The organism is Luteimonas sp. A537 (genome assembly GCF_054052065.1).
This window is the reverse complement of the sequence record NZ_JBSVRH010000004.1, coordinates 283,029-339,949: the sequence shown is the minus strand read 5'-3', so window position 1 is coordinate 339,949 and position 56,921 is coordinate 283,029. Positions and strand designations below refer to the sequence as shown.

At 70.2% G+C, this 56,921-nt stretch carries 51 protein-coding genes and 1 tRNA gene (1 of these 52 only partly in view); 43 read left to right on the top strand and 9 right to left on the bottom strand.

The window, feature by feature from the left end; genetic code table 11:
* Positions 1 to 274: 274 nt before the first annotated feature.
* From pstS to rnt, 9 genes are all read left to right on the top strand, one after another.
* Complete coding sequence (gene pstS / locus ACW7GZ_RS12345) at positions 275 to 1,330, top strand: phosphate ABC transporter substrate-binding protein PstS (RefSeq protein ID WP_457009450.1); 1,056 nt, start codon at positions 275 to 277, stop codon at positions 1,328 to 1,330.
* A gap of 53 nt (positions 1,331 to 1,383) precedes the next feature.
* A complete protein-coding gene (pstC, locus tag ACW7GZ_RS12340) occupies positions 1,384 to 2,352 on the top strand; it encodes a phosphate ABC transporter permease subunit PstC (RefSeq protein WP_457002499.1) in 969 nt (322 codons plus the stop codon).
* Positions 2,352 to 3,233 (top strand): phosphate ABC transporter permease PstA, encoded by an 882-nt coding sequence (pstA, locus tag ACW7GZ_RS12335; RefSeq protein WP_457002497.1) that lies wholly within the window; start codon positions 2,352 to 2,354, stop codon positions 3,231 to 3,233. Before pstC ends, pstA begins: the two co-directional genes overlap by 1 nt.
* A gap of 33 nt (positions 3,234 to 3,266) precedes the next feature.
* Positions 3,267 to 4,103: a phosphate ABC transporter ATP-binding protein PstB gene (pstB, locus tag ACW7GZ_RS12330; protein ID WP_457002496.1), complete on the top strand. Its 837-nt coding sequence runs from the start codon at positions 3,267 to 3,269 to the stop codon at positions 4,101 to 4,103.
* The gene (phoU, locus tag ACW7GZ_RS12325; protein ID WP_457002494.1) at positions 4,100 to 4,804 is read left to right on the top strand and encodes a phosphate signaling complex protein PhoU; all 705 of its coding nucleotides are present in this window, start codon (positions 4,100 to 4,102) and stop codon (positions 4,802 to 4,804) included. The genes pstB and phoU overlap by 4 nt, the downstream gene beginning before the upstream one ends.
* A 95-nt stretch (positions 4,805 to 4,899) precedes the next feature.
* Positions 4,900 to 5,364 (top strand): HvfA family oxazolone/thioamide-modified RiPP metallophore, encoded by a 465-nt coding sequence (locus ACW7GZ_RS12320; RefSeq protein ID WP_457002493.1) that lies wholly within the window; start codon positions 4,900 to 4,902, stop codon positions 5,362 to 5,364.
* A 3-nt stretch (positions 5,365 to 5,367) separates the two neighbouring features.
* Complete coding sequence (locus tag ACW7GZ_RS12315) at positions 5,368 to 6,273, top strand: HvfB family MNIO-type RiPP peptide maturase (protein WP_457009448.1); 906 nt, start codon at positions 5,368 to 5,370, stop codon at positions 6,271 to 6,273.
* Complete coding sequence (locus tag ACW7GZ_RS12310) at positions 6,263 to 7,105, top strand: HvfC family RiPP maturation protein (protein WP_457002489.1); 843 nt, start codon at positions 6,263 to 6,265, stop codon at positions 7,103 to 7,105. Before ACW7GZ_RS12315 ends, ACW7GZ_RS12310 begins: the two co-directional genes overlap by 11 nt.
* A 105-nt stretch (positions 7,106 to 7,210) precedes the next feature.
* Positions 7,211 to 7,837: a ribonuclease T gene (gene rnt, locus ACW7GZ_RS12305; protein WP_457002890.1), complete on the top strand. Its 627-nt coding sequence runs from the start codon at positions 7,211 to 7,213 to the stop codon at positions 7,835 to 7,837.
* Between the two features lie 225 nt (positions 7,838 to 8,062).
* On the opposite strand, the gene rlmB is transcribed toward rnt, so the two are convergent.
* Positions 8,063 to 8,821 carry a 23S rRNA (guanosine(2251)-2'-O)-methyltransferase RlmB gene (rlmB, locus tag ACW7GZ_RS12300; RefSeq protein ID WP_457002487.1) on the bottom strand — a complete coding sequence of 253 codons (759 nt, stop codon included), beginning with the start codon at positions 8,819 to 8,821 and terminating at the stop codon, positions 8,063 to 8,065.
* 13 nt (positions 8,822 to 8,834) lie between these two features.
* Positions 8,835 to 11,372: a ribonuclease R gene (rnr, locus tag ACW7GZ_RS12295; protein ID WP_457009446.1), complete on the bottom strand. Its 2,538-nt coding sequence runs from the start codon at positions 11,370 to 11,372 to the stop codon at positions 8,835 to 8,837.
* Between the two features lie 120 nt (positions 11,373 to 11,492).
* Between rnr and ACW7GZ_RS12290 the strand changes: the two genes are divergently transcribed.
* Positions 11,493 to 11,579: transfer RNA gene (locus ACW7GZ_RS12290), tRNA-Leu, on the top strand.
* Between the two features lie 3 nt (positions 11,580 to 11,582).
* Here the strand turns inward: ACW7GZ_RS12290 and ACW7GZ_RS12285 are convergent.
* Positions 11,583 to 12,512, bottom strand: coding sequence for an NAD(P)/FAD-dependent oxidoreductase (locus tag ACW7GZ_RS12285; RefSeq protein WP_457002484.1), 930 nt, complete (start codon positions 12,510 to 12,512; stop codon positions 11,583 to 11,585).
* 62 nt (positions 12,513 to 12,574) lie between these two features.
* A complete protein-coding gene (locus ACW7GZ_RS12280) occupies positions 12,575 to 12,772 on the bottom strand; it encodes a hypothetical protein (RefSeq protein WP_457002482.1) in 198 nt (65 codons plus the stop codon).
* Between the two features lie 126 nt (positions 12,773 to 12,898).
* Between ACW7GZ_RS12280 and ACW7GZ_RS12275 the strand changes: the two genes are divergently transcribed.
* The 6 genes from ACW7GZ_RS12275 to ACW7GZ_RS12250 all read left to right on the top strand — a co-directional run bounded on the left by ACW7GZ_RS12275 (position 12,899) and on the right by ACW7GZ_RS12250 (position 20,074).
* Positions 12,899 to 14,014 (top strand): DNA topoisomerase IB, encoded by a 1,116-nt coding sequence (locus tag ACW7GZ_RS12275; RefSeq protein ID WP_457009444.1) that lies wholly within the window; start codon positions 12,899 to 12,901, stop codon positions 14,012 to 14,014.
* Between the two features lie 34 nt (positions 14,015 to 14,048).
* Positions 14,049 to 14,225: a hypothetical protein gene (locus ACW7GZ_RS12270; protein ID WP_457002478.1), complete on the top strand. Its 177-nt coding sequence runs from the start codon at positions 14,049 to 14,051 to the stop codon at positions 14,223 to 14,225.
* Positions 14,226 to 14,227: 2 nt separating this feature from the next.
* Positions 14,228 to 14,599 (top strand): isochorismatase family protein, encoded by a 372-nt coding sequence (locus ACW7GZ_RS12265; protein WP_457009443.1) that lies wholly within the window; start codon positions 14,228 to 14,230, stop codon positions 14,597 to 14,599.
* A complete protein-coding gene (parC, locus tag ACW7GZ_RS12260; RefSeq protein WP_457009441.1) occupies positions 14,596 to 16,839 on the top strand; it encodes a DNA topoisomerase IV subunit A in 2,244 nt (747 codons plus the stop codon). Before ACW7GZ_RS12265 ends, parC begins: the two co-directional genes overlap by 4 nt.
* A 112-nt stretch (positions 16,840 to 16,951) precedes the next feature.
* Complete coding sequence (locus ACW7GZ_RS12255) at positions 16,952 to 19,327, top strand: penicillin acylase family protein (protein WP_457009439.1); 2,376 nt, start codon at positions 16,952 to 16,954, stop codon at positions 19,325 to 19,327.
* Positions 19,328 to 19,399: 72 nt separating this feature from the next.
* Positions 19,400 to 20,074, top strand: a complete 675-nt coding sequence (locus ACW7GZ_RS12250) for a hypothetical protein (protein ID WP_457009437.1) — start codon at positions 19,400 to 19,402, stop codon at positions 20,072 to 20,074.
* A 78-nt stretch (positions 20,075 to 20,152) separates the two neighbouring features.
* On the opposite strand, the gene dapE is transcribed toward ACW7GZ_RS12250, so the two are convergent.
* From dapE to map, 5 genes are read right to left on the bottom strand one after another with little or no spacing between them, the layout of a single operon-like run.
* Positions 20,153 to 21,283 carry a succinyl-diaminopimelate desuccinylase gene (dapE, locus tag ACW7GZ_RS12245; protein ID WP_457002468.1) on the bottom strand — a complete coding sequence of 377 codons (1,131 nt, stop codon included), beginning with the start codon at positions 21,281 to 21,283 and terminating at the stop codon, positions 20,153 to 20,155.
* A complete protein-coding gene (locus ACW7GZ_RS12240) occupies positions 21,280 to 21,639 on the bottom strand; it encodes an arsenate reductase (protein ID WP_457002467.1) in 360 nt (119 codons plus the stop codon). Before ACW7GZ_RS12240 ends, dapE begins: the two co-directional genes overlap by 4 nt.
* A 15-nt stretch (positions 21,640 to 21,654) precedes the next feature.
* Complete coding sequence (gene dapD, locus ACW7GZ_RS12235) at positions 21,655 to 22,737, bottom strand: 2,3,4,5-tetrahydropyridine-2,6-dicarboxylate N-succinyltransferase (protein WP_457002465.1); 1,083 nt, start codon at positions 22,735 to 22,737, stop codon at positions 21,655 to 21,657.
* Positions 22,734 to 25,397, bottom strand: a complete 2,664-nt coding sequence (gene glnD / locus ACW7GZ_RS12230) for a [protein-PII] uridylyltransferase (RefSeq protein ID WP_457002463.1) — start codon at positions 25,395 to 25,397, stop codon at positions 22,734 to 22,736. The genes dapD and glnD overlap by 4 nt, the downstream gene beginning before the upstream one ends.
* A 1-nt stretch (position 25,398) precedes the next feature.
* Positions 25,399 to 26,175, bottom strand: a complete 777-nt coding sequence (map, locus tag ACW7GZ_RS12225; RefSeq protein WP_457002461.1) for a type I methionyl aminopeptidase — start codon at positions 26,173 to 26,175, stop codon at positions 25,399 to 25,401.
* A 216-nt stretch (positions 26,176 to 26,391) separates the two neighbouring features.
* On the opposite strand from map, the gene ACW7GZ_RS12220 reads away from it, so the two are divergent.
* The 27 genes from ACW7GZ_RS12220 to ACW7GZ_RS12090 all read left to right on the top strand — a co-directional run.
* Positions 26,392 to 26,892, top strand: a complete 501-nt coding sequence (locus ACW7GZ_RS12220; protein WP_457002459.1) for a Csu type fimbrial protein — start codon at positions 26,392 to 26,394, stop codon at positions 26,890 to 26,892.
* Between the two features lie 5 nt (positions 26,893 to 26,897).
* The gene (locus ACW7GZ_RS12215) at positions 26,898 to 27,641 is read left to right on the top strand and encodes a fimbrial biogenesis chaperone (RefSeq protein WP_457009435.1); all 744 of its coding nucleotides are present in this window, start codon (positions 26,898 to 26,900) and stop codon (positions 27,639 to 27,641) included.
* On the top strand, positions 27,601 to 29,988 hold the full coding sequence (locus tag ACW7GZ_RS12210) for a fimbria/pilus outer membrane usher protein (protein ID WP_457002455.1): 2,388 nt from the start codon (positions 27,601 to 27,603) through the stop codon (positions 29,986 to 29,988). Before ACW7GZ_RS12215 ends, ACW7GZ_RS12210 begins: the two co-directional genes overlap by 41 nt.
* Positions 29,985 to 31,007, top strand: coding sequence for a Csu type fimbrial protein (locus ACW7GZ_RS12205; RefSeq protein ID WP_457002453.1), 1,023 nt, complete (start codon positions 29,985 to 29,987; stop codon positions 31,005 to 31,007). Before ACW7GZ_RS12210 ends, ACW7GZ_RS12205 begins: the two co-directional genes overlap by 4 nt.
* 279 nt (positions 31,008 to 31,286) lie before the next feature.
* A complete protein-coding gene (gene rpsB / locus ACW7GZ_RS12200; protein WP_457002451.1) occupies positions 31,287 to 32,171 on the top strand; it encodes a 30S ribosomal protein S2 in 885 nt (294 codons plus the stop codon).
* An 85-nt stretch (positions 32,172 to 32,256) separates the two neighbouring features.
* Complete coding sequence (gene tsf / locus ACW7GZ_RS12195) at positions 32,257 to 33,126, top strand: translation elongation factor Ts (protein WP_457002449.1); 870 nt, start codon at positions 32,257 to 32,259, stop codon at positions 33,124 to 33,126.
* A gap of 103 nt (positions 33,127 to 33,229) precedes the next feature.
* Positions 33,230 to 33,952, top strand: a complete 723-nt coding sequence (pyrH, locus tag ACW7GZ_RS12190) for a UMP kinase (RefSeq protein WP_457002448.1) — start codon at positions 33,230 to 33,232, stop codon at positions 33,950 to 33,952.
* A 109-nt stretch (positions 33,953 to 34,061) separates the two neighbouring features.
* On the top strand, positions 34,062 to 34,979 hold the full coding sequence (locus ACW7GZ_RS12185) for a cation diffusion facilitator family transporter (protein WP_457009433.1): 918 nt from the start codon (positions 34,062 to 34,064) through the stop codon (positions 34,977 to 34,979).
* Positions 34,980 to 35,048: 69 nt separating this feature from the next.
* Entirely contained in the window at positions 35,049 to 35,606 is a 558-nt protein-coding gene (gene frr, locus ACW7GZ_RS12180) for a ribosome recycling factor (protein ID WP_457002445.1), read from the top strand.
* An 11-nt stretch (positions 35,607 to 35,617) separates the two neighbouring features.
* A complete protein-coding gene (gene uppS / locus ACW7GZ_RS12175; protein ID WP_457009431.1) occupies positions 35,618 to 36,382 on the top strand; it encodes a polyprenyl diphosphate synthase in 765 nt (254 codons plus the stop codon).
* Positions 36,379 to 37,203 (top strand): phosphatidate cytidylyltransferase, encoded by an 825-nt coding sequence (locus tag ACW7GZ_RS12170; protein ID WP_457002441.1) that lies wholly within the window; start codon positions 36,379 to 36,381, stop codon positions 37,201 to 37,203. Before uppS ends, ACW7GZ_RS12170 begins: the two co-directional genes overlap by 4 nt.
* Positions 37,188 to 38,372 carry a 1-deoxy-D-xylulose-5-phosphate reductoisomerase gene (locus ACW7GZ_RS12165; protein WP_457002888.1) on the top strand — a complete coding sequence of 395 codons (1,185 nt, stop codon included), beginning with the start codon at positions 37,188 to 37,190 and terminating at the stop codon, positions 38,370 to 38,372. Before ACW7GZ_RS12170 ends, ACW7GZ_RS12165 begins: the two co-directional genes overlap by 16 nt.
* A 10-nt stretch (positions 38,373 to 38,382) precedes the next feature.
* Positions 38,383 to 39,735, top strand: a complete 1,353-nt coding sequence (gene rseP, locus ACW7GZ_RS12160) for an RIP metalloprotease RseP (RefSeq protein WP_457002440.1) — start codon at positions 38,383 to 38,385, stop codon at positions 39,733 to 39,735.
* A gap of 67 nt (positions 39,736 to 39,802) precedes the next feature.
* A complete protein-coding gene (gene bamA / locus ACW7GZ_RS12155) occupies positions 39,803 to 42,253 on the top strand; it encodes an outer membrane protein assembly factor BamA (protein ID WP_457002439.1) in 2,451 nt (816 codons plus the stop codon).
* A gap of 18 nt (positions 42,254 to 42,271) precedes the next feature.
* Positions 42,272 to 43,294 (top strand): UDP-3-O-(3-hydroxymyristoyl)glucosamine N-acyltransferase, encoded by a 1,023-nt coding sequence (lpxD, locus tag ACW7GZ_RS12150; RefSeq protein WP_457002437.1) that lies wholly within the window; start codon positions 42,272 to 42,274, stop codon positions 43,292 to 43,294.
* Positions 43,291 to 43,752 (top strand): 3-hydroxyacyl-ACP dehydratase FabZ, encoded by a 462-nt coding sequence (fabZ, locus tag ACW7GZ_RS12145; RefSeq protein ID WP_457002436.1) that lies wholly within the window; start codon positions 43,291 to 43,293, stop codon positions 43,750 to 43,752. The genes lpxD and fabZ overlap by 4 nt, the downstream gene beginning before the upstream one ends.
* 1 nt (position 43,753) lies before the next feature.
* Positions 43,754 to 44,539 (top strand): acyl-ACP--UDP-N-acetylglucosamine O-acyltransferase, encoded by a 786-nt coding sequence (gene lpxA / locus ACW7GZ_RS12140; RefSeq protein ID WP_457009626.1) that lies wholly within the window; start codon positions 43,754 to 43,756, stop codon positions 44,537 to 44,539.
* Positions 44,536 to 45,720, top strand: a complete 1,185-nt coding sequence (gene lpxB / locus ACW7GZ_RS12135) for a lipid-A-disaccharide synthase (RefSeq protein WP_457009429.1) — start codon at positions 44,536 to 44,538, stop codon at positions 45,718 to 45,720. Before lpxA ends, lpxB begins: the two co-directional genes overlap by 4 nt.
* A complete protein-coding gene (locus ACW7GZ_RS12130) occupies positions 45,717 to 46,373 on the top strand; it encodes a ribonuclease HII (protein ID WP_457002432.1) in 657 nt (218 codons plus the stop codon). The genes lpxB and ACW7GZ_RS12130 overlap by 4 nt, the downstream gene beginning before the upstream one ends.
* 107 nt (positions 46,374 to 46,480) lie before the next feature.
* The gene (gene dnaE, locus ACW7GZ_RS12125; protein WP_457009427.1) at positions 46,481 to 50,059 is read left to right on the top strand and encodes a DNA polymerase III subunit alpha; all 3,579 of its coding nucleotides are present in this window, start codon (positions 46,481 to 46,483) and stop codon (positions 50,057 to 50,059) included.
* Between the two features lie 61 nt (positions 50,060 to 50,120).
* A complete protein-coding gene (locus ACW7GZ_RS12120) occupies positions 50,121 to 51,080 on the top strand; it encodes an acetyl-CoA carboxylase carboxyltransferase subunit alpha (RefSeq protein ID WP_457009425.1) in 960 nt (319 codons plus the stop codon).
* 71 nt (positions 51,081 to 51,151) lie between these two features.
* Entirely contained in the window at positions 51,152 to 51,436 is a 285-nt protein-coding gene (locus ACW7GZ_RS12115; protein ID WP_457002427.1) for a hypothetical protein, read from the top strand.
* Between the two features lie 49 nt (positions 51,437 to 51,485).
* Positions 51,486 to 52,898: a tRNA lysidine(34) synthetase TilS gene (tilS, locus tag ACW7GZ_RS12110; RefSeq protein WP_457009423.1), complete on the top strand. Its 1,413-nt coding sequence runs from the start codon at positions 51,486 to 51,488 to the stop codon at positions 52,896 to 52,898.
* Positions 52,899 to 52,908: 10 nt separating this feature from the next.
* Positions 52,909 to 53,175, top strand: coding sequence for an exodeoxyribonuclease VII small subunit (locus ACW7GZ_RS12105; RefSeq protein WP_457009421.1), 267 nt, complete (start codon positions 52,909 to 52,911; stop codon positions 53,173 to 53,175).
* Complete coding sequence (locus ACW7GZ_RS12100) at positions 53,168 to 54,079, top strand: polyprenyl synthetase family protein (RefSeq protein ID WP_457009419.1); 912 nt, start codon at positions 53,168 to 53,170, stop codon at positions 54,077 to 54,079. Before ACW7GZ_RS12105 ends, ACW7GZ_RS12100 begins: the two co-directional genes overlap by 8 nt.
* A gap of 92 nt (positions 54,080 to 54,171) precedes the next feature.
* The gene (locus tag ACW7GZ_RS12095) at positions 54,172 to 56,031 is read left to right on the top strand and encodes a CHASE2 domain-containing protein (RefSeq protein WP_457002420.1); all 1,860 of its coding nucleotides are present in this window, start codon (positions 54,172 to 54,174) and stop codon (positions 56,029 to 56,031) included.
* A protein-coding gene (locus ACW7GZ_RS12090) for a M48 family metalloprotease (RefSeq protein WP_457002418.1) crosses the window boundary here: on the top strand, positions 56,007 to 56,921 show its 5' portion. It continues 417 nt past the right edge of the window; 915 of the gene's 1,332 nt are visible here — the first part of the coding sequence; its start codon is at positions 56,007 to 56,009; its stop codon lies beyond the right edge, outside the window. The genes ACW7GZ_RS12095 and ACW7GZ_RS12090 overlap by 25 nt, the downstream gene beginning before the upstream one ends.

Genomic DNA, 56,921 nt, shown 5'->3' with positions numbered 1-56,921 from the left:
TCACCGCTTCGACATCATCGGGTCACCGCCCGGCGCTGGAATGGTGCCCAGGCCGCGTCCTGGTCGCGTCGCCACTGCGCGATGTAGCCGGCCGCCGAGCCCCTCCTCCTCTCCAGATACTTGCGCTGCTTGCCGGGCCCGATGGGCCCGGCTTTTTTTTCTGCGCCCGACGATGGCGTTCAGGTTGCGGGGCAGCCGTCATGAAGCTGTCACAAAAACATCATCCAATGTGCGTACGCCGAACACGGCGCCTGCCCACAACGGAATCCCCGCCATGACTCCTTCCAAGCTGCGTCTCGCCTCCATTGCGCTCGCCACGGCCCTGCTCGCCGCCGCCTGCCAGCCGTCCGGCAGCGAACCCGCGGCCGTCGGCAACGGCGGCGCCAACCAGGTGTCGGGTGCCGGCGCCTCATTCATCTACCCACTGGTGTCGAAGTGGTCCGCCGACTACAACGCCGCCACCGGCAAGCAGGTCAACTACCAGTCCATCGGCTCCGGCGGCGGCATCGCCCAGGTCAAGCAGGGCACCGTCGACTTCGGCTCCAGCGACAAGCCACTGTCCACCGAAGAGCTGGTCGAGGCCGACCTGGTCCAGTTCCCCTCGGCGATCGGCGGCGTGGTGCCCGTGGTCAACGTCGACGGCCTCGCGCCGGGCGAGCTGAAGCTCACCGGCCCGCTGCTTGCCGACATCTTCCTGGGCAAGGTCGCGAACTGGAACGCCGCGGAAATCGCCGCGGTCAACCCGGGCCTGGCCCTGCCGGACGCGAAGATCAGCATCGTCCACCGCTCCGACGGCTCGGGCACCAGCTTCAACTTCACCAACTACCTGTCCAAGGTCAGCCCCGAGTGGCAGCAGCAGGTCGGCGAAGGCACCTCGGTCGCCTGGCCGCTGGGCGTCGGCGGCAAGGGCAATGAAGGCGTGGCTTCGTACGTGCAGCAGATCAAGGGCGCGATCGGCTATGTCGAGCTTGCCTACGCGCTGCAGAACACCATGCCCTACGCATCGATGCAGAACGCGGCCGGCAACTTCGTCGAGCCCAGCGCGGAAAGCTTCGCCGCCGCGGCGCGCACCGCCGACTGGGCTTCGGCCAGTGACTTCAACCTGGTGATCACCGATGCCCCGGGCGCGGACGCGTGGCCGATCACCGCCACCAACTTCATGCTGATGCCCAGGCAGCCGGCGGATCCTGCGCGCAGCCAGGCGGCGCGTGACTTCTTCAAGTGGGCCTTCGAATCCGGCCAGGTGCAGGCCAGCGAGCTCCACTACGTGCCCCTGCCGGAGGAACTCGTGGCACAGGTCGAGGCGTACTGGGCCGCCGAGTTCAACTGAGGCCTCCGCGCCCGCCGCAGCCGCGGCGGGCACCCCACAGCTCCGGGACGCCGATGAACGCTTCCACCCTGCCCGCCAACACCTCCGGCCAACGCGACCTGCGCGACGCGCGCGCAGACCGCTGGTTCCGCTACGCCCTCGTCGGCACCGTGGTCTTCGTGCTGCTGGCGCTGGCCAGCGCCGCGCTGTCGATGCTCTGGGGCGGCCGCGAGGCCCTGCAGTCGCAGGGCCTGTCGTTCTTCCTCTCGGCGGAGTGGAACCCGGTCGAGAACCGCTACGGTGCGCTGGCGCCGATCTACGGCACCGTGGTCACGGCCATCATCGCGATGCTGCTCGCGGTGCCGATCAGCTTCGGCATCGCGGTGTTCCTGACCGAGGTCGCGCCGCGCTGGCTGCGCGGGCCGGTGAGCGCGGCGATCGAACTGCTGGCCGGCATCCCGTCGATCATCTACGGCATGTGGGGCCTGTTCGTGCTGGTGCCGGTGATGACCACGCACGTCACGCCCTGGCTCAACGAGCACCTGGGCAACGTGCCGGGCCTGGGCATGCTGTTCCGCGGCCCGCCGCTGGGCATCGGCATCCTCACCGCCGGCCTGGTGCTGGCGATCATGGTGGTGCCCTTCATCACCTCGGTGATGCGCGAGGTGTTCCTGACCGTGCCCACGCGGCTCAAGGAGTCGGCGTACGCGCTCGGCTCCACGCGCTGGGAAGTGTGCTGGGACATTGTCCTTCCCTATACGCGCTCCGCGGTGATCGGCGGCATCTTCCTCGGCCTGGGCCGTGCGCTGGGCGAAACCATGGCCGTCGCCTTCGTGGTCGGCAACAGCGTGCGCCTGACGCCGTCGCTGCTCGAGCCCGGCACCACCATCGCCGCGCTGATCGCCAACGACTTCGGCGAGGCAACCGACACCTACCGTTCCGCGCTGCTGCTGCTGGGCTTCGTACTGTTCATCGTCACCTTCGTGGTGCTGTCGCTGGCGCGGCTGATGCTGGCGCGGCTGGCACGCAAGGAGGGCAACTGATGGCCGCCGCAAGCCCCGTCGCGCGCGGCGCGCGGCAGCTGTACATCCGCCGCCGCATCATCAACGCGGTCACGCTTTCGCTGTCGTGCGTGGCGGCGGTGATCGGCCTGGTGTTCCTGGCCTGGATCCTGTGGACCCTGGTGTCCAAGGGCATCAGCGGCATCAACGTCAGCCTGTTCACCCGCGACACCCCGCCGCCGATGGCCGAGGGCGGCCTGCGCAACGCGCTGTTCGGCTCGGCGGTGATGTGCGGGCTGGCGATCCTGATCGGCGCGCCGCTCGGCGTGGCCGCAGGCACCTGGCTTGCCGAGTACGGCGCCAACAGCCGCACAGCCACGGTCGTGCGCTTCGTCAACGACATCCTGCTGTCGGCGCCCTCGATCGTGCTCGGCCTGTTCGTCTACACCCTGCTAGTGATGTACGGCGGCGGCGGCTTCTCGGCGCTGGCGGGTTCGGTGGCGCTGGCCTTCATCGTGCTGCCGGTGGTCCTGCGCACCACCGACGAGATGCTGCGGCTGGTGCCGACGCAGATGCGCGAGGCTGCGCTGTCGCTTGGCGTGCCGCAGTGGAAGGTGACCGTGCAGGTGCTGTACCGCAGCGCGTCGGCTGGCATCGTCACCGGCATCCTGCTGGCCCTGGCCCGGATCAGCGGCGAGACCGCGCCTCTGCTGTTCACCGCCTTCGGCAACCTGTACTGGAACAGCAACATCATGCAGCCGATGGCCAGCGTGCCGGTGGTGATGTACCAGTTCGCCGGCAGCCCCTACGAAAGCTGGCAGGACCTGGCCTGGGCCGGCGCGCTGGTGCTCACCGCCTTCGTGCTCCTGATCAGCCTCGGCGCGCGCGCGGTGCTGGCGCGGAACCGCATCACCAATGATTGATTCCATGACTTCGACCTTTTCCGGATCCTGCCGATGAATGCCAACCACGCCCCCGCCGAGCACGGACGCGCCACGCTGTCCACCACGACCCCGCGTCGTGCCGCTGCACCGCCGGCGCCGGTCAAGCTGTCGGTCCGCGACCTCGATTTCCACTACGGCAAGTTCCACGCGATCAAGGGCGTGGCGATGGACGTCCCGGAGAAGCGCGTGACCGCGCTGATCGGACCGTCGGGCTGCGGCAAGTCGACGCTCCTGCGCGTGTTCAACCGCATCTACGCGCTGTACCCGGGCCAGGTGGCCACCGGCAGCATCCTGCTCGACGGCGAGGACATCCTGTCGCCGAAGTATGCGATGAACCGCCTGCGCTCGAAGGTCGGCATGGTGTTCCAGAAGCCGGTGCCGTTCCCGATGACCATCTACGAGAACATCGCCTACGCGATCCGCCACCACGAGAAGGTATCGAAGGCGGACATGGACGATCGCGTGGAATCCGCGCTGCGCCAGGGTGCGCTCTGGGACGAGGTCAAGGACAAGCTCGGGCAGAGTGCGCTCGGCCTGTCCGGCGGCCAGCAGCAGCGCTTGTGCATCGCCCGTGCCGTCGCCCTGCGCCCGGAGGTGCTGCTGCTCGACGAGCCGACCTCGGCGCTGGACCCGATCTCGACCAGCCGCATCGAGCAGCTGATCGAGGAGCTGAAGCTCGACTACACCATCGTCATCGTGACCCACAACATGCAGCAGGCCGCGCGGGTCTCGGACTACACGGCCTTCATGTACCTTGGTGACCTGGTCGAACACGACAGCACCGAGACCATTTTCTCCAATCCCTCGAAGCGCCAGACCGAGGACTACATCACCGGACGATTCGGATGAACAACCAGCCCCACGACCATATCGTTCGCAGCCACGACGAAGAGCGCGAGCGCCTGATCGGCGAGATCCTGCGCATGGGCGAGCTGTCAGTGGCGCAGCTCGAGGCCGCGCTCGACGTGGTCGAGCGCCGCGACGACCGCGCGGCCGGCCATATCGTCGCCAACGACGAAACCATCGACGACATCGAGCGCGTGGTCAGCCAGGACGTCATGAAGCTCTCGCTGCGCGGCCCGCTGGCGCGCGACCTGCGCGAAGTGCTGGCGGCCCTGCGCATCGTCTCCGACATCGAACGCATCGGCGACTACGCGGCCAACATCGCCAAGCGCTCGATCGCGCTCAACCAGGCGCCGGCGCTGCCGGTCGCCGGTGGGCTGGCCCACCTCGGCGCGCTGGCCGTGCGCCAGGTGCGCAGGGTGCTCGAGGCCTACCGCACCCACGATCCCGAGGCGGCGCAGGTGGTCCGCGACACCGACGCCGCGCTCGACGCCGAATACACCCGCCTGTTCCGCGAACTCCTGACCTACATGATGGAAGACGCGCGCGCGATCACCGGCTGCACCCACCTGCTGTTCATGGCCAAGAACCTCGAGCGCATCGGCGACCACGCCACCAATATCGCCGAGAACATCTGGTTCGTGGCCTATGGCGACGACAACCTGCCGCCGCGCGAAAAGGCCGACGACACCAACACCCAGGCCTGAATCCGGCACCCGCACCGCTGCTGCACTGCACCGTGCGCGCTGCGGCATACTTGGCGCTCCTGCGGCCTCCCGCCGCGGAACAGGAGAACGCCAGCATGTCGAAGTCCCCTGCAAAGCCCGTCGCCCTTGCGGTAGCCGCCACGCTTGGCGGCCTCGCGCTTTCCGGCGCCGCATTCGCGATGACCCCGCTCGCCAGCGGCTACATGGTATCCGGCACCGCAGCCAGCCAGGACGCGGCCGCCACTGAAGCCGCCACCGATGCCAAGACCGATGCCAAGGCCGGCGAAGGCCGTTGCGGCATGTCCCACGCCGACAGCGACGGCGACGGCCGCATCTCCGCCGAGGAGTTCGCCGCCAGCCATCCCGAAAAGGACGCGTCCTATTTCAGCGCGATGGACGGCAACGGCGACGGCTTCGTCGACAAGGCCGAGCACGACGCCCACCACGCAGCGAAGAAGGCCGGGTCCGACGCGGACGCCGATACCGACAAGGCCGCGCAGGAGGGCAAGTGCGGCGAAGGCAAGTGCGGCGGCTCCGGCGCCTGCGGCGGCGTGGCCTGAGCCATGGCTGATCCGGATGCGCGGCCACCCGCCGCGCACCCGCCGGCCATGGACGTCCCGCTGCACCCGCGCGCCGTCGGCCTCGGCCTGCGCCGCGCCCTGCTGCCCGAGCTGCGCGCCGCGCCGCCGGGCAGCTTCGATTTCCTCGAAGCCGCGCCCGAGAACTGGATCGGCGTCGGCGGCGCGCCGGGCGAGGCCTTCGCCGAGCTCGCTTCGCGCCATCCGCTCGCATGCCACGGCCTGTCGCTGTCGCTCGGCGGCCCCGCGCCGCTGGACGAGCCCTTCCTGCACCAGCTGCGCCATTTCCTGGATGCGCATCGTGCGCCGCTCTACAGCGAGCACCTCAGCGCCTGCGGCGACAGCCTTGGCCAGCTCTACGATCTGCTGCCCCTGCCCTTCAGCGACGAAGCGGTGCGGCACGTGGCCGCGCGCATCCGCCGTGCCCAGGACATCCTCGGCCGGCGCATCGCGGTGGAGAACATCTCGTACTACGCAAGCATTCCCCTGGATGCCGGAACACGGCCACTGACCGAGCTCGAGTTCGTCAACGCCGTGCTTGCCGAAGCCGACTGCGATCTGCTGCTGGATGTGAACAACATCGTGGTCAACGCCACCAACCATGGCTACGACGCGTTCGCCTTCCTGCGCGGACTGCCGGGCGAGCGGATCGCCTGTGTCCACGTCGCCGGCCATCGCGATGAGGCGCCCGGGCTCAAGATCGATACGCATGGCGCGGCGGTGGCCGACCCGGTCTGGGCGCTGCTGTCTGAGGCCTATGCCCTGTTCGGTCCGCGGCCCACGCTGCTCGAGCGCGACTTCGACTTCCCGCCGTTCGACGAGCTGCTGGGCGAGCTCGACATCGTGCGTGGGCGCCTTGCCGCTCTACCGGCGGTCCGTCGTGTGGCCTGACCACAGCGCTCCCGGCGGGGCGGGCACCGCCGCCGCAGCGGTGACGGGCCCGGGCGGCCTCGCCGCCAACGACGCGCTGCGCGCGCAGCAGGACGCCTTCACCGCCCACATCCGCGATCCCGACCGTCATCCAGCGCCGCCCGGCATCGACGCGCGCAGGATGCAGGTCTATCGCGACCTGTTCTTCAACAACGTCTCGCGACTGCTGGCGGGCAATTTCCCGGTGATCCGCCGCATCCGCGGTGACGCCTGGCCCGCCCTGGTCCGCGACTTCTACCGCGACCACGGCTGTCGCACCCCGCTGTTCCCCGAGCTGCCGCGGGAATTCCTGCGCTACCTTGAAACCGGCGGCGGGCGCGAGCCCTGGCTGCCGGAGCTGGCGCACTACGAATGGATCGAGCTGGCCCTGCAGATCAGCGAGGCACGCGTGGACGGGATCGCCCATGACCGGCTTGATGCACCCGGAACCGACGTCGCGGCCGCGCTGCTGGCCGGGCGCCCCCTGCTTTCACCGCTCGCGTGGCCGCTGGCCTACGCCTGGCCGGTGCACCGCATCGGGCCCGACATGCTGCCGGTCGAACCGCCGCCCGAGCCGACCCTGCTGCTGCTCCATCGCGGCGCCGACGGCCGCGTGCGTTTCCACGCGCCCAGCCCGCTGGCCTGGCGGCTGCTGCAGCGCCTGGACGAGGCACCCGGGCTGGACGGCCGCGCCCAGCTGGAGGCGCTGGCGGCAGAAGCCGGCAGCCCCGCGGACGCCGCCTTCATCGACCAGGGCTGCGCGATGCTCGTGCGCTGGCATGGCGAGGGCATCGTCGCCGGCGTGCGCAGCTGAACCCGCCACCGGGCCGGCTGCCCGCACTCGGATAGACTAGCGCCGGTGACCACCCTGCCCACGCCACCGCCCCAGCCCTCCGCGGCCGCCCCCGCCATCGCCCCCATGTCGACGCGCTTCCGGGGCTACCTGCCCGTGGTGGTCGACGTCGAGACCGGCGGCTTCGACTGGAACCGCCACGCGCTGCTCGAGATCGCGGTGATGCCGATCGACCTCGACGACCAGGGCCGCTACGTCCTGGGCGAAGGCGCCAGCGCGCACGTCGTCCCGGCACCGGGCACCGACATCGATCCGAAGTCGCTGCAGATCACCGGCATCGACCTCGACCATCCGTTCCGCTTCGCCAAGCAGGAGCGCGACGCGCTGGACCACGTCTTCGCCGCGGTGCGCACCGCGGTGCGCAAGCACGGCTGCCAGCGCGCGATCCTGGTCGGTCACAACGCCCACTTCGACCTCAACTTCGTCAACGCCGCGGTGGCGCGCAGCGAGCACAAGCGCAATCCCTTCCACCCCTTCAGCGTGTTCGACACCGTGACCATGGCCGGCCTGGCCTACGGGCAGACGGTGCTAGCGCGCGCGGTGCAGGCCGCGGGCATGGAATGGAACAGCGACGAAGCGCACTCGGCCGTCTACGACACCGAACGCACCGCGCAGCTGTTCTGCACGATCGCCAACGGCTGGGGCCGCCATGCCACCCCGCCCGCCAATCAGCCCCCGCCCGACGCCATGTAGGAGCAGCTATGGCTGCGAAAAGCCTTGCCACGGATTTACGCGGATAGAGCAAGAGCTTTTTCAGCCACGGATTTGCGCGGATTACGCGGATTTAGCCAAGGCAGATTGTTGCCGGGAGCCTTTCTGCATCAGAAAGCCGGCCAAGGCGTGGAGCGGATGCTGGCCTCAGCCAATCCGCGTAAATCCGTGGCAAAAAGCTCTTCGACACGAACCGAGCAGCGCCGGTCAGAGCCGCTGACGCACGGCCTCGAACAGGCACACGCCCGCGGCCACGGACACGTTCAGGCTGTCGACGCCGGCATCGGTCGCGCCCGGCATCGGCAGCGCGACCAGCTCGTCGCAGTGTTCGCGGGTGAGCCGACGCAGTCCCTCTCCCTCGCCGCCCAGCACCAGGGCGACGTTGCCGCGCAGGTCGATGCCGTAGAGCGACGCGCCCGCGTCACCGGCCAGGCCGTAGATCCACACGCCCTGCTTCTGCAGCTCGCGCAGGGTTCGGGACAGGTTGGTCACGCGCACCACCGCGATGCTGTCGGCGGCGCCTGCGGACGTCTTGCGCACGGTGGCGTTGACCTGCACCGCCTTGTCCCTGGGGATGACCACCGCGGTGACGCCCGCGGCTGCGGCGCTGCGCAGGCAGGCGCCGAGGTTGTGCGGATCCTGCACCCCGTCGAGCACCAGCAGCAAGGCGCGGCCTTCGGCGGCCTCGACCAGCCCTGGCAGGTCGTCCTCGTCGAAGGTCTTCGCCGCGGCGTAGCGCGCGACCGCACCCTGGTGGCGCAGGCCGCCGGCGACCCCGTCCAGCGCATTCTGCGCGACGCGACGCACTTCGATACCCCGGCGACGGGCCTCTTCTTCGATCGTGCCGATACGCGGATTTTTCGCGCCGGCCTCGAGGAGGACTTCACGCACATTGTCGGCATCGTGTTCCACGGCCGATGCGACGGCGTTGATGCCGACGATCCACTGGTTCTGCTTGTTGCCCATCGGGCTTTCGTCCTCAGTACTTTTTCTTGGTCCGCTTCGCCGGCTGCCCGCGCGGGGCGGGTGGCACCGGACCGCCCTGCTGGACGCCCTCCTCCACCAGGCGGAAGTCGATCTTCAACTCTTCCACGCTCGCCTTGAGCACGACGATGCGCACCGCGTCGCCAAGCCGGTACTCGCGCTCGGAGCGCTGGCCGGTCAGCGTCTTGCGGATCGGGTCGAAGTTGTAGAAGTCATTCGGCAGCTGGGTCACGTGTACCAGGCCGTTGACCTTGGATTCGGTCAGCTCCACGAACAGGCCGAAGCTGGTGACCCCGCTGACCACGCCGTCGAATTCCCGGCCTACGTGCTCTTCCATCCACGCCGCGCGATAGCGTTCGTCGACCTCGCGCTGGGCCTCGTCGGCGCGGCGCGAGCGCTCCGAGCACTGCAGCGAGAGCGTCGCCATTTCGTGCGCCGTGTACCTGTACTGCGCGGCACTGCCGCCAACGAGCGAATGCTTGATCGCACGGTGCACCAGCAGGTCGGCGTAGCGGCGGATGGGCGACGTGAAGTGCGCGTAGGCCTCCAGCGCCAGGCCGAAGTGGCCGATGTTGTCCGGCGAATACACCGCCAGCGACTGGCTGCGCAGCAGCACCGATTCCAGCAGCGCGGCGTCGGGACGCTCACGCACTGTTTCCAGCAGCTTGCGGTAGTCCTTCGGATGCACCTTCTGCCAGGTCGGCAGGCGCAGCTGGAACTCCTTCAGGAACTCCAGCAGGTCGGCGTACTTTCCTTCCGGCGGGCGGTCGTGGTCGCGGAACGGCGCCGGGATGCCGGACGCGAGCAGCGCGTGCGCGGCCGCCACGTTCGCCGCGATCATGCACTCCTCGATCAGCTTGTGGGCGTCGTTGCGCTGGATCATGCCGGCCTGGGTGACTTCGCCCTGCGGCCCGAGCACGAAGCGCACCTCGGAGGTCTCGAAGTCGATCGCGCCGCGCTGCTTGCGGGCCTTCTCGAACACCTTGTACAGCTGGTGCAGATGCCTGACCTGCTCCATCTGTGGGCCGATGAAGGCCTGCGCAGCGTCGCGGTCGGCATCCGGGATGCCGTCGCCGACGGCGTTCCAGACCTGGTTGTAGGTCAGGCGCGCGTGCGAATGCATCACCGCTTCGTGGAAGGAATACGAGACCATGTTGCCGCGGCGGTCGACCTGCATGTCGCAGGCGAAGCAGAGGCGGTCTTCGCGCGGCTTCAGCGAGCAGATGCCATTGGACAGGGTCTCCGGCAGCATCGGCACCACGAAGCCGGGGAAGTACACCGAGGTCGCGCGCTTCTGCGCCTCGTCGTCGAGCGGCTCCCCGGGGCGCACGTAATGCGAAACGTCGGCGATCGCGACGATCACGCGGAATCCGTCGCGGTTGGGTTCGCAGTACACCGCGTCGTCGAAGTCCTTGGCGTCCTCGCCATCGATGGTGACCAGCGCCAGCTTGCGCAGGTCCAGGCGACCGTTGGCTTGGGCGGCGTCGACGTCGACCGGCACCTCGGCCGCGGCGTCGAGCACCTCGGGCGGGAATTCGTGCGGGATGTCATGCCCGTGGATCGCGGCTTCGACCGCGATCGACGCGGTCAACTTGTCGCCCAGGATCGCCAGCACGCGCCCGATCGGCGGCCGGTGGTTGTCCGGCGGCGCGACGATTTCGCAGACCACAAGTTGGCCGTCGCGCGCGTCCAATCGTGCGTCGGCGGGAATCTGGATGTTGCGCTGGATACGGCGGTCGTCGGGCACCACGAAGCTGATCCCGGACTCGAGCGCGTAGCGCCCGATGAGCCGGCTGACGCGGCGCTCCAGCACCTCCACGATCACGCCTTCGCGGCGGCCGCGGCGGTCGACGCCGGTGACGCTGCCGAGCACGCGATCGCCGTGCATCACCTTGCGCATCTCGAAGGGCGGCAGGAACAGGTCGTCGCCCACCCCGCTTTCCGGGCGCAGGAAGCCGAAGCCCTCCGGGTTGGCGATCACCGTGCCCGGGACAAGGTCGGCCCGCGCCGCGGGCACGAAGCCGCGGCGGCGGTTCTTCAGCACCTGGCCGTCGCGCAGCATCGCCGCCAGGCGCTTGTCCAGCGCTTCCGCGCGCTCCGGCTCGGTCAGGCCCAGGGCCACTTGGAGGGCCTCGGCGTCCATCGGGCCGTCGGCATCGGACAGCACTTGCAGGATCGCTTCGCGGCTGGCAATGGGGTTCTCGTAGCGTCCCGCCTCGCGCGCCGCCTGCGGGTCGTCAAAGCCGCCGCGCTTGCGGCTGCCTTCCTTCGCGCGCTCCGGCGCCGGCGTCGGAGCCGCAGGTGCGACCGGCGCCTCCGGGCCACGCGGCTTCATCGCGCGCAGCAGGCCCGGATCGGGCATCCAGCCCGGCTGTGCCGCCGGCTTTTTCTTGGCGGCGCGCGCTGGCGCCGAGCCCTTCCCGGGCGGGGTGGCGGCGGCTTTCGCGCCTTTGGACGGCGCGCCCCCGCCAGTCGTCGCCTTGGAAGGCGTCCTGTCGCGGCCGCTGCCGCCCTTGTCTGCAATATTTGTCATCGGGCAATTGTACGCGGGCGCCGTGGACGTCCCGTGCCCATGGTTTTGCATCCGTGTGCATCGATTCGCATGTCGACCGTTGACAGGATCGTCGCCGCGCTGCACCATACGCGCCCACCTGCCCAGGTGGCGGAATTGGTAGACGCACTAGCTTCAGGTGCTAGCGGGGGCAACTCCGTGGAGGTTCGAGTCCTCTTCTGGGCACCATCATTAGGTTGATGACAGGAAACCCCGCGAAAGCGGGGTTTTTTGTTTTTCGCGACGCACGAACGGCAGTGCGTTGTGCGCGTGGGTGGCCGCGATCGCCGCGTGCCCCACGGCCACCGAGATCTGGTTGAGGCCGCTGACGACGTCACCGATCGCGTACAGGCCCGCCAGCCTCGTCTGCTGGTCGGCATCCACGATGATCCCGCCCTCCGCCGTCAGCACGGCACCGGCCGCGGCGGCGATGCCCGCGCTGGTATCGGAACCCAGATACGCATAGACGGTGTCCAGCGTGATCGGCGCGCCCTCCGGCGGGACGTAGCTGCATTTTTCGCCATCGAAGGCCAGGCGCCCGCCGCCCGGGAGCCACTCGGCGCCGGCCTCGCGCGATTTGCGTCCGGCGTCGCCGCCATCGCCGCCGTCGGTTGGCAGCACGCGGACCGAGTCCGAATACCCCAGCAGGAACAGCGCGTGGCTGCCAACCGCGTCGGCCGGACCATGGACCCCGATCACCAGGTCGCTGGCCTCGTAGGCATCGCAGACCGAACACAGGCGCAGCGCGCCGGAAGCGATCGCTGCTGCCACCCAAGAGCCGTCGGGCAGACGGTCGGTCACGCCGGTGGCGAGAATCACCTTGCGCGCACGCCAGCGGCGCCGGTCGGCGGTGACCTGGAAGCCGGCATCCAGCGGCGCGATGCCGTCCACCATGGCCTGTTCGGTCAGCAGGCCGACTTCGCCCGCCTGTTCACGCATGCGCCGCAGCAGCTCGTTCCCTGACACTCCATGCGGGAAGCCCGGACAGTTGTTGCTCTCCGGGATCCAGCGCGCACGGCTCTCGCCGGCATCCAGCACCAGGCAGGAGCGGTGGAAGCGGTGCAGGTAGGTGGCCGCGGTCAGCCCCGCGGGCCCACCACCCACCACGATCACGTCGATCACGCCTGCTTTCCGGCGTTCATGCCAGGCGCAGTCCGTACGTTCCCTGCCGCACGCAGCGGCACTCAATCATCGCCAGCGCCGCCCGATGGCTCGGGTGGCGCGTCGCGCTGGGTGCCGCCTTCATGGCGGGGCATGCGGCCCTTGTCACCGGTGGGCGACCAGGCGTTGCGATCGCCGCTTCCGTGCGCGTAGGAGCGCTCCTCCCGCTCGGGCTTGCCGGTGTCGTGGCGCTTGTCCTCGGGGGTGCTGTCGCGGGTCATGTCGGCCTCCGTCGTTCTGCAGGATGGGTTGGCAGACGGTGCGCGCCGACGCGGGAAGGAGGCGTGAGGCCGCACGGCCCCGGGCAGGTTCATCGCCCAATCACCGGCTGACCGTAGTTTTCACGCATGGCCACGACACGCACCACGGACCCCGCCGACATGCAGCCACTGTCCGCAGCAGCGGACGCAGCCGAAGCCGCGGAAGCCGGGCTGCGCCATGTCAGCGACTGCGCACCCGGCATCCGCCGCTTGCGCTGCGGGCGCGGCTTCCGCTACCTCGATCCGGATGGACGCGCGATCAGGGACGCCGCGACCCTCGACCGCATCCGCGCGCTGGCGATCCCGCCCGCCTACCAGGATGTCTGGATCTGCGCTTCCCCGCGCGGGCACCTCCAGGCCACCGGGCGCGACGCTCGCGGCAGGAAGCAGTACCGCTACCACGCCCACTGGCGAAGCTTCCGCGATACCGGCAAGTTCGAGCGGTTGCCCGACTTCGCCAAGGCGCTGCCGCGCTTGCGGCGATCACTGCGCAGCGACCTGGCGCTGCCAGGATTCCCGCGCGAAAAAGTGCTGGCGGTCGTGGTGCGGATTCTTTCCGAAACACTGCTGCGCGTAGGCAACGCCGGCTACGCGCGCGACAACGGGTCCTTTGGCCTCACCACGTTGCGCAGCCGCCACGCCCGCTTCCAGCGGGGTGCGCTGCGGCTGCAGTTCAAGGGCAAGGGCGGCAAACAACTCGAGGTCGAGCTGGACGACCGGCGGCTTGCGCGCATGGTGCGCACCCTGCACCAGCTGCCGGGCCAGCACCTGTTCCAGTACAGCGGCGACGACGGCGGTTCGCAGCCGGTGGACTCCAGCATGGTCAACGCCTATCTGCGCGAAAAAATGGGCGCACCGTTCACCGCCAAGGATTTCCGCACCTGGGGCGCGACCCTGGCCGCGTTCCGGCTGCTCGCGGCCACGCCCCCGCCCGACGACGCCAGCGAAGCCGCCCTGGCGCGGCTGCAGCAGCAGGTGGTGGTCGAGGTCGCGCAGACGCTGGGCAACACGCCGGCGGTCTGCCGCAGCTCCTATATCGACCCCTGCGTATTCGACGGCTGGCAGGACGGCAGCCTGGCGCGCGCCGCATTGCGTGCACGCGGGGCGCGCCAGTGGGAAACCGCCGCGCTGCGATTCCTGGCCCGAGCCCACCGGGCGCAGGCCCGGCAACCAGTCACGCGGAAACAACGTCGCCAAGGCTAAAGAAGCGGCTATCACCCATCACCACGAGGCAACCATGAGCCGCGACCGCAAAGACCTGCCCCAGGACCATGACCGGCACGAACCCGAGACGCCGCAGGACCGCGCGCGCCGCAAGGACAGGGAGAGCGAAAACCAGGACGAGGCGTTGGAAGAAACCTTCCCCGCCAGCGACCCGACCTCGCCCTTCGTGCCGGCCAAAGCCCGCGACTGAGGATGGCCACGCCGGTACCGCCCGCCCTCCTGGTCGTGGACATGGTCGGGCTGTTCGACTTCCCGGAAGCGGACGTCATCGCCCCCGCCGCGCTGCGCGCCGCCCGCAACATCCATAAGCTGCGCGAACGCTTCAACGACCGCGGCTGGCCGGTGGTGTTCGCCAATGACAACTTCGCCCGCTGGCAGTCCGATTTCCGCGAGCTGGTGGCGATGGCCTCGGCCACGCCCGGCCCCGCGGGCCGGATCGCTGCCCTGCTGCAGCCGCTGCCCGAGGACCATCACGCAGGACGCACTGAGCACTGCCGCCGGGCGGGAGCATCGCGCCGTCCTTGTAGAATTGCGGGTCCCCGATCGCCACAGCAGTCCAGATGAACGACCCGGTCCGCCCCGTCTTCCACGGTTTCGAACAGATCCCCTTGCGCGAGTACGCCGAGCGCGCCTACCTCGACTATTCGATGTACGTGGTGCTCGACCGCGCCCTGCCCTTCATCGGCGACGGGCTGAAGCCGGTGCAGCGGCGGATCGTCTACGCGATGAGCGAGCTCGGGCTCAGCGCGACCTCGAAGCCGAAGAAGTCCGCGCGCACGGTCGGCGACGTGATCGGCAAGTTCCACCCGCACGGCGACAGCGCCTGCTACGAAGCCCTGGTGCTGATGGCCCAGCCCTTCAGCTATCGCTATCCGCTGATCGAGGGCCAGGGCAACTTCGGCTCCACCGACGACCCGAAGTCGTTCGCGGCGATGCGCTACACGGAATCAAAGCTCACTCCGATCGCGGAAGCCCTGCTTGGCGAGCTCGCGCACGGCACCGTCGACTGGGTGCCGAACTTCGACGGCACGCTGGACGAGCCGAGCTGGCTGCCGGCCCGGCTGCCGAACCTGCTGCTGAACGGCACCACCGGCATCGCCGTGGGCATGGCCACCGACGTGCCGCCGCACAACTTGAACGAGGTGGTCAGCGCCTGCGTGCGCCTGCTTGACGACCCCGAGGCCACCGTCGCCGATCTCTGCGAGCACGTGCGCGGCCCGGACTATCCCACCGCCGCCGAGATCATCACCCCCGCCGCCGACCTGCGCGCGATGTACGAGACCGGCCACGGCAGCGTCCGCGCCCGCGCCACCTTCATGAAGGAAGGCCAGAACATCGTGATCACCGCGCTGCCCTACCAGGTCAGCCCGGGCAAGGTGATCGAGCAGATCGCAGCGCAGATGCGCGCCAAGAAGCTGCCCTGGCTTGAGGACATCCGCGACGAGTCCGACCACGCCAACCCGGTGCGCGTGGTGCTGATCCCGCGCTCCAACCGGATCGACGTGGACCAGCTGATGGGCCACCTGTTCGTGACCACGGACCTCGAGAAGAGCTACCGGGTCAACCTCAACATCATCGGCCTGGACGGTCGGCCGCAGGTCAAGGACCTGCGCATGCTGCTGCTGGAGTGGCTGTCGTTCCGCAGCGACACGGTCACCCGCCGCCTGCAGCACCGCCTGGACAAGGTCGAGCGCCGCCTGCACCTGCTGGAGGGCCTGCTGGTGGCCTTCCTCAACCTCGACGAGGTGATCCGCATCATCCGCACCGAGGACGAACCGCGCGCAGTGCTGCAGGCGCGCTTCGAGCTCAGCGACGACCAGGTCGACTACATCCTCGAGACCCGCCTGCGGCAGTTGGCGCGCCTCGAGGAAATGAAGATCCGCGGCGAGCAGGACGAGCTCGACGCCGAGCGCGACCGGCTGATGGCGACCCTGGGCAGCAAGTCGAAGCTGCGCAAGCTGGTCAAGGACGAGCTGCTGGCCGACGCGAAGAAGTTCGGCGATGAGCGCCGTTCGCCGCTGGTCGCGCGTGGCGCGGCGCAGGCCCTGGCCGAGACCGACCTGGTGGCCAGCGAGCCGGTGACGGTGGTGCTCAGCCAGAAGGGCTGGGTGCGCGCCGCCAAGGGCCATGACGTGGACGCGTCCACGATGTCGTACCGCGAAGGCGACGCGCTGCTGGCCGCGCTGCGCGGGCGCAGCACGCAGCAGGTCGCATTCCTGGATTCCACCGGCCGCGCCTATTCCACCCTGGCCCACGGCCTTCCGTCGGCACGCGGCAACGGCGAGCCACTCACCGGGCGCTTCTCGCCCGCGGCCGGCGCCACGTTCGTGGCCATGGCCACCGGCGACGCCGGCGCCCGCCTGGCGCTTGCCTCCTCGGCCGGCTACGGCTTCGTCACCCGCTTCGAGAACCTGGTGGGCCGGCAGAAGGCGGGCAAGGCCATGCTCAGCGTGCCCGAGGGCGCGCACGTGCTGCCGCCGTCGCCGGTCGCCGGCATCGAGACCGACCGCATCGTGGCGGTCACCAGCGCCGGGCACCTGCTGGCGTTCCCGGTCTCGGAGCTGCCCGAGCTCGAACGCGGCAAGGGCAACAAGATCATCGAGATCCCCAAGGCCAAGCGCGGCACCGAGCGCGTGGTGGCGATCGCCGCGGTGCCGCAGGGCGGCACGCTTTCGGTCAGGTCCGGCGCGCGCACGATGTCGCTGTCGTACCGCGACCTGGAGACCTATCTGGGCGCCCGCGGCAGCCGCGGCGGGCTGCTGCCCCGCGGCTGGCAGAAGGTCGACGGGCTGGCGGTCGACTGATAGACCCGGCGGCTCCAGCGGCGCGCACAGCGCACCGCCACTGGCCTGCGGCGGCCACGTTGGCGGCGGCATGGACCGCTCTACAATGCGGCAGGCCCCAGGGGGAAACGCCATGCTTCGCTGGTCATTGCGCATCGTGCTGGTGTTCGTCCTGCTGGCCGCGCTCGCGGCGCTGGCCGGCTGGTGGGCGCTGCGCGCCAGCCTGCCGGCGCTCGACGGCACCGTGGCCCTCCCCGGCCTGTCGGCGCCGGTGACGATCAGCCGCGATGCCATCGGCGTCGCCACCATCGATGCCGCGAGCGAGGCCGACGCCGTCCGGGCGCTCGGCTACCTGCACGCGCAGGAGCGCTACTTCGAGATGGACCTGATGCGGCGCACCGCCGCCGGCGAGCTGTCCGCGCTGTTCGGCGCGGTCGCGCTGGACGCCGACCGCCGGCATCGCGTGCACCGGATGCGCGCGCGCGTGGACGCCGACCTCGACGCGATCGCCGGCAGCCAGCGGCCGCTGCTGGACGCCTACGCCGCCGGCGTCAACGCCGGCCTTGCCGATCTCCGCGCGCGGCCCTGGCCCTACCTGCTGCTGCGCCGGCAGCCCGAGCCCTGGACGCCCGCCGACACGGCCCTGGCCGGCTACGCGATGTACTTCGACCTGCAGGACGCCGCCAACCAGCGTGAGTTCGCGCTCTGGACGCTGCGGCCACACCTGCCACCGGCGCTGTTCACGCTGCTCACCCACGCGGGCTCGAGCTGGGATGCGCCGCTCCTGGGCCCGGCCACCGGCGATGCCGTGCTGCCCACGTCCGATGCCGTCGACCTGCGTCGGCTGCCCCTGCCCGATGCCGCCGGGCCGCTGGACTCTCCGCGTCCGCCCGCGCCCGGCAGCAACAACTTCGCCGTATCGGGGCGCTTCACCGCCGACGGCCGCGCCATCGTCGCCGACGACATGCACCTGGGCCTGCGCGCGCCCGGGATCTGGTTCCGCGCGCGCCTGCGCTGGCCCGATGCGCGCGCTCCCGATGGCCGGGTCGACGTCTCCGGCTTCACCCTGCCAGGCTTGCCGGCGGTGGTGGTGGGCAGCAACGGCCGCGTCGCCTGGGGCTTCACCAACAGTTATGCCGACACCCTGGACTGGGCGCGGGTGAAGCCCTGCGGCGAGCGCGACGGCAGTGGCGCCAGCGGCGACGACTGCGCGCCCGTCGAGCACTTCGTGGAACGCATCGAGATCGCCGGCGGCGACGCGGTCGACCTCGGGATCGACGAGGTCCCCTGGGGCCCCCTGCTGCACCGCCTCGAGGGCGGCGACGCCCTGGCCCTGCGCTGGGTGGCGCACCAGCCGGGCGCGCTCAACCTCGGGCTGACCTCGCTGGCCTGGGCCGGGGACCTGGACCGCGCGCTGTTGCTGGCACGCGACATCGCCTTGCCGGCGCAGAACCTGGTGATCGGCGACCACCGCGGCCGGATCGCCTGGCGGCTGCTCGGGCCGCTGCCGCAGCGCGACGCGGCCTGCCCGGCCACCGACCTGGTGGCGGATGGCGGCGCATGCGCACCGTGGAGCATCGGCGGCAGGCGCGCGCCCCACGTCGCCACGCCCACCGTCGACCGCGTCTGGACGGCGAACAACCGGGTCGTGGGCGCGCCCTGGATCACGGCCTTCGGCGACGGCGGCTACGTGAACGGCGCGCGCGCCAGGCAGATCCGCGACGCCCTGTTCGCCAGCGAACGCTTCGACGAACGCGCCCTGCTCGCGATCCAGCTCGATGACCGCGCGCTGTTCCTGCAGCGCTGGCGCGACCTGCTGCAGTCGAGCGCCGGCAGCGCGGATGCGGACGCGCCCGCGCTGCGTGCGCTCGCCGACGCCGCCGGCGACTGGCAGGGTCGCGCCACTCCGGACTCCACGGGCTACCGCCTGGTCCGCGCCTGGCGCAACGCGGTGCACGACCGGATCGCCGATGGCCTGATGGCGCCCGCACGCGCGGCCCTGGGCGAGGATTTCGCGATGCCCGCGCTGCCGCAGCTGGAAGGCGTCGCATGGCCCCTGGTGTCCACCCGGCCGGCGCACCTGTTGCCCCGCCGCTACGACAGCTGGCAGGCGCTGTTCGAGGATGCCGCGCGCGACGTCCGCGACCAGCTCGAAGCCCGGGGGCCGCTTGCGGAGCGCACCTGGGGCGAGCGCAACACCGCGGCGATCTGCCATCCGCTGGCCGGCGCCATCCCGCTGCTGGGCAAGCGCATGCTCTGCATGCCGCCCGACAAGCTCCGCGGCGACACCGGCATGCCGCTGGTGCAGGGCCCGGCGTTCGGTGCGTCCCAGCGCATGGTGGTGTCGCCGGGACGCGAAGCCGACGGCATCGTGCACATGCCGGGCGGCCAGAGTGGCCACCCGCTGTCGCCGTTCTGGGGCGCCGGCCATGACGACTGGGTGCAGGGCCGCCCCTCGCCATTCCTTCCGGGCCCCGCCGCCCACACGCTGGTCCTGGAGGCGCGCTGACGCCGCGACATCACCGCAGGTTCATAGCGAACGCCCACAATCCGGCCAGGTCCCCATACAGGAGCAGCATCCATGGCCACGCACAACGGACTCCGCATCCTCGCCCTCACCCTCGGCCTTGGCCTGGCCGCGAGTGCGTCCGCACAGACCATCGGCTACAACACCCGGACCGGTGATGTCTGGGTCGATTCGCGCCTGGGCGAGATCAACGAGTACGGCCGCCACCACCGCGACCCCTTCCTCGACGAGATGACCGGCCATTACGGCGCGCCGCGCCCGCTGCTGGTCGACCTGCTCGAGACCCGCGGCTGGGCGCCCGGCGATGTCTACTACGCATGCGCCATCGCGCACGCCCTGGGCGTGCCCTGCGGCAACGTGGTCCGCGAATACGAGCGCAACCCCGGCCAGGGCTGGGGCGCCGTCGCCAAGCGCATGGGCATCAAGCCCGGTTCCGCGGCCTTCCACGCGCTCAAGCGCGGACAGGTCGACACCTACGGCCGGTGGGGGCAGTCGATCGTGGTCGACCGCCCGGTCCGCGTCGACTGGTCACGCTCCGGACCGAGCCACGCCCGCGACGGAAAGGACGTGCGCGGCAATGGCCAGCGCAACGAGCACGGCCGCGGCAATCCCGGGAATGGGCCCAAGCCCGGCAGGGGCAACGGCGGCAACAACGGGAACAACGGGAACAAAGGCAACGGCAACGGCAACGGCCAGGGCCAGGGCAACAACGGCAACGGCCAGCGCTAGCCCATCCCGTTTACCACGGCGCGGGTCCACGCGCCCCACGGCGCCGGCCACCGCAGCTGCGGCAGGCCGGCGCGCGGGTCAGCGCGGGAGGAGCCGCTCGATCAGTGCCAGGTAGAGCTCCGGCAGCGCCTCCAGGTCGGCGACGGAGACGTTCTCGTCGACCTTGTGGATGCTGGCGTTCACCGGCCCCACCTCGATGCACTGCGCGCCCAGCGGCGCGATGAAGCGCGCGTCGGACGTACCGCCGCCGGTGCTCTCTTCCGGTGGCGCCCCGGCCACGCGGCCGAGCACGTCGCGGGCGGCGGCGCGCAGCGGCCCCTCCGGCGTGAAGAAGGGCTCGCCGCTGCGGTGCCAGCGAATCCCGAAGTCCAGGCCGTGGCGCGCGAGCATCGACTCGATTTCCGACTCCAGCCGCGGCGCGTCCCAATTCGGGTTGTAGCGGAGGTTGAAGTCCACGTGCAGGCTGCCGGGGATGACGTTGGTCGCTCCCGTGCCCGCGGCGATGTTGCTGACCTGCAGGCTGGTCGGCGGGAAAGTCCCGTGGCCATCGTCCCAGCGCCGGGCCACCAGCTCGGCCAGCGCCGGCAGGGCGTCGTGCACGGGATTGCGCGCCTTGTCCGGATAGGCAACGTGCCCTTGCACCCCGTGCACGGTGAGCGCGGCCGACAGCGAGCCGCGGCGGCCGACGCGCAGCAGGTCGCCCAGGCGATGCGTCGATGAAGGTTCGCCGGTGATGCACCAGTCGATGCGCTGGCCGCGCCTTCGGAACTCGTCGGCCACGCGGCGCACGCCGTCGATGGCATCGCCTTCCTCGTCCGAGGTCAGCAGCAATGCGACCGTGCCCGCGTGGTCCGGGTTCGCGGCCACGTACTGCTCCAGGGCGATCACGAACGCGGCCACGCTGCCCTTCATGTCGGCGGCACCGCGCCCGTAAAGCACGCCGTCGCGGACTTCGGGAACGAAGGGATCGCTGTCCCAGGCCTCGCGCGGGCCCGGCGGCACCACGTCGGTGTGGCCCAGCAGCACCAGCACCGGATCGCCACTGCCGTGGCTGGCCCAGAGGTTGTCGACCTCACCGTAGCGAAGCGACTCGCAGGTGAAGCCGGCGCGCTCCAGGCGCCCCGCGACCAATGGCTGGCAGCCGGCATCGTCGGGCGTCACAGAAGGCCGCGCCATCAGCTCGCGGGCCAGCGCCAGCACCTCGCTCATTCGCCGGTACCGAAGCGCTTCTTGAAGCCGTTGTCGCTGAAGCCCTGGCTTGCGACGCCATCATCGGTGACCACCACCGGCCGACGGACCAGCTGCGGATACTCGCGCAGGAGCAGCTTCCACTCGGCGTCCGAGCCGGCCGCCTTGCGGTTGTCCGGCAGCTGGCGCCAGGTCGTCGAGGACTTGTTGACCATGGCCTCGAAACCGCCCAGCTTGCCGGCCCACTCGACCAGGGTCTCCGGCTCGGGCTTCTCGTCGCGGTAGTCGACGAACCGATGCGCGACGCCGAAGCGGTCCAGCCACTTCCGCGCCTTCCTGCAGGTGTCGCAGTTCTTCAGTCCATACAGCGTCGTCATCATCGCCCTCCCGGCTCAGAGCGCGTGGCCGCGCAGCAGTTCGTTGACCGAGGTCTTGGCGCGGGTCTTCGCGTCCACCTGCTTCACGATCACCGCGCAGTACAGCGAGTGCGTGCCGTCGGCGGCCGGCAGCGAACCCGCCACCACCACGCTGCCCGGCGGCACCACGCCGTAGCTGGTCTCGCCGGTCATGCGGTTGTAGATGCGCGTGGACTGGCCGAGGAACACGCCCATCCCGATCACGCTGTGGTGGCCGACGATCACGCCCTCCACCACCTCCGAGCGCGCGCCGATGAAGCAATGGTCCTCGATGATCGTCGGCGAGGCCTGCAGCGGCTCCAGCACGCCGCCGATGCCGGCGCCGCCGGAAATGTGGCAATGCTTGCCCACCTGGGCGCAGGAACCCACGGTCGCCCAGGTATCGACCATGGTGCCGGTGCCGATGTGCGCGCCGATGTTGACGAACGAGGGCATCAGCACCACGTCGCGACCGATGTACGTGCCGCGGCGCGCGATCGCGCCGGGCAGCACGCGCGCACCGAGCTTGCGGAAGGCTGCCTCGTCGAAGTCCTCGAAGCGCATCGGGATCTTGTCCCAGTAAGGCGCCGGGTACTGTTCGCCGGCCTCCATGTCCTGCACGCGGAAGTACAGCAGGACCGCCTTCTTCAGCCATTCGTTGACCGTCCATCCGCCGGCGCCGTCGGGCTCGGCCACGCGCAGGCGGCCTTCCTCCAGCCCTTCGATCGCACGCTCGATCAGCGGTCGCGTGGAGCCTTCGATCTCTTCGGGCGTCAGGGTCGACCGCCGGTGCCAGGCGCTGTCGATCATGAAGGCGAGCTCCTGGTCGGGCCCGTTGCCCGGCGCGACGGCCGGAGCACCCGCCGCGGGGACCTTGCCTGCAGCCGACTTTCGTGACGGCACCTTCTTCGCCGCGACCTTCTTCACGGAAACCTTCTTCGCCGCCTTCTCCGGTGCGACCTTCGTCGATGCAACCTTCCTGGCTGCAGCCTTCTTCACCGCAGCCTTCTTTCCTGCATCGGTCGATGCCGCCTTACTCGCCACGGGCTTCTTCACCGCGGGCTTCTTCTTCGTGCTCATCTACCTGCTTCTCCGTCGATCCTTGCCAGCAGGGCGCTGCGCAGTCGCGCGCACGCCGCCTCGTCCAGCGGTTGCTTGTCTTCGCCGGTCACCCGGAACACGTCCTCGGCGCGGGCACCAAAGGTCGCGATGCGCGCGTCGTGCACGCGCAGGTCCTGGCTGCGCAGCACGTGCGCGACGTCGGCCAGCAGCCCCGGCCGGTCGGTGCACACCAGGCTCAGCACGGTGGCCGAGCCGTCGGCGCTGGGCGCGAATTCAACCTGCGGCACGATGCGGAAGTGGCGCAGGTGCCGCGGCAGCGTGCGCTGCGCCGGACGCACCCGGTCGAGCGGCCCCGCCAGCACCGCGGCCAGCTTGCGCGCGACCATCCTCGGCTCGCAGTCGGCGCGCGCGTCTTCCGGCAGCACCTGGAAACTGTCGAACACCCCGCCGCCCGGCCCGTCGATCGCTCGCGCCTGCTGGATCGCCAGGCCCAGCCGGTCGAGCGTGACCACGATCGCCGCGAACAGGCCATCGCGGTCCGCGTCGTGCACGAAGACCTCCATCGCCGGGCTGCCGGCGGCCACCCGCCTTGCCTTCACCACCGGCCGTCCAGCCACCTCGCCGTCCACCGCGGACCCGTGCAGGGCCAGCGCCTGCCACGCGATCTGCTCGGCCCGCGCGCGCAGGAAGCTGTTGGCCGGGAAGCGCCCGAGCAGCGCGTCCGCATCCATCGGGTCGATGCCCTTTTCGGCCAGCAGCGACGCCGCCGCGGCACGGGTCCCTGCGATGCGCTCGGCGGCCGCGACCGGATGCTCCAGGCCCCGGCGCAGGGCAAGACGGGTGGCGTTGCGCAGGTCGGCCAGCAGCCGGTCCTTCCACGCATTCCACAGCTTGGGCGAGGTGCCGGCGATGTCGGCACAGGTCAGCAGGTACAGGTAGTCGAGGCGCTCGCGATCGGCGACCTCGCCGGCGAAGCGATGGATCACCGCCGGATCGGCGATGTCCTGCTTCTGCGCAGTCACCGACATCAGCAGGTGGCGCAGCACCAGCCACTCCACCAGGGCGGTGTCGGGCTCGTCCAGGCCATGGGCCTGGCAGAAGGCGCGCGCATCCACCGCGCCCAGTTCGGAATGGTCGCCGCCGCGACCCTTGGCGATGTCGTGGAACAGGCCGGCCAAGAGCAGCAGCTCGGGCTTGTGCAGCGTCGGATACACCGCGTGCGCCTGCGAAAAGCGCTCGTCGGGCACGCCGGTCGCGAACGCGGCCAGGTTGCGCAGCACCGCCAGCGTGTGCTGGTCGACGGTATAGACGTGGAAGAGATCGAACTGCATCCGCCCCGACACCTGCGCGAAGGCCGGGATCCAGCGCCCCAGCACCCCGAGGCGCGCCATGCGCTCGAGCGTGCGCACCGGCGACGGCCCGCGCAGCAGCTCCATGAACGCGTCGCGATGCGCCGGCGCGGCGGCGGTATGCGCGGGCAGCCCGTCGAGCGCTTCGGCCAGGGCGCGCGCGGTGTGCGTGTGCAGCCCGCGCAGTTCGCCCAGCCGCGCCCAGGCCGCAAACAGCGCGAACACTTCGCCGACGTCGCCATGCGGCCAGTCGTGGTCGCGCGCGGCGAGATAGCCGCGGCGCAGCTCGAAGTCCGCGTCGACCGGCTCCGGCACGGCGGCGCCGTCGAAGTGCTCCTCGAAGCGCTGCTGCAGCCGGTCGCCGATGCGGCGCACCACCGCGGCGCTGCGGTAGAAGCCCTGCATCATCTGCTCGACGCCAAGGTTGCGGGCGTCGTCGGCGAAGCCCAGGCGCGCGGCCAGCGGCTTCTGGTGGTCGAACCGCAGGCGGTCCTCGCCGCGGCCGGCGACCAGGTGCAGGCCGTAGCGCAGCCGGGCCAGCGCGCGGTGCTCGCGGTCGAGCGCGGCGGCCTCGTCGGCACCGACGTGGCCCAGCGCCACCAGCGGCTCGAGCTCGTGGGTGCCGAAGGCGCGGCGCGCCATCCAGCCCAGGGTCTGCAGATCGCGCAGGCCGCCCGGGCCTTCCTTCAGGTTCGGCTCGAGGTTGTCGGAGGTGTCGCCGAAGCGCGCGTGCCGGCGGTCCTTCTCCTCCGACTTGGCCACGAAGAAGTCGCGTGCGGGCCAGGCCCTGTCGGGCGCGATCGCCCGCGCCAGCGCCAGACGCGCTTCGTCGCCGGCCACGACCGGCCGCGCCTCGAGCAGTGCGGTCATCACGGAAATGTCGGCCGCCGCCGCGGTGCACTGCTCGGGCGTGCGTACCGAATGGCTCGCCGGGAGGCCGCAGTCCCAGAGCAGCGCAAAGAAGCGCGACAACGCGGCGCCGCCGGCCGCGTCGGTGTCGGGCTCCACGTCCACCAGCACCAGCAGGTCGATGTCGGAATGCGGGAAAAGCTCGCCGCGGCCGTAGCCGCCGACCGCGAACAGCGCCATGCCGGGCGCGTCGGTGGCGTCCACCGCGTCCGGCACGCAGCGCCGCCAGGCTTCGGCGACGATCAGGTCGACCGTGCGCGCCCGCTCGGCGGCCAGGCGCACGGCGTCGGCACCACGATCGAACCGCCCTGCCAGCGCGTCGTCGATCACGAGCAGCGCGTCGCGGCGCTCATGCGCCCAACCCGCGTCGCCGGCGCCGCCCATGCGCCCGGGGGCGTCAGCTGGCGCGGCCGTATCCATGTCAGAAGTCGTTGTCGTCGCCGGGCAGGCGCGTGAGGATGTCGACGCCATCGGCGGTCACCGCGACCATGTGCTCCCACTGCGCCGAGAGCTTGCGGTCCTTGGTGACCACGGTCCAGCCGTCGGGCAGCAGGCGGGTGTGGCGCGCGCCCTCGTTGATCATCGGCTCGATGGTGAAGGTCATGCCTTCCTCCAGCACGAGACCCTCGCCGGGGCGGCCGTAGTGCAGCACCTGCGGTTCCTCGTGGTACACGCGGCCGATGCCGTGGCCGCAGTATTCACGCACCACGCTGAAGCGCTCGGCCTCGGCGTAGGTCTGGATCGCATGCCCGACATCGCCGAGCGTCGCGCCCGGCCTCACCGCGCGGATGCCGCGGAACATGGCCTCGCGAGTCACCTCGACCAGGCGCTTGGCCATCACCGACGGCGTGCCGGCGAAGTACATGCGGCTGGTGTCGCCGTGCCAGCCGTCCTTGATGACGGTGACGTCGATATTGACGATGTCGCCGTCCTTCAGCACCTTGGCTTCGTTCGGGATGCCGTGGCAGATGACGTTGTTGACGGAGATGCAGGTGGCCTTGGGATAGCCGCGGTAGCCGACGTTGGCCGGCGTGCCCTGCTGCACGTTGACGATGTGCTCGTGGCAGATGCGGTCCAGCTCTTCGGTGCTGACGCCCGGCTTCACGTGCGGGGCGATCATCTGCAGGACCTCGGCGGCCAGGTGGCCGGCGATGCGCATCTTCTCGATCTGGTCTGGGGTCTTGGGCTTGATGGTCATCCTGACATTATCTTCGATTTCGGCGCAGATCTGGCTCCGGTCGCGCAAGCAAGGACGCCTCTCAGCCCCCGCCCCCCCACGAAAGCGTGATCCGGCCACCTATTCATATGCGGCCTCCCGTTAACGGTCATCCTGTTGACATGTGACCGCCGCGCTACCCATGCGCCGCGGTCATCACGATGGAATGACCTTGTTTTTTACGGAGATACACACGCAATGAACCTGATGAAATTCGCCGTGGGCCTCGCCGTCATCGCCAGCGCAGCCCATGCCTCCAATGCGCATGCCCAGAGCGCGTCCACGACGTTCGACGTGACGATCACGATCACCAGCACCTGCAGCATCGACACGCCGGCGGCCACCGACGTGGCCTTCGGCACCCAGCCTTCGACAGCCACCGCCATCGAAGCCACCGGCCAGCTGAACGTCAACTGCACTCCCGGCACGGATTACGACATCGCGCTCGATGCGGGCCTGAACGACGGTGGTGCCGGCATTGGCGCGCGCGCCATGAGCAGCGGCGCCGACCTCGTGCCCTACCAGCTCTACCAGGATCCTGCGCGCACCGCCGTGTGGGGCGAGACCATCGGTACCGACACCTTGGCAGGCACGGGGACCGGTGCGGTGCAGCCCATCCAGGTCTACGGGCTGACGCCGTCCGCCAACTTTCCGGCGGCCAGCTACATCGACACCGTGACCGCGACGATCACCTACTGATCATCGTGCCAAACAGCGCGCTGTCCCGCCCGGCGTGGGGGGCGGTCTGCTTGGCATTTGTCTTGATGGTGCCAGGCGTCGTCGCCGCGAGTGGCCTCCAGGTGTCCCCCACGACGGTGAGGATCGCCGCAGGCCACAGTGCCGATGGCATCGTGCTCGAAAACACGGGTACGGAAGTCCTGCACGCACAGGTCCGGGTCTTTCGCTGGACGCAGGCCGATGGTGAGGACATCCTGGAACCAACGGCCGACCTGACCATCAGCCCGCCGATGCTGACGCTCCCGCCCGGCGGTGACCAGCTGGTGCGCGTGATCCGCACCGGACCGCCTCCCGCGCGCGAAACCAGCTACCGGGTCGTCGTGGACGAACTTCCACTGCCTCGCGACGAGGCTACCGAGGGGCGTCCCGAGCTGCGTTTCGTGCTGCGCTATTCCATGCCGGTCTTCCTCGCCCCCGAGGAGCCGGTCGCCCCGGCCCCGATGCTGCAGGCAAGCCTGGCGAGCGTGGACGGCCGGCGGTACATCGAACTGCGCAATCCGGGTAACGGGCATGCACAGGTGTCCGACCTGGCGCTTGTCGCGCCCGACGGCAGCCGGCGCGTGATCGCACCCGGCCTGTCGGGGTATGTGCTGCCTGGGCAATGGCGCCGCTGGCTGCTGCCTGACGGTCTCGCAGCAGACCCTGCGGTTGCGTTTGAAGCAAGGATCAATGGTGAAGCGGCTGGACGCCCGCTGGCGTTGGACCGGTAGCGTCCTGCTGCTGGCGGTCGCACCGCTGGCCCACGCCCAGAATGCCGCCGCGATTCCATCCCTCACACCCGCCGGGAGCGCGGGCATGTGGTCGCCGGCGCCAATGCAGGTCCACCTGGAGGTCCGGCTGAACCACGCACGCCTGCCGCAGCTGGTGGTGTTTGAACTTCGTGGAGGGCGGCTCCATGCGGGAGCCGATACGCTGCGACAGCTGGGATTCCGCGACCCCGGCCCGGCGGATCGCCTCCCGACGCCGCTTGATGCCATGCCCGGCGTGGAGGTGTCCTACGATGCCGCTCGCCAGCAGGTCGACATCCAGGTTCCGCTGCCCCTCCTGGCATTGGATGTCACACGCTTGGGGCGCGATCCGGATCCGGTGCCGATGGCAGCCGAATCGGCACCGGGACTGCTGCTCAACTATGACCTGTACGCCAGCGACGGCAGTTACGGCAGCAACGCAACTGCCACCACCGAACTGCGCGCGTTCGGCCTGGGTCGTGGCGTGTTCAGCAATACTGCGGTCACGCGCCGGTACAGCGAGCCCGGGCGTGGGTGGCACACCGATTCGATCCGACTGGACACCAGCTGGGAGCTCTCCTTCCCTGGACCTGCCGTCACTGCGACGTTCGGCGACACCTTTACAGGCTTCCTCGACTGGACGCGCCCGGTGCGGATCGGCGGTATCCAGGTGGGCCGCAACTACGGCCTGCAGCCTTACCGCGTCACCGCCCCGCTCCCGGAGTTTCTCGGGGAAGTGTCGGTGCCGTCGGACATCGAGCTCTACGTCAACGGCATCCGCCAGTACAGCGGCAGTGCGCCGGCGGGGCCGTTCCAACTGGGCCTGGCGCCGGGCGTGTCCGGCGCGGGCAACGCGCAGATGGTGATCACGGACGCGTTCGGACGCGTGCGCACGCTCGACTTTCCGTTCTATTCCACCCAGCGGCTGCTCGCTCGCGGGCTGTCCGACTGGTCCGTGGGCCTGGGCGTGGTGCGCGAGGCCTATGGCGTGCGCTCGTTCCACTACGCCAGCGAGCCGATGGCCAGTGGCAACTACCGCCGCGGCCTCAGCGACCGCTTCACGCTCGAAGCGCATGGAGAGGTCGGCGACAGCCTGAGCAACGCGGGACTCGGCGGTGTCTGGCTGCTTGGCCTGGGCGGCGTGCTGGGCGCATCGCACGCGCGAAGCCGGCACGACGCGGACAGCGGCTCGCAGAGCACGCTCGGCTACGCGTGGAGCAACCGCCATTTCCATGCTTCGCTCGATACCAGCCGCACCAACGGCCGCTACCGTGACATCGCGTCGCTCTACGGGCTGCCGCCGTCGCGACGCAGCGAGCGGGCCATGCTCGGCCATACCAGCAGCGCACTTGGCAGCATCAGCCTCAGCTATGTCCGGCTCGATCATCCGCAGCCGAGCGAAATCGAGACCTCGCGCTACGCGGGCCTGTTCTGGAGCACGAGCTTCGCAGGCGCGTGGTCTGTCAATGCGTCGGTGAACCAGAACCTCGACGATAGTGCCGACCGCAGCCTGAGCCTCGGCATCGTGGTGCCACTGGGCCCTGACAGACAGGCGTCTACATACTGGCAGCGCGACCGCGGTCGTGACCAACTGGTCGCCGACCTGTCGCGTCCGGTCCCCTCGGATGGCGGTTACGGCTGGCGCCTGCAGGCGCGCACCGGAGACGGCGCGGGCGGCCTGGCCGAGCTCGGCTGGCAAGGTGACGCCTTGCGCGTCGGCGCGGGCGTGGCGCGTTTCGACGATTACCAGCACGGTTACGCCCAGGCCAGCGGCAGCCTGGTGCGGCTTGGCGGGGCGACCTTCGCCGCTCGCGACATCCATGACGCGTTCGCGCTGGTGTCCACAGGCGATCAGGCCGGCGTGCCGGTGATGCTCGAAAACAGCCTGGTCGGCCACACCGACCACCGCGGCCTGCTGTTGGTGACGCGCCTGAACGCGTGGCAGCGCAACCAGCTGTCCATCGACCCGATGGACCTGCCCGCCGACATCCGCGTGGGTGCGGTGGAGCAGATCGCCTCCCCCGCCGACCGCTCCGGGACCCGCGTCGAATTCGAACTCACGCCGGTGCGCGCCGCCGTGGTCGTACTGCACGACGCACACGGCGTCCCGATGCCGCTGGGCACCCGCGCCAGGCTCGCCGGCGCCTCGGGCGACGCGATCGTGGGCTATGACGGCGAGGCGTACTTCGAACACCTGGAGACACGCAACAGCCTGCGGGTAGACGCCGCCGGGCACCTGTGTTCAGTGGATTTCGACTACCCAACGACAGCGGCCGCCGGTATTCCGCGGATCGGACCGCTGCGCTGCATTGCAGGAGGCGCACCATGAAACACGCAGAAAGGGCACGGCTCCACGCAGGCTGGATACTGCTCGCGGCGCTCTGGATGTACGCACCGTACGCGCAGGCGACCACGGAGTGCACTGCCACCCAGCCGACCCTCGATTTCGGTTCCGTCGCTACGGATGGCACTACCGACGTGCAGGGCAGTTTCAGCGTGACCTGCCGAACCTTCGGCCTCTCGTTGCTCGCCCGCGCGCGGGTCTTGATGTGTCTCAACCTGGGGGCCGGCGCGTCCGGCTCCGGCCAGTACAATCCCAGGCGCCTGGTCAGCCCCCAGGGGGACATTCTTGGATTCCAGGTGTATCGGGATCCCGCACGCACACTCGTCTGGGGATCACGGCCGGTGCCCGCAGCGCCTACGCCGGTCACCGCCCAGTTCGATTATGCGGTCCCGCTGCTGGGCGGAAACCAGACCCAGACATTCACCCTCTACGGACGGATCGCGCCGCAGGCGGCGGCGGCCGGCACCTTCAGCAACAACTTCGGCGCCGGGCATACCCTCATCGAGTACCGGTACAACGAACAGATACTCGGAACACCGGATTTCCCCGCGTCGTGCAGCACTGGCGGTACGGCTGGAACTCCGTCCGCCTTTCCCTTTCTCGCACGCGCCACGGTGCCCAACCGCTGCGTCATCTCCACGGCGACCAACCTGAGTTTCGGCGCCGTGCCGGGACTGATCGGCACCAATCGCGACCGCAATTCTTCGGTCACGATGACCTGCACCGGTCGCACGGCCTGGAACATGGCGCTCGACCAGGGTCAGAACGCGGCTGGCGCCGCACGCCGCATGCGCCGGGGAACCAGCGGCGATTACGTCGGTTACGAGCTCTACCGCAACGCTGCGCGCACCCAGCGCTGGGGTGCCACGCCAGGCGTCGACACCGTGCAGGGCACCGGCACCGGGGGCGCTCAGACCCTGACGGTATTCGGGCGCGTCCCGGCCGGGCAGGCCGTGCCCGCCGGCGCCTATCGCGATGTGGTGACGGTTACCGTCACCTACTGACCGGGAAATTGCAGGCAGGCCGCGCAGCCCCTATACTTGCGCGGTTGTGGTCCGGCCCCCGTGTCGCCCACCGCCCACGACGGGCGACACCGTCGAATACACACCCGCTGCAAACACCCGTTCCGGGGTGTCCCGAGCCTGCAAGGGCAAAGGATCTGGATACGGAGGCAGCGGGGAGGCCCAACCCCGGAACCTTTCGCCGATTGTCGCCCTCCCGGGCCGCGTCGGTGAGCCGCCACACCCTTCCGGCGGCCGGGTTCCCCATCAGGAATGACCACAATGTCCCAGATCACCATGCGCCAGATGCTGGAAGCCGGCGTCCACTTCGGCCACCAGACGCGCTACTGGAATCCCAAGATGGCGCCGTACATCTTCGGTGCCCGCGGCAAGATCCACATCATCAACCTCGAGAAGACCGTCCCGCTGTTCTCGGACGCGATGAACTTCATCTCCGGCATCGCCCAGAAGCGCGGCATGATCCTGTTCCTCGGCACCAAGCGCAGCGCGCGCGAGCCGATGAAGGAAGAGGCCGAGCGCTGCGGCATGCCGTACATGACCCAGCGCTGGCTGGGCGGCACGCTGACCAACTTCCGCACCGTGAAGGGCTCGGTCTCGCGCCTGAAGACGCTGGAAGCCGGCGAGACCGACGGCAGCTTCGACAAGCTGGTCAAGCACGAAGTCCTGGGCCTGCGCCGCGAGCGCGACAAGCTCGAGGCCTCGCTGGGCGGCATCAAGGAAATGAACCGCCTGCCCGACGCCCTGTTCGTGATCGACATCGGTCATGAAGACATCGCCATCAAGGAAGCCAAGAAGCTCGGCATCCCGGTGATCGCGGTCGTCGACACCAACTACGACCCCAACCTGGTCGACTACCCGATCCCCGGCAACGACGACGCCATCCGCGCCGTGCAGTTGTACGCCCGCGCCGCGGCCGACGCCGTGCTCGAGGGCAAGGCCGCCGCGCCGAGCGCCGCGACCGTGCGCGAGGAAGAGTTCAGCGAAGGCGGCGAAGGCGACAAGCCGCGCCGCGCGCCGGCCCGCAAGAAGGCCGAGGCCGCGGAAGCCAAGCCCGCAGCCGCCAAGCCCGAGGCCGCCGAAGCGAAGCCCGAAGCTGTCGAGGCCAAGCCCGAGGCGGCCGAGAGCAAGCCCGAAGCCGCCGAGTAACGCGCCAGGCATCACACGCCTGACACGCGGCCGCGCCACCATGCGCGGCCGCGAACTTTGAAAACCCACAGATTCGAGGTCCCCAATGGAAATCACCGCTTCCCTGGTCAAGGAACTGCGCGAGCGCACCGGCGCCGGCATGATGGAGTGCAAGAAGGCGCTCACCGAGGCCGGCGGCAACATCGACGCCGCCGCCGAGGCGCTGCGCAAGTCGGGCCTGGCCAAGGCCGACAAGAAGGCCGACCGCGTCGCCGCGGAAGGTCGCGTCGCCCTCGCCCAGCAGGGCAATCGCGCCGCGCTGGTCGAGATCAACTCCGAAACCGACTTCGTCGCCAAGGACGAGAACTTCCTCGCGTTCTGCGAAGCCGTGGCCACCGCCGCGCTGGGCGTCGACAGCGTCGAGGCCCTCAAGGCCGCGAGCCTCGACGGCCAGACCGTCGAGGAAACCCGCGCTGCGCTGATCTCCAAGGTCGGCGAGAACGTGCAGGTGCGCCGCATGGCCTCGATCGAGAGCGCCGACACCGTCGCCGGTTACGTCCACGGCGGCCGCATCGGCGTGTTGATCGAGCTGAAGGGCGGCGATGCCGAGCTCGCCCGTGGCCTGGCCATGCACGTGGCGGCGATGAACCCGCCGCACAACAAGGCCTCCGACGTCCCGGCCGACTTCCTTGCCAAGGAAAAGGAAATCGAGCTGGCGAAGATGAGCGACAAGGACCGCGCCAAGCCGGCCGAGATCCTCGAGAAGATCATCAGCGGCAAGATCGCCAAGATCGTCAACGAGGTCACGCTGTACGGCCAGCCCTACGTGCTCGACACCGACAAGAGCGTCGAGCAGGTGCTGAAGGCCGCCGGCGCCGACGTCATCCGCTTCGAGCGCCTGGCCGTCGGCGAAGGCATCGAGAAGGTGGTCGAGGACTACGCCGCCGAAGTGATGAAGCAGGCCGGCCTGGCCTGACGCGCGCCGCGGACCGCGATGCACGCACGAAGGGCCGCGGAGCAATCCGCGGCCCTTCGCTTTTTTCCGCTAGAATTCCCGCGATTACCGCCGGAGACCCACCATGTCGCAACTCGCCTATCGCCGCATCCTCCTCAAGCTGTCCGGCGAGGCGCTGATGGGCGACGAGGACTACGGCATCGACCCCAAGATCATGCACCGCCTGGCGGCTGAGATCATCGAGGCGCAGCAGGCCGGGGCCGAGATCGCGCTGGTGGTCGGCGGCGGCAACATCTTCCGCGGCGCGGGCCTGGCCGCGGGCGGCATGGACCGCGTCACTGGCGACCAGATGGGCATGCTGGCCACGGTGATCAACGCGCTGGCGATGCAGGACGCGCTGGAAAAGCTCGGCGCCAAGGTACGCGTGATGAGCGCGATCAAGATCAACGACGTCTGCGAGGACTACATCCGCCGCCGCGCGATCCGCCACCTGGAAAAGGGCCGGCTCACGATCTTCGCCGCCGGCACCGGCAATCCCTTCTTCACCACCGACTCCGGCGCCGCGCTGCGCGCGATCGAGATCGGTGCCGACCTGCTGCTCAAGGCGACCAAGGTCGATGGCGTCTACGACTCCGACCCGAAGAAGAATCCCGACGCCGTGCGCTTCGACCGCCTGAGCTACGACGAGGTCATCCGTCGCGACCTGCAGGTGATGGATACCGCGGCGTTCGCCCTGTGCCGCGACAGCGACCTGCCGCTGCGGATCTTCGACATGGAACAGCCCGGCCAGTTGCTGCGCATCCTCAAGGGCGAGCCGATCGGCACCCTGGTCCAGGGCCGGGGCTGAGGCCTTCTTCCGGGAGCGGCCATGGCTGCTCCCGCATCCGGCCACGCGGGAAGACTGCGGCATGCCGGCTGGAATAGTGTCCGCGCGCGGCCCGTGCCAGCCTGAGCGCATGCATCGCCACCACCACGACCATGGCCATCACGGCCACCACCACGCGCCTGCGCCGGGAACGGCCACGCGCACCTTCGCCGTCATCACCCTGGTCAACCTGGGCTACACCGTGGTCGAGGCGGCCTACGGCTTCCTGACCGGTTCCCTGGCCCTGCTGTCCGATGCCCTGCACAACCTTGGCGACGTGCTCGGGCTGGCCATGGCCTGGGGCGCCGCGGTGATCGCGCAGTGGCCGCCGACCGAGCGCCATACCTACGGCTGGCGCCGCGCCACCCTGCTCTCGCCACTGGCCAACGCGGTGCTGCTGGTGGGGCTGTCGGGAGCCCTCGCCTGGGAGGCCCTGCGCCGGATGTGGGCCCCGCCCGAAGTCCCGGGCATGACCATCATCGTGGTCGCCGCGATCGGAATCGCCGTCAACTTCGGCACCGCGCTGATGGTGAGCGGCGGCCATGCCCACGACCTCAATCGCCGCGGCGCCTACCTGCACCTGATGGCCGACGCGGGCATCTCGCTGGCCACCGTGCTCGCCGGCGCCGGCATGCTGGCCTGGGGCTGGGCGCTGCTGGACCCGGTGACCGCGCTGCTGATCGGGGTGGTGGTGGCGGTGGGCGCCGTCGGCCTGCTGCGGGACAGCTTCAACGCCGCGATGGACGCGGTACCGCCGGGCATCGACACGTCCGAGGTGCGTGATTTCATCGCCGCGCAGCCGGGCGTCGCCTCGGTGCACCACCTGCATATCTGGTCGCTGGGCGCCGGCGGGGTGGCGATGACGGCCCACCTGGTGCGCCCGCAGGGCGACGACGACGCGTTCATGCGCGCCACCGCCGAAGCCCTGCAGGCGCGCTTCGGCATCAACCACGCCACCCTCCAGGTCGAACGCGGCGACGGTGCATGCGGCGGTCACGCACCGCAGTGAGGCTCCGGCGCGTCGCGGTCGTCGCGCTTCGCCTATAATCCGCCGATTGCGAACAGGAGCCCGCGGCCCATGCTCAACGAGATCAAGAAAGACACGCAGACGCGCATGGCGAAGAGCGTGGAATCGCTGCGCCACGACCTGACCAAGGTCCGCACCGGCCGCGCGTCCACCGCGCTGGTCGACCACCTCAGGGTCAACTACTACGGCTCGGACATGCCGCTCACCCAGGTCGCCTCGGTCGGGGTGAGCGACGCGCGCACGCTCACCATCACGCCCTGGGAAAAGCCCATGGTCGCGGCGGTCGAGAAGGCGATCCTCGCCTCCGACCTCGGCCTGACGCCGAACACCGCCGGCACCACCATCCGCATCAACCTGCCCGCGCTCACCGAAGAGCGCCGCCGCGAGCTGAGCAAGCTGGTTCACGCCGAGGGCGAGTCCACCAAGGTGGCGATCCGCAACATCCGCCGCGACTCCAACCAGCAGGTCAAGGACCTGCTGAAGGAAAAGGCGATCAGCGAGGACGACGAGCGCCGCGTCGAGGGCGAGATCCAGAAGATCACCGACGACGCCATCAAGGACGTCGATGAAGTGGTCAAGGCCAAGGAGCAGGAGCTGATGGCGGTCTGACGGGGGTCGCGATGAACGCACCGCCCGCCACGCCACGCATCCCGCGCCACGTCGCCATCATCATGGACGGCAACGGCCGCTGGGCCGCGCGCCGCCGCCGGCCGCGCATGATCGGCCACCGCGCCGGCGCGCGCGCGGTCAACCTGTGCATCGACTTCTGCCTTGAGCGCGGCGTCGGGGCCCTCACCCTGTTCGCGTTCTCGAGCGAGAACTGGGGCCGCCCCGCCGACGAAGTCGGTGCCTTGATGAAGCTGTTCCTCAACGCGCTGGACCGCGAGGTGGGCGAGCTCCACCGCCGCGGCGTACGCGTGCGCTTCATCGGCGACCGCAGCCGCTTCGACGCCGCGATCACCGCGCGCATGAACGCCGCCGAGGGACTCACCGCCGGCAACGACCGCCTGGCGCTCTCGATCGCCGCCAGTTACGGCGGCCGCCAGGACATCGCCAGCGCCGCGCGTGCGCTGGCCGTGGACGTTGCCGAAGGCCGCCTGCGTCCCGAGGACATCGACGAGGCGGCGCTGGGCGCGCGCGTGGCGCTGGCCGACCTGCCGGCCCCCGACCTGTTCATCCGCACCGGCGGCGACCTGCGGATCAGCAACTTCCTGCTCTGGCAGCTTGCCTACACCGAACTCTGGTTCACCGACCTGCTGTGGCCCGACCTGGACGCAGCGACGCTTCAACAGGCGTTCGACGACTTCGCCCGCCGCGAGCGACGCTTCGGCCTCACCGGTGAGCAGCTGGCCTCCAGCGCAACCACGGATACCATCACCCCATGACCCGCACCAGAATCCTTGCCGCCCTCGTCATGGCTCCGGGGACCATCGCAGCCGTTCTGCTGCTGCCCACGCCGTGGATGATGCTGGCTGCCGCAATCGTCTTCCTCGCCGCGCTATGGGAATGGTTCGCGCTGGCCGAGATCGAAGATTCGCTCGCGCGAAGTGCTCTGCTGGTGCTGAACCTGCTTTTGATGGTGGCCCTGGTCTGGGGCACCGGCGGCACTGCCGCCACGCTTGTCCTGTTCAAGCTTGCTGTGGTGCTGGGCGTGATCTGGTGGCTGCTGGCCATGCTGTGGCTGGTGCACTACGACTTCGCCTCCGACCACGACACCAACGCGCGCGTGTTCAAGCTCGCCGCGGCGACCTTCGCCGTGGTCCCGGCGTGGTGCGCGCTGGCGCTCCTGCACAACGACGGCCCCGCCTGGCTGCTGCTGGTGCTGATGACCGTCTGGGCCACCGACACCGGTGCCTATTTCGCCGGGCGTGCGTTCGGCAAGCGCAAGCTGGCGCCGCGGATCAGCCCCAACAAGACCATGGCCGGCCTGGTTGGCGGTGCCGCGGGCGGCGTGCTGGCGGCGACCCTGGGCGCATGGATCATCGGCGTCGGGATTCCCGTGCTGCCGCTGGTGGCGCTGGTGGCCCTGCTTACCGTGCTGTTTTCCGTGGTGGGCGACCTGTTTGAAAGCCTGCTCAAGCGCCACGTCGGCGCCAAGGATTCCGGCAACCTGATTCCCGGCCATGGCGGGATCATGGACCGCCTCGACAGCGTGTTCGCCGCACTGCCCGTGTTCGCGCTGGGCAAGATCTGGCTGGGCTTCTGATGCGCAGCGTCGCCGTCCTCGGCGCCACCGGCTCGATCGGCACTTCGACGCTGGACGTCATCGCCCGCCACCCGGAGGCCATGCGCGCCAGCGCGCTCGCCGCCGGCAGCAAGGTCGAGGCGCTGCTCGAGGCCTGCCGCCAGCACCGTCCCGACGACGCCGCGATCGCCGACGAAGCCGCGTATCCCCGGCTCCGCGACGGACTGCGCGAGGCCGGGCTCCCGACCCGCGCGCACGCCGGCATGGCCGCGATCGCCGACCTTGCCGCCGACGGTGGAACCGACACCGTGGTCGCCGCCATCGTGGGCGCCGCGGGCCTGGATTCGACGCTTGCCGCGGCGCGCGCGGGCAAGCGCCTGCTGCTCGCCAACAAGGAGTCGCTGGTGCTTGCCGGGGAGCTGGTGATGGCCACCGCCCGCGAGCACGGGGCGCAGGTCATCCCGATCGACAGCGAGCACAGCGCCATCTTCCAGTGCCTGCCGCCCGATGCCGCCTGCACGGACGTGCGCCGGCTTGTGCTGACCGCTTCGGGCGGCCCGTTCCGCGGCCGCGACCGCGCGTCGCTCGCCGACGTCACGCCCGCCCAGGCCGTGGCCCACCCCAAGTGGTCGATGGGCCCGAAGATCTCGGTCGACTCCGCCACCCTGATGAACAAGGGTTTGGAGGTGATCGAGGCCCACCACCTGTTCGGGCTGCCTGCGGCCCGCATCGACGTGCTGGTGCACCCGCAGAGCCTGGTGCATTCGCTGGTGGAGTTCATCGACGGCTCGACCCTTGCGCAGCTCGGCCTGCCGGACATGCGCACCGCGCTGGCGGTCGGCCTGGCCTGGCCGCGGCGCATCGAATCGGGCGTCGGCGGGCTCGACCTGCTCGCCCACGGCCGCCTGGACTTCGAGCCACCGGATACCGAAGCCTTCCCCTGCCTGCGCCTGGCCTTCGACGCACTGGCCGCGGGCGGCACGGCGCCCGCAGTGCTCAACGCCGCCAACGAGGAGGCGGTTTCAGCCTTCCTTCAGGGCCGCACCGGCTTCCTGTCCATTCCCGCGCTGGTCGAAGAAGCGCTGGCAGCGCTGCCGGCCAGGCCCGCCGCGTCCCTCGAGGCGCTGCGCGAGGCCGACGCGCTCGCCCGCGACGTGACCCGGCGCGCCCTCGCCCGCCAAGCCCACTGACGAGCACGCAATGACTACTTTCCTGGGTTCCGTGTGGTGGATGATCGTCAGCCTGGGCGTGCTGGTGACCTTCCACGAGTTCGGCCACTTCTGGGTGGCCCGGCGCAACGGCGTGAAAGTGCTGCGGTTCTCGGTCGGGTTCGGCCGGCCGCTGTGGAAGCGCGTGGGTCGCGACGGCACCGAGTACGTGGTCGCCGCCCTGCCCCTGGGCGGCTACGTGCGCATGCTCGACGAGCGCGAGGGCGACGTCGCGGAGTCCGAACTCGGGGCGGCCTTCAACCGCAAATCGGTCTGGCAGCGCATCGCCATCGTGGCCGCGGGACCCATCGCCAACCTGCTGCTGTGCCTCGCCCTGCTCTGGGCGATGTTCGTGATCGGCCGGCCCGACTACCAGCCGGTGCTGGGCCAGGTCCAGGGCATCGCCGCGGAGTCGGGCCTGGCGCGCGGCGACACCCTGCTCCGGATCGGCGACCGACCGACCCCGACCTGGAGCGAGGCGGCGATGGCCTTGACCACCGCCGCCATGGACCGCTCCGACGTCGAGGTGCGCATGCGCACCGCCCAGGGCAGCGAGGCGGTCCGCACGCTGCGCCTGTCCGCGCTGCCCGAGGACCTCGAGGCCCGGCGCACGATCGCGGCGATCGGCATGCTTCCGCAGGCCTTCGTTCTGCCGCCGGACGTGGGCCGGGTGCGCGAGGACAGCGCGGCCTGGGGCGTGCTCGCCGAGGGCGACCGCATCACCGCCATCGACGGCGTGGCCGTGCACGCCTTCGCCGACATCGGCCCGCTGGTGCAGGAACTCGGCACCCAGGGCGGAAAGGGCATGATCGAGGTCGAGCGCGACGGCGAGCGGCTGGCGCTGGAGATCGCGCCCACGCTGGCCGAAGCGGAGGGGCGGGAACCCTTCTGGGCCCTGGGCATCGAGCCCACCCCGCGCTCGGCCGTCCACGACGCCACCCTGCGCCATGGCCCGCTGGCCGCCGTTCCCGCAGCCGCCGCCGAGACCTGGCGCCTCACCCGCGATACCCTGGGCATGGTCTGGCGCATGGCCAGCGGCCGGGCCTCGATGGAAAACGTCTCCGGCCCGATCACCATCGCCCGCTATGCCAACGCGTCCGCCGGCATGGGCGCCGCCTGGTTCCTGAATTTCCTCGCCCTGCTCTCGCTGAGCCTGGCGATCATCAACCTGCTGCCGATCCCGATCTTGGACGGCGGTCACCTGTTGTATTACCTTATCGAGTTGGTCAAGGGCAGCCCCTTGAGCGAGCGCGCGATGGTCGCCGGGCAATATGTCGGAATGGCCATGCTCGCAGGCCTGATGGGCCTGGCGTTCTACAACGACATCCTGCAACTGGTGCGCTGATGCCCGCATGTACCACCGCCGCGCCCAGCGCCGCACCCCCACGAAACGCCCGACCCGGACGCCATTGATGACGCGACTCCCGAAACGCCGCCTGCTTGCCATCGCCCTCGCCTCGACGCTCGCCGCGCCGGCCTGGGCCCAGCAGCCGGCCGACCCGCTGGCCGCCTTCGGCATGCCGCCCCAAACCGCCACGGCCCTCGCCCCCGGCGCATTCACGGTCTCCGACATCCGCGTCGACGGCCTGCAGCGCATCGGCGCCGGCACCGTGTTCACCTATCTTCCGATCGAACGCGGCGACAGCATCGATTCCGGCCGGGTCGGCGCAGCCATCCGCGCGCTGTACGCCACGGGCTTCTTCGAGGACGTCAGCATGGGCCGCCAGGGCGACATCCTGGTGGTCGAGGTCACCGAACGCCCGGCGATCAACAAGCTCACGCTCACCGGCAACAAGGACATCAAGACCGAGGACCTGACCAAGGGCCTGAGCGACATTGGCCTGGCCGAGGGCGAGACCTTCGACCGCCTGGCGCTCGACCGCGTGACCCAGGAGTTGACCCGCCAGTACAACAACCGCGGCAAGTACAACGTCGCGATCACGCCCACGGTCTCGCCGCTGGACCGCAACCGCGTCGACGTCACGATCAAGGTCGACGAAGGCAAGGCGGCGAGCATCCGCCACATCAACCTGGTGGGCAACGACAGCTTCGACGACGAGACCCTGACCGGGGCCTGGGAGTCGGGCACCAGCAACTGGTTGAGCTGGTACCGCCGCGACGACCAGTATTCGCGCGAGAAGCTCGAAGGCGACCGCGAGAAGCTGCGCAATTTCTATCTCGACCGCGGCTACATCGACTTCAGCGAGGACAACATCCAGGTCGCGATCAGCCCGGACAAGCGCGACATGTACATCACCGCCGGCCTGACCGAGGGCGAGGTGTACACCGTGGATACGGTCGAGGTCACCGGCGACACCGTGCTGCCGAAGGAAGACATCGAGCGCCTGGTGTACATCAAGCCCGAGATGACCTTTTCGCGCGCGTTGCTCGAGTTCAGCTCGGACCAGATCGCGTCCACGCTGAGCAACATCGGCTACGCCTTCGCGCAGGTCAACGTGATCCCGGAAGTGGACCGCGAGAACCGCCGCGTCGACATCAACCTGCAGGTCGTGCCCGGACCGCGCGTCACCGTGCGCCGGATCGTGTTCAAGGGCAACGCCCGCACCGCGGACGAAGTGCTGCGCCGCGAGATGCGCCAGTTCGAGGGCGCCTGGTATTCGCAGGCGGCGATCGACCGTTCCAAGGTGCGCCTGCAGCGCCTGGGCTTCTTCGAATCCGGCAGCGTCAACGTCGAGAGCAAGCCGGTTCCCGGCACCAACGACCTGGTCGACATCGAGTACAGCGTCACCGAGACCACGTCCGGCAGTTTCATGTTCGGCGTGGGCTACTCGCAGCTCAGCGGCATGACCACCTCGGTGCAGCTGTCGCAGAACAACTTCCTCGGCAGCGGCAACCGCGTCTCGGTCGAGGCCCAGCGCAACGTCTACCTGCAGCGTTACTCGTTCTCGTACCTGAATCCGTACTTCAGCGACAACGGCCTGTCGCTGGGCTACAACCTGTGGTGGCGCGAGTTCGACAACTCCGAGTACAACACCGCGCAATACTCCTCGACCAGCCGCGCGGCGCAGATGGTGCTGGGGATCCCGCTGACCGAGCACGACACCATCACCGCGATGTTCGGCATCGACAGCAACCAGATCTTCGCCTGGCGCGGCAGTTCACCGCAGTCGATCGTCGACTACATCGACGTGATCGGGCAGCGCACCTTCCACGCCTGGCGCGCCGAGCTGGGCTGGGCCCGCGACACCCGCAACGACTTCCTGCAGCCGACGCGCGGCACCCTGCAGCGCGTGTCCATGGAAGTCGCCCTGCCGGGCTCCACCGCCGAGTACTACAAGCTCAACTACGAGTTCTCGAAGTACTGGCAGATTTCCCGCGCGCTGGTGCTCAACACCCGCTTCGAGTTCGGCTATGGCGACAGCTACGGCGATGCGCGCTACGGCACCGTCTACGACCCGGACTCCCCCGAAGACACGGATGACCTGCCGGAAGCCCGCGCCGCGATGGCCGACGGCCTGCCGTTCTTCGAGAACTTCTACGCCGGCGGCGCGCGCTCGGTGCGCGGCTTCCGCGACAACACCCTTGGCCCGCGCGAGGCCGCCTGGAACAGCAGCTACCAGCAGGTCATCGGCGGCGCGGTGAAGACCGTGGGCTCGTTCGAGATGTTCTTCCCCACGCTGTTCGATTCGCCCGCCGCGCGCGTGTCCGCTTTCGTGGACTTCGGCAACGTGTTCAAGGACGTCGATGCCTTTGACGCCGGCGAGCTTCGCGCCTCGGCGGGCGTTGCGCTGATGTGGCGCGCGCCAGTGGGGCCGATCTCGATCAGCTACGCGATGCCGCTGCGCGAACAGGACGGCGACGAACTCGAGCGCCTGCAGTTCACCTTCGGCGGCGCGTTCTAGCCGCCCGGGCACGGAATGATGGCAGCGACCACGCAAACGGCGGCGGCACTGGCCGAGCGCTTCGGCCTTGTCCTGTGCGGTGACGGCGGGGTGGCGGTCGACTCGGTCGCGACGCTGTCCGGCGCAGGCCCGCGGCAGCTGTCCTTCCTGGCCAATCCGCGCTACCGCGGCCAGCTGGCCGGCTCGGACGCGGGCGTGGTGGTGGTCCGCGAAGGCGACGCCGAAGGACTTGACCGGACCGTGCTGGTCGCGCGCGATCCATACGTGGCGTTCGCGAAGATCGCGGCACTGTTCGATCCGGCGCCGCGTGCCAACGCCGGCGTGCATGCCTCCGCGGTGGTGGACGCTTCGGCCGAGGTCGACCCATCGGCCGAGATCGGTCCGCTCGCCTGCATCGGCGCGCGTTCGCGCATCGGCGCCGGCGCGATCATCGGCCCGGGCTGCGTCATCGGCGATGACTGCGTGGTCGGCGCCGGCAGCCGGCTGGTGGCGCGCGCCACCCTGGTGCGCCGCGTGCGCCTGGGCGAACGCGTGCTGGTCCACCCCGGCGCGGTCCTGGGCGCCGACGGCTTCGGCCTGGCGATGGATGCCGGGCGCTGGATCAAGGTCCCGCAGCAGGGCGGCGTGCTGGTCGGCGACGACTGCGAAATCGGCGCCAACACCACCATCGACCGCGGCGCCATCGAGGACACCGTGCTCGAAGAGGACGTCCGCCTGGACAACCAGATCCAGATTGGACACAACGTCCGCATCGGCGCGCACACGGCCATGGCCGGATGTTCCGCCGTGGCCGGCAGCGCCGTCATCGGGCGTTACTGCCTGATCGGCGGCGGCGCGGGCATCCTCGGCCACCTCACCATCTGCGACCGGGTCGTGGTCACCTCGATGGCCCTGGTCACGCATTCGATCGACGTGCCCGGCGAATACTCGTCGGGCACGCCGATCATGGACAACCGCAGCTGGCGCAAGAGCGCGGCGCGGTTCAAGCAACTCGACGCGCTCGCCCGCCAGGTGCAGGCGCTGGAAAAGGAGAAGACATGACGGCGGGCACCCTGAGCTTTCCCATCGGCGTGGAGGGCATCCGCGAGATGCTCCCGCACCGGTACCCGTTCCTGCTGATCGACCGCGTGGTGGCCTTCGAGGACGGCAAGCGCGTGCTTGCGTACAAGAACGTGACCGCGAACGAAAGCTATTTCCAGGGCCACTTCCCCGATCGGCCGGTGATGCCGGGCGTGCTGGTGATCGAGGCCATGGCGCAGGCCGGCGGCTTGCTGACCCAGATCGCGCGCGGCGGCGCCAGCCACGTCGGCCGCCTGTCCTACCTGGTCAAGGTCGACAACGCACGCTTCGCGCGCATGGTCGTGCCGGGTGACCGCCTCGACATCGAGGTCACGATCAAGCGCGAGATCCGCAACATGACCCTGTACTGCGGCGTCGCGACCGTCGATGGCGAAAAGGTGGCCAGCGCCGACATCCTCTGTGCCGAGGTCGATGCCTGACATGGCCGCGGCGTCGATCCACGCCAGTGCGGTCGTCGACCCGTCCGCCGTGATCGGCGAGGGCGTCACGATCGGGCCGTTCACGATCGTCGGCGCCGGCGTCGAGATCGGCGCGGGCACGCAGGTCGGTCCGCACTGCAGCGTGGAAGGGCCGACCCGCATCGGCCGCGACAACCGCATCCATGGCCACGCCGCGATCGGCGGCGAGCCGCAGGACAAGAAGTACCGCGGCGAGCGCGTCGGGCTCGAGATCGGCGACCGCAACGTCATCCGCGAGTTCACCACCATCAACCGCGGCACCGGCGACGGCGGCGGGATCACCCGCATCGGCAGCGACAACTGGCTGCTGGCCTATACCCACGTGGCGCACGACTGCATCGTCGGCGACCACTGCATCTTCTCCAACAACGCGACGCTGGCCGGGCACGTCGTGGTCGGTGACCACGTGATCCTGAGCGGGTTCGCCGGCATCCACCAGTTCTGCCGCATCGGCGACCACGCCTTCATCGGCATGGGGGCCTTCGTCAACGGCGACGTACCGCCCTTCCTGATGGTCGCGCAGGAGGGCTACGGCCGGCCGCGCGGGATCAACGCCGAAGGCCTGAAGCGCCGCGGCTTCGACCAGGACCGGATCGCGGCCATCCGCCGCGCCTACCGCGCCGTCTACATGTCGGGCGAAACGCTGGATGACGCCCGCGGCAAGCTCGCGGAGCTGGCATCGGGCAGCGACGACGTGCGGCTGATGCTCGACTTCATCGAGGGCGGCGAACGGCCGCTGCTGCGGTGACCGGCGGCGGGCCGCGCTTCGCGCTGGTCGCCGGCGAGGCGTCCGGCGACCTGCTCGGCGCCGGGCTGGTCGAACGCCTGCGCGAGCGCTTTCCGGATGCCGAGTTCGCCGGCGTCGGCGGCGACGCGATGCGCGCCGCCGGCATGGATACCTGGCACGACGCCGGGGAGCTGGCGGTGATGGGCCTGGCGGAAGTGCTCTCGCACCTGCCACGGCTGCTGCGCCTGCGCCACGGCCTGCGCCGCCGCATCCTCGACTGGAAGCCCGACGCCTTCATCGGCATCGACGCGCCCGACTTCAACCTCGGCCTCGAACGCCAGCTCAAGGCGCGCGGCGTATGCACCGTGCACTACGTCAGCCCCTCGGTCTGGGCCTGGCGCCAGGGCCGCGCGGCGAAGATCGGGCGCAGCGCCGACCGCGTGCTCTGCCTGTTCCCGATGGAGCCGCCGATCTACGCCCGCCACGGCGTCGACGCGCGCTTCGTCGGTCATCCGATGGCCGATGCCATGCCGCTCAATCCCGACCGCCGCGCAGCCCGCGCAGCGCTCGACGTGGACCAGGACGCGCCCGTGCTGGCGGTGCTTCCCGGCTCGCGCCTGGGCGAGATCGAGCGCCTGGGTCCCGCCTTCCTGCAGGCCGCGGCGCTGGTGGCCGAACGCATCCCGGGCCTGCAGGTGCTGGTGCCCGCCGCCAACGCAGCCTGCCGCGAAGCGCTGGCGGCGATGCTGCCGGCCGCGGACGCGACTGCGGTGCGCCTGCTGGACGGCTCCGCACGCGCCGCCATGGTCGCCGCCGACGTCGTGCTGCTGGCCTCGGGCACGGCGACGCTGGAGGCGATGCTCGCCAAGCGCCCCATGGTCGTGGGCTATCGCATCTCGCCCACCACCCACGCCATCGTCAAGGGCCTGGGCATGCTCAAGGTGGACCGCTACGCCCTGCCCAACGTGCTTGCCGGCGAAACCATCGCGCCCGAGCTGATGCAGGACGACTGCACGCCGCTGCAACTGTCCGAAGCTGTGCTTGCCTGGTTCTCCGATCCCGCCGCGATCGAGGCGCTCGAGCCGCGCTACCGCGAGCTGCACATCCTGCTTCGCCGCGACGCCTCGCGAGAAGCGGCCGCGGCCGTGGTCGAGCTGCTCGACCCACGGCATCTCGCCGCAGACGCCGGCGCCGCGCCATGAGGCAGCGGCCTGCGCTGGCGGGGGTCCGCGCGCAGCCGGGACCACCGGGCGCGACCGCGGTGTCCGACCTGGTGGCCGGCATCGACGAGGCCGGCCGCGGCCCGCTGGCCGGGCCGGTCGTGGTCGCGGCCGTCGTCTTCGACCCGGCGCGCCCGCGCATCAACGGCCTGGACGATTCCAAGGCGCTGAAGTCCACGCGCCGCGACGAGCTCTACGAACGCATCATCGACCGCGCCCTGGCCTGGCACGTGGTCGCGATCGGCGTCGAGGACATCGACCGCATCAACATCTACCACGCCACCATGCTCGGCATGCGCCTGGCAATGGAAGCTGTGGCGCACGTGGCCGGCATGGCGCGCATCGACGGCAACGCGATCCCCGCCGGCCTGCCCTGCGCGGCCGAAGCCTGGGTGGGCGGTGATGCGCGCGATCGCAGCATCATGGCCGCATCCATCCTGGCCAAGGTCACCCGCGATCGCGCCATGCACGAGCTGCACGGGCACTATCCCGCCTACGGATTCCACGAACACAAGGGCTATGGCACGCCCGCCCACCTCACCGCGCTGCGCACGCACGGGCCCTGCCCCCAGCACCGCAGGAGCTTCGCGCCGGTGCACGCGGCCGGCGTACCCGACCTGTTCGAGCCGCGCTGAGTCGGACAGCTCCGTCCTGGAACGCCGGCCCGCGCGGGCCGGGCTGTCAAGCCTTGTCCGCGCGGTGGCTGGGACCTAACCTGCTTGGCTGCAACTCCGGCCCCACGATGTCCCGACGCTTCGTCCACCTGACGCTCCACAGCGAATACTCCCTCGCCGACTCGACGATCCGGATCCCGGAACTCGTCAAGCGCTGCGTGGCCCTGGGCCAGCCATCGGTGGCGGTGACCGACCGCAACAACCTGTTTTCGCTGGTGAAATTCTTCCGCGCCGCAGAAGGTGCCGGCATCAAGCCGATCGCCGGTGCCGACATCAGCATCGCCGAAGGCAACGAGGCGCCGGCGACGCTCACCCTGCTCTGCCGCGACCACGAGGGCTACCTGTCGCTGTCGCGGCTGCTCACGCGCGCCTGGATGGAGGGCCAGCGCCACGACGGCGTGGTGGTCCGTCCGGAATGGCTGCGCGAGGTGCACGGCGGCCTGTTCGCCCTCGCCGGGCGCCAGTCGCCAGCCGGTCGTCTGGTCGCCGCCGGCCGGCCGGACCAGGCCGAGGCCTGGGTGAAGGACTGGCGCGGCGTGTTCGACGACGGCCTGCACCTGGCCCTGGCGCGCTGCGGCTTCGCCGACGAGGCGGCATTCAACGACTTCGCGCTGCAGGCGTCCTCGCTGTGCTCGGTGCCGGTGGTGGCCGGCAACGAGGTGCGCTTCATCGACCGCGAGGGCTTCGACGCCCACGAAGCGCGGGTCTGCATCTCGTCGGGGCGCGTGCTGGACGATCCGCGCCGGCCGCGCGACTACACCGCCGAGCAGTACCTGAAGTCCGATGACGAGATGGCGGCGCTGTTCGCCGACGTGCCCGACGCGCTGGCCAACACGGTGGCGCTGGCGCAGCGCTGCAACCTCGAACTCCGGCTGGGCACCTACCACCTGCCCGCGTTCCCGGTGCCCAGCGAGCACACGCTCGACTCCTGGATCCGCAGCGAGGCCCGCGCCGGCCTTGCGCGCAGGCTTGAGCACGCGCCGCTGGCCGCTGGCCACGACCGCGCCAGCTATGACGCGCGCCTGGAGACCGAGCTCGACGTCATCATCCGGATGGGCTTCCCGGGCTACTTCCTGATCGTCTCGGACTTCATCCGCTGGGCCAAGGAACAGGGCATTCCCGTCGGCCCCGGCCGTGGTTCCGGCGCCGGTTCGCTGGTGGCCTGGGCGCTGGAGATCACCGACCTCGACCCCCTGCCCTACGACCTGCTGTTCGAACGCTTCCTCAACCCCGAACGCGTGTCGATGCCCGACTTCGACATCGACTTCTGCATGGACCGGCGCGACGAGGTGATCGACTACGTCGCCGCCAAGTACGGCCGCGACCGCGTCAGCCAGATCATCACCTACGGCACCATGGCCGCGAAGGCCGTCGTGCGCGATGCCGGGCGTGCGCTGGGCTATCCCTTCGGACTGGTCGACAGCATCGCCAAACTGGTGCCGATGACCCTGGGCGTGTCGCTGCAGGACGCGCTGGGCCTCACCGAGAAGGGACGCAAGGACGACGCCTGGCGCTCCGACGAGCTGATCGCGCGCTACCGGGACGAGGATGATGTCCGCGACCTGATCGACCTTGCGCTGCAGCTCGAGAACCTGACCCGCAACGCCGGCAAGCACGCCGGCGGCGTGGTGATCGCGCCCTCGCCGCTGTCCGACTTCTGCCCGCTGTTCGCCGAACACGACGGCGACGGCGGCGGCCGCAACCCGGTGACCCAGTTCGACAAGGACGACGTCGAAGCCGTGGGCCTGGTGAAGTTCGACTTCCTGGGCCTGCGTACGCTGACGATCATCGACTGGGCGGTGAAGGCGATCAACAAGCGCCTGGCCGGACAGGCCACGGCGGGCGGAGACGCCCCGGCGCTGGTCGACATCACCAAGCTGCCGCTCGACGACGCAAGGACCTACGAGCTGTTCGCGCGCGGCGACACCGTGGCGGTGTTCCAGTTCGAATCGCGCGGCATGCGCGAGCTGCTCAAGCGCGCGAAGCCCGACCGCTTCGACGACCTGATCGCCCTGGTGTCTCTGTACCGCCCGGGGCCGATGGACCTGATCCCCGACTTCATCGAGCGCAAGCACGGGCGCGCCGAGGTCCAGTATCCGCACGCGCTGCTGGAGCCGGTGCTGGCGCCGACCTACGGCGTGGTGGTGTACCAGGAACAGGTGATGCAGACCGCGCAGATCCTGGGCGGCTATTCGCTGGGCGGCGCCGACCTGCTGCGCCGCGCGATGGGCAAGAAGAAGGTCGAGGAGATGGCGCGCGAGCGCGCCAAGTTCGAGGCCGGCGCACAAGAAACCCACGGCATCGAGCCCAGGGTGTCGGGCCCGATCTTCGACTTGCTGGAAAAGTTCGCAGGCTACGGCTTCAACAAGTCGCACGCCGCGGCCTACGCCCTGGTCTCCTACCAGACCGCGTGGCTGAAGACCCATTACCCGGCCGAGTTCATGGCCGCGGTGCTGTCGAGCGACATGGACAGCACCGAGAAGGTCGTCGGCTTCCTCGCCGAGGCGCGCGCGCTCGGGCTCGAAGTACTGCTTCCGGACGCGAACCATTCGGGCTACATGTTCGAAGCCATGGACGCGCGCACCCTGCGCTACGGCCTGGGCGCGGTGAAGGGCGTGGGCCAGGGCGCCTGCGAGGCGATCGCCGCGGAGCGCGAGCGCGATGGGCCGTACGCCGACCTGATGGACTTCTGCCGCCGGATCGAATCCGCGCGCCTGAACCGGCGCACGCTGGAAGCCCTGGTCAACGCCGGCGCGCTGGATGCGCTGGGCCTCAACCGCGCCTCGCTGATGCTGCAACTGCCCGAAGTGCTCAAGGCCACCGACCAGCTGGCGCGTGAGCGCGAAGCCGGCCAGACCTCGCTGTTCGGCGGCTTCGCCGAGCCCGCGGCCGCGGCGGCGCAGATCACCCTGCCCGAGGTCGCCGAATGGCCGCTGGCGCAAAAACTCGCGGGCGAACGCGACACGCTTGGCCACTACCTCAGCGGCCACCCGCTGGATCCGTGGCGCAGCGAACTCAAGACCCTGGTCGGCGCCGACCTCGGCCAGCTCGACCAGCTCTGGGAGTCGGGCAGCAGCGCGCGCAAGGGCGGCAATGGCGGTGGCGAAGGCGGCCGCGGCGGCTGGCGCCAGGAAGTCACGGCCATCGTCGCCGGCCAGGTCATGGGCATCCGCAAGCGCGGCGAAAGCCAGGCCTTCGTACAGCTGGAAGACGGCCGTGGCCGCATCGAGTGCGCGTTCTTCTCTGAAGCCTGGGTTGAGTACGCATCGCTGCTCGGCGGCAACCGCATCGTGATCGTCGAAGGCGGCCTGCGCGAGGATGAATTCAGCGGCGGCTTCTCGCTACGCGCGCGCCGGGCCTGGGATTTCCACGAGGTCTGCAGGCAGTCCGCGCAGCGCCTGTCGCTGCGCCTGGACCTGGCGTCCGCGGGCGTCCTCGACCGCGTCGACGCAATGCTGGCCGCGCACCGCCCCGGGACCACGCCGCTGCGCCTGGACCTGCTGCTGGCAACGGGTGCGGCCGGCAGCCTCGACATCGACGGCGCCAACTCGGTGCGCGTCGAGCCGGACCTGCTGGGCCAGCTGCGCGTTGAGCCCGGCGTCCGCGCCGTGCACGTCGCCATGGGTACCCGCCCCTGGGCCAGCTGAGCCCGGAGGCCCCGCGGGGGCGACTCCGCTAGACTGGCCCCTTTCACGATCGCAGCCGCCGATGAATCCCAACTACCTCGATTTCGAACAACCCATCGCGGATCTTGAAGCCAGGATCCAGGATCTGCGCCAGGCCAGTTCCGGCCCCGGCGTCAACATCGATGCCGAGCTCCGCACCCTGCAGAACAAGCTGCGCCTGCGCACCGCGCAGATCTTCCGCGACCTGAGTCCCTGGCAGGTGTCGCAGCTTGCGCGCCACCCCGCGCGGCCCTACACCAACGACTACATCCGCTACGTCTGCGACGAGTTCCATGAACTCGCCGGCGACCGCGCCTACTCCGACGACGCCGCCATCGTCGGCGGCATCGGCCGCATCAACGGCCGCAGCGTGATGATCATCGGCCACCAGAAGGGCCGCGACACCAAGGCCAAGGTGCGCCGCAACTTCGGCATGCCGCGGCCCGAGGGCTATCGCAAGGCGTTGCGCCTGATGAAGATGGCCGAGCGCTTCAAGCTGCCGCTGCTGACCTTCATCGACACCCCCGGCGCCTATCCCGGCATCGGCGCCGAGGAGCGCGGCCAGTCGGAGGCCATCGCCCGCAACTTGATGGAGATGGCCGAGCTGCGCACGCCGATCGTGTGCACCGTGATCGGCGAAGGCGGCTCCGGCGGCGCGCTGGCGATCGGCGTCGGCGACCGCACGGTGATGCTGGAATACAGCACCTATTCGGTGATCTCGCCCGAGGGCTGCGCCTCGATCCTGTGGAAGGACGCGGCCAAGGCCAAGGACGCGGCCGAGCAGTTGGGCCTCACCGCCAAGCGCCTGCTGGGCCTGGGCCTGGTCGACAAGATGGTGCGCGAGCCGATCGGCGGCGCGCACCGCAATCCCCGGCAGATGGCGCTTCGCCTGAAGGCCGTGCTGGTCAACGAAATCGACGCACTGGAAGGCCTGCCCGTCGACGCCCTGCTGGAAGGCCGCTACCGGCGCCTGCGCGGCTACGGCGCCTACGAAGCCGCCTGAGCAGCCGGCCAGCCGCGCCCGATCGCATAGACTTCGCCTGCCGGCAATCCGCCGGCAAGGGGAGAAAATGAATGATCATCAAGCGTATCGACGTGCTGTCAGCGGCGAAGATCACCGGCATCATCGCGGCGGCCTTTGGCCTGCTCGCAGGCGTCATCATGTTCCTGTTCAGCAGCCTGTTCGGCAGCCTGATGGGTGACGGTGGCGGTATCTTCGCCGCGGTCGGCGGATTCATGGGGATCATCGTCCTGCCGATCATGTACGGCATCTTCGGCTTCGTCGGCGGCGCGATCCAGGCGCTCATCTACAACCTGGCGGCCGGTTTCATCGGCGGCATCCGCGTCGAAACCGAGTGAAACGGCGCGGCACGCGGCGGCCTGTCCGTCGCGTGCCGCGGCGCACCCGATGAACCACGACCTGCCCGATGGCCCGCTACCGGAAAGCCTGCTCCCGGAGCATGTGTTCACGGTCCCGGACCACGACACCGGCAACGGCACAGCGATCACCGTCGCCCTGAGCGGCGGGCTCGATTCCAGCGTGCTCCTGCACCGGCTTGCGGCGCTGCCCGTGATCCGCGCGCGCGGCCTGCGCGCACTCCATGTACATCACGGCCTGCATCCCGATGCCGATGCCTGGGCCGCCCACTGCATCGCGACCTGCGCCGCCCTGGACGTGCCCCTGGCGGTGCAGCGGGTCGCGGTGGAACGCGACAGCGGCCTGGGCCTCGAAGGCGCGGCGCGCGCGGCGCGACACGCGGCCTTCGCCGCAGCCCTCGGCAAGGACGAGGTGCTCGCGCTCGCCCACCACCAGGACGACCAGGCCGAAACCTTCCTGCTGCGCGCCCTGCGCGCCTCCGGCCCCGATGGACTGGCGGCGATGCGTCCCTGGCGCCGCTTCGCCGCCGGATGGATGTGGCGCCCGCTGCTGCGCCTGCCACGCGCACGCCTGGAAGCCTGGGCGCGTGGCCGCGACCTGGCCTGGATCGAAGATCCGGCCAACGCCGACCCGATGCACGACCGGACGCTTCTCCGCCGGACCGTGCTGCCGCTGCTGCGCCAGCGCTGGCCGAGCGCCGATGCGGCGCTGGCGCGCAGCGCCGCGCTGAGCGCCGAGGCGGCGGACCTGCTCGCCGTGCATGATGCCGCCGCGCTGGACGGCCTGATGGCCACACCGACCGACAGCGACGGGCGCGACGCCGCGGCCGGCGACGACGACCGCGGGGGTGACCGGAATCGCGACGACCGGACCCTGCCGATCGGCCCGCTGAAGACGCTGCCATCCGCGCAGCGCGCACGCCTGCTCCGCGCCTGGGTCGCAGACCTTGGCCTGCCGCCGCTGCCGGCATCGGCCATCACCGGCATCACCGGCCTGCTTGACGCCGGTAGCGACAGCGCCGCCATGTACCGCTGGGCGGACTCATGCCTGCGCGCATGGCGCGGCCGGCTCCACGCCCTGCCGCTGCAGGCCCTGGCGCCGCTCCGGGCGGACTGGATTCAGGACTGGGACGGTCGCGCGCCGCTGCCCCTGCCCGGGGGCGGAAGCCTCGCGCTTGAAGGCGCCGATGCCTTCGGGGAGCCGCTGCACGCCCATGCCCGCCGCGGCGGCGAACGCATCCGCCTGCCGGGCCGCATGCACTCGCACGCGCTCAAGCACCTGCTCCAGGACGCGGGGATTCCGCCGTGGCAGCGCGCCCGCATGCCGCTCCTGTCCGCTGCCGACGGTCGCCTGCTCGCCGCCGGCGACCGGTTCCTCGACGCTGCGCTGCATGACTGGCTGCAGCTGCGCGGTGCCAGGCTGCGCTGGCGGGACTTGGCGTAAACTGGCACCCATGCCAAGCACGCCCGAACCCGCCAACGCCACGTCCCCCGTCGCCGACTTCGAAGTCTCGCTCGACTCGCTCGAGCAGCTGGTCGAAAAGATGGAGCGCGGCGAAATGAGCCTTGAAGACTCGCTCGCCGCCTACGAACGCGGCGTCGGTCTGTACCGTCGCTGCCAACAGGCTCTGGAAGCGGCCGAGCTGCGCGTACGCCTGCTCACCGATCCGCAGCAGCCGGACTCGTCAACGGCATTCCCGGCAAGCGGCGACGATGCCTGACGCCAGCGCCGCGGGCGCCACCGCGGCACGGCTCGAGGATTGGCGGCAGCGCATCGACGGCGTGCTCGAAGCCGCCCTCGCCGACCACCCCGCGGCCGAACAGCGCCTCGGCGAAGCCATGCGCCACGCCGTGCTGCTCGGTGGCAAGCGCATGCGCCCGCTGCTGGTCTACGCCGCCGGCACCGCATTCGGCGCAGCGGAGTCCGCGCTTGATGCGCCCGCGGCGGCCATCGAACTGGTCCACGCCTATTCCCTGGTCCACGACGACCTGCCGGCGATGGACGACGACGCCCTGCGCCGCGGCCAGCCCACCGTGCACGTCGCCTACGGCGAAGCCACCGCGATCCTCGCCGGCGACGCCCTGCAGTCGCTGGCCTTCGCTGTGCTTGCCGGCGCCCATCCCGATGTCGGCGACGCCGCCCGCGTGGCGATGCTGCGCGAACTTGCGCAGGCCGCCGGCGCAGCCGGCATGTGCGGTGGCCAGGCCCTGGACCTGGCAGCGACCGGCACTGGCTCCGCGTCCAGCCTCGAGACCCTCGAGCGCCTGCATGCGCTCAAGACCGGTGCCCTGATCCGCGCCGCGCTGCGCATGGGCGCGATCGCGGCCGACGCCGGCCACGACCGGCGCCAGCACCTGGACGCCTTTGCCGGCGCCCTCGGCCTGGCCTTCCAGATCCGTGATGACCTGCTCGACGTCGAGGGCGAAAGCGCCGTGCTCGGCAAGACCGCCGGCAAGGACGCGGCGCAGGACAAGGCGACCTTCCCCGCCCTGATCGGCGCCACGGCATCACGCGCGCGGCTCGCGGAGCTGGCCGCGGTCATGGACGCCGCGCTCGCGCCGATCGGCCCTCGCGCCGCGCCACTGGCCGCGCTGGCCACGCTGGCGATCCACCGCTCGTACTGATCACTGGCGGGTTTCTCCCGCGTTTGTCGTATACCCCCTGAACCGGTGCAAGAGGCGCAGCGACAGGGGTGAGAGGGTCGTTCGGACATAGGGTGCGCGCTGCCATCGACAGCATGATGGCGAGCGCCGGCATCAGCTTCATGGATGCGTGGGCGGTGGTGGAACGTGGCTACCGGCGACCCCTGGCGTGGATTTCGCAGCGGCTGCGCTTCGCCTTCTATCCCCTGCTGGCCGTGCTGATGCTGGGCTGGCTGGGCTGGGACATGCAGCACGCGCGCGCGCTCGACGCCGCGGAAGACGCGGTGTTCGACCAGATCATCGGCTGGCGGCCGATCGAGCCGGTGCCCAGCGGGCGCACCGTGGTGGTCGAAATCGACGACTGCTCGATCGACTACTACCGCGCCCGCGGCGAAGGCGGCTGGCCCTGGAGCCGCGAGCGCCATGCCGACCTGCTGGATGCGCTGGACCGCGCGGGCGTTCGCGCAGTCGGAATCGACGTGCTGTACGCCGACCGCGCTCCCGCCGACCCCGTGGGCGACGCCATGCTTGAAGCCATGGCCGCGGCCGGCGACGGCAGGTTCGTCTTCGCGGCCAGCCGCATGCACCCGGATTTCGACTCCCTGGCGACGCTGCCCGCCGCCGAAGCACCAGGCGCGGTGCGGCGCGTTGCCGATGCCGCCACGCCCGGACCGGGCGTCGCACTGATCCAGCCCTATGGTGCCGCCATGACGCGGCATTCCGGGCTGGTCAACATAGAGCGCGGCAGGGATGGCGTGCTGCGCGACGTCCGCCTGTACGAATCCGCCGGAGATTGGGCGATCCCGGCCATGGCGCTGCGCGTGTCACAGGCCGCGGGCGCGGATACCGCCGATGCCGTGGCCGCACGCGGCGGCGCACTGCGCATCAACTGGCGCGAGCGCTCGCGCCTGCCTTATGCCAGCGCCGCGGACCTGATCGAAGGCGTCCCGGTCTGCGGCAGCGGGCTGCCACCGCTGCGCGATGCGGTCGCGCTGGTCGGGCACACCGCCGCCGGGATCAACGACAGCAAGCCAACGCCGGTGGACATGGCGATGCCCGGGGTCGAGATCCTTGCCGAAGCCGCCGAGGCCCTGCTCACCGGCAGCTGGATCCGGATGCCGCCCGGCTGGCTGAAATACGCCCTGGCCGCGATCCTGGTCCTGCTGTCCTGCTTCGTCTTCTGGCGCGGCGAACCGCACCAGGACGTCGACCCGGTGTTCGTCGCCCTCAACCTGGTGCTGCTTGCCGTCGCCTTCGTCGGCTTGACGCTGTTCGGCTGGTTCATCGACATTTTCGCCAGCCTCGCGTTCGGCGCACTGTGCTTCGGACTGTGCCGGGGCTACGCGGCGGTGCAGCGCGGACGCGCCACCGGCAACTCCGACTACCTGCGCGAATACGACCCCACCGCGCGCCCCTGGCTGCTGCTTGCGCGCCTGCGCTTCGAAGCCGATCCCTCGCTGTCGCCGCAGCGCGCCAAGCGCGCGCGCCGGGAATACCGGCGCAGGCTGCGCAGGCTGGTCCATTCCAGCGATCGCATCGTGATGATCGAAGGCGTGATCGAGCGCAAGCACTGGATGCAGGCGCTGCTCGACGACCTGGTCCTGCTGGCCTGGGCTGCTGAGGGCGAAGCCGCCGCGCGCGCGATGGCGCAGGCCGACCTCGATGCGCTCCACGCCCTGCTCAATGCTGGCGGCGAACGCCTGGACGGGGACGGCATCGGGCGGGTGATGGCCTGCGCCGCCACGACGACGATCGAGGACCGCAAGGCCCATGGCATCCAGGGCGTTCGCGACCGGCGGCTGCGCTTGCGCGCGCTGCTTGGCCAGGACCTGGACCGCCTCCCGCATTGGCCGTTGGCGAAACACAACACCTGGATCCATCCAAACCCGTTGCCCGAGGAGGGAACTCCATGCGAAACAACATCCGATCCCTGAGCCTGGGCCTGCTGGCGTTCGCGGCGGCCGCCTGCCTGGCTGTACCCGCGCACGCCGCGGATCTTCCCGCCGTGGTGCACAAGCACTCGGTCGAAGTGCGCGCGGCACCCGACTTCGAATCACCGGCCATCACCACCCTGGGCCGCGACGCACCGGTCGCGATCAGCGCGCAACAGGGCCTCTGGTACCGGCTGGCGCTCGATGGCGGGCGCAGCGGCTATGTCCGCATCAACGAGGTGCGCGTGGCCCAGGCCGGCCAGGAGTCCGATGAAGACGGACGGCGCGCGCTGTTCCAGGGCACGGCGGGCAAGGGTCGCGTCACCGAAACCGCGACCGTGCGCGGCATCGATGCCAGCGTCCTGGCCGCTGGCCGCCACGACGCCGCCGGCCTGGCGCGGCTGGAGGCCCATCGCATCGATGCCGGCACCGCCGCGGCGCACGCACGCGCGCAGGGCTGGCAGGCGCGCAGCGTGCCCCTGCCGGGTGAAGCGCAGGAACTCGATGTCTCCGGAACCCAGGCCACGCAGGCCGACAAGCGCAGCAGCCTCAAGGCCGCGCGCGGCCTGCTGTCCAAGCTCGGTGGCGGCATGATCAGCGACTCCGCGAGCAGCCGCATCGCGGACCGTGCGATCGGCAAGTCCAACCAGGAAATCGCCGAAGAAGAGCGGGCCTTCGGCCCCGCCGTCAGCGCTCGCGTGCTCGGCGCGGCACCGCTGTGGAACGACGATGCCGCGCAGCGCCGCGTCAACCTGATCGGGCGCTGGGTGGCCTCGCAGACATCGCGCCCCGGCCTGCCCTGGACGTTCGGCATCATCGACGACGGCGAGATCAACGCCTACGCGGCACCCGGCGGATACATCCTGCTGACCCGTGGCCTGTACGGGCTGCTT

Excerpts from the sequence above, each read along its gene's own strand:
- ACW7GZ_RS12270 (WP_457002478.1), top strand. The coding sequence starts at position 14,049 with ATGAGCCGCGACCGCAAAGACCTGCCCCAGGACCATGACCGGCACGAA.
- tsf (WP_457002449.1), top strand. The coding sequence starts at position 32,257 with ATGGAAATCACCGCTTCCCTGGTCAAGGAACTGCGCGAGCGCACCGGC.
- ACW7GZ_RS12265 (WP_457009443.1), top strand. The coding sequence starts at position 14,228 with ATGGCCACGCCGGTACCGCCCGCCCTCCTGGTCGTGGACATGGTCGGG.
- dapE (WP_457002468.1), bottom strand. The coding sequence starts at position 21,283 with ATGAGCGAGGTGCTGGCGCTGGCCCGCGAGCTGATGGCGCGGCCTTCT.
- map (WP_457002461.1), bottom strand. The coding sequence starts at position 26,175 with ATGACCATCAAGCCCAAGACCCCAGACCAGATCGAGAAGATGCGCATC.
- dnaE (WP_457009427.1), top strand. The coding sequence starts at position 46,481 with ATGTCCCGACGCTTCGTCCACCTGACGCTCCACAGCGAATACTCCCTC.
- ACW7GZ_RS12320 (WP_457002493.1), top strand. The coding sequence starts at position 4,900 with ATGTCGAAGTCCCCTGCAAAGCCCGTCGCCCTTGCGGTAGCCGCCACG.
- ACW7GZ_RS12130 (WP_457002432.1), top strand. The coding sequence starts at position 45,717 with ATGAGGCAGCGGCCTGCGCTGGCGGGGGTCCGCGCGCAGCCGGGACCA.
- ACW7GZ_RS12100 (WP_457009419.1), top strand. The coding sequence starts at position 53,168 with ATGCCTGACGCCAGCGCCGCGGGCGCCACCGCGGCACGGCTCGAGGAT.
- ACW7GZ_RS12115 (WP_457002427.1), top strand. The coding sequence starts at position 51,152 with ATGATCATCAAGCGTATCGACGTGCTGTCAGCGGCGAAGATCACCGGC.
- rnt (WP_457002890.1), top strand. The coding sequence starts at position 7,211 with ATGTCGACGCGCTTCCGGGGCTACCTGCCCGTGGTGGTCGACGTCGAG.
- pstC (WP_457002499.1), top strand. The coding sequence starts at position 1,384 with ATGAACGCTTCCACCCTGCCCGCCAACACCTCCGGCCAACGCGACCTG.
- ACW7GZ_RS12105 (WP_457009421.1), top strand. The coding sequence starts at position 52,909 with ATGCCAAGCACGCCCGAACCCGCCAACGCCACGTCCCCCGTCGCCGAC.
- ACW7GZ_RS12210 (WP_457002455.1), top strand. The coding sequence starts at position 27,601 with ATGGTGAAGCGGCTGGACGCCCGCTGGCGTTGGACCGGTAGCGTCCTG.
- frr (WP_457002445.1), top strand. The coding sequence starts at position 35,049 with ATGCTCAACGAGATCAAGAAAGACACGCAGACGCGCATGGCGAAGAGC.
- pstB (WP_457002496.1), top strand. The coding sequence starts at position 3,267 with ATGAATGCCAACCACGCCCCCGCCGAGCACGGACGCGCCACGCTGTCC.
- phoU (WP_457002494.1), top strand. The coding sequence starts at position 4,100 with ATGAACAACCAGCCCCACGACCATATCGTTCGCAGCCACGACGAAGAG.
- lpxA (WP_457009626.1), top strand. The coding sequence starts at position 43,754 with ATGGCCGCGGCGTCGATCCACGCCAGTGCGGTCGTCGACCCGTCCGCC.
- pstA (WP_457002497.1), top strand. The coding sequence starts at position 2,352 with ATGGCCGCCGCAAGCCCCGTCGCGCGCGGCGCGCGGCAGCTGTACATC.
- ACW7GZ_RS12315 (WP_457009448.1), top strand. The coding sequence starts at position 5,368 with ATGGCTGATCCGGATGCGCGGCCACCCGCCGCGCACCCGCCGGCCATG.
- ACW7GZ_RS12220 (WP_457002459.1), top strand. The coding sequence starts at position 26,392 with ATGAACCTGATGAAATTCGCCGTGGGCCTCGCCGTCATCGCCAGCGCA.
- fabZ (WP_457002436.1), top strand. The coding sequence starts at position 43,291 with ATGACGGCGGGCACCCTGAGCTTTCCCATCGGCGTGGAGGGCATCCGC.
- ACW7GZ_RS12205 (WP_457002453.1), top strand. The coding sequence starts at position 29,985 with ATGAAACACGCAGAAAGGGCACGGCTCCACGCAGGCTGGATACTGCTC.
- ACW7GZ_RS12275 (WP_457009444.1), top strand. The coding sequence starts at position 12,899 with ATGGCCACGACACGCACCACGGACCCCGCCGACATGCAGCCACTGTCC.
- ACW7GZ_RS12280 (WP_457002482.1), bottom strand. The coding sequence starts at position 12,772 with ATGACCCGCGACAGCACCCCCGAGGACAAGCGCCACGACACCGGCAAG.
- glnD (WP_457002463.1), bottom strand. The coding sequence starts at position 25,397 with ATGGATACGGCCGCGCCAGCTGACGCCCCCGGGCGCATGGGCGGCGCC.
- rlmB (WP_457002487.1), bottom strand. The coding sequence starts at position 8,821 with ATGGGCAACAAGCAGAACCAGTGGATCGTCGGCATCAACGCCGTCGCA.
- ACW7GZ_RS12185 (WP_457009433.1), top strand. The coding sequence starts at position 34,062 with ATGCATCGCCACCACCACGACCATGGCCATCACGGCCACCACCACGCG.
- tilS (WP_457009423.1), top strand. The coding sequence starts at position 51,486 with ATGAACCACGACCTGCCCGATGGCCCGCTACCGGAAAGCCTGCTCCCG.
- ACW7GZ_RS12250 (WP_457009437.1), top strand. The coding sequence starts at position 19,400 with ATGGCCACGCACAACGGACTCCGCATCCTCGCCCTCACCCTCGGCCTT.
- ACW7GZ_RS12170 (WP_457002441.1), top strand. The coding sequence starts at position 36,379 with ATGACCCGCACCAGAATCCTTGCCGCCCTCGTCATGGCTCCGGGGACC.
- rnr (WP_457009446.1), bottom strand. The coding sequence starts at position 11,372 with ATGACAAATATTGCAGACAAGGGCGGCAGCGGCCGCGACAGGACGCCT.
- parC (WP_457009441.1), top strand. The coding sequence starts at position 14,596 with ATGAACGACCCGGTCCGCCCCGTCTTCCACGGTTTCGAACAGATCCCC.
- rpsB (WP_457002451.1), top strand. The coding sequence starts at position 31,287 with ATGTCCCAGATCACCATGCGCCAGATGCTGGAAGCCGGCGTCCACTTC.
- uppS (WP_457009431.1), top strand. The coding sequence starts at position 35,618 with ATGAACGCACCGCCCGCCACGCCACGCATCCCGCGCCACGTCGCCATC.
- ACW7GZ_RS12240 (WP_457002467.1), bottom strand. The coding sequence starts at position 21,639 with ATGACGACGCTGTATGGACTGAAGAACTGCGACACCTGCAGGAAGGCG.
- rseP (WP_457002440.1), top strand. The coding sequence starts at position 38,383 with ATGACTACTTTCCTGGGTTCCGTGTGGTGGATGATCGTCAGCCTGGGC.
- lpxD (WP_457002437.1), top strand. The coding sequence starts at position 42,272 with ATGGCAGCGACCACGCAAACGGCGGCGGCACTGGCCGAGCGCTTCGGC.
- ACW7GZ_RS12255 (WP_457009439.1), top strand. The coding sequence starts at position 16,952 with ATGCTTCGCTGGTCATTGCGCATCGTGCTGGTGTTCGTCCTGCTGGCC.
- bamA (WP_457002439.1), top strand. The coding sequence starts at position 39,803 with ATGACGCGACTCCCGAAACGCCGCCTGCTTGCCATCGCCCTCGCCTCG.
- pyrH (WP_457002448.1), top strand. The coding sequence starts at position 33,230 with ATGTCGCAACTCGCCTATCGCCGCATCCTCCTCAAGCTGTCCGGCGAG.
- dapD (WP_457002465.1), bottom strand. The coding sequence starts at position 22,737 with ATGAGCACGAAGAAGAAGCCCGCGGTGAAGAAGCCCGTGGCGAGTAAG.
- pstS (WP_457009450.1), top strand. The coding sequence starts at position 275 with ATGACTCCTTCCAAGCTGCGTCTCGCCTCCATTGCGCTCGCCACGGCC.
- ACW7GZ_RS12120 (WP_457009425.1), top strand. The coding sequence starts at position 50,121 with ATGAATCCCAACTACCTCGATTTCGAACAACCCATCGCGGATCTTGAA.